Source organism: Niveispirillum sp. GW835-FHT14G11, from assembly GCF_058793615.1.
The window spans coordinates 1-57,671 of record NZ_JBXAFZ010000025.1; the positions used below are offsets into that span (position 1 = coordinate 1).

The following is a 57,671-nucleotide window of genomic DNA, read 5'->3' on the forward strand; positions in this document are numbered from 1 at the left end:
TTCGGTCACTACGATGAGCCAGAAATCCTCCCTTACGCAATCAGCCACTTCTGTCCCAAAGGGGCTGACGGCGGACACCGCGCCACCATCAAGGACAGCATCGGCGCCATTGAGGCCGCCACGATCCTGTCCGTCGCCGCCTTCCTGACGGCCACGTTGAATGCCCTGATCTGATCTGGACTGCTCTTCCCGATCCGCCGCCTCAGACGGCGGGGGGAAGGAAACTGGCCGGTGCATGGACCGGCGCCTCGCGCGGGATACGCAATGTGGCCACGGTCCCTTGGCCCGGCACGCTGTCGATACTGATGGAACCGTTCAGACGCTGCGTGACCTGATTGAACGCGACATGCAGCCCCAGCCCCATGCTGCCCGCCGCGCGGCGCGTGGTGAAGAACGGGTCGAAGACCTTGGGCAGGATGTCCGCCGGAATGCCGACCCCCTGATCGACCACCGCGATTTCCACCATATAGGCGTCCAGCGAGCGCCCGCGCAGGATGATCCGCCCCGGCCGTTCCGGCGCATAGGCATGGTCGGCGATGTTGGACACCAGATTGGTGATCACCTGTGCCAGGGCGCCTGGATAGGTGTCCATCTGCACCGGCGCCACATCGATCTCGATCTTGTTGCCATTGCCGGCGACGCGAGCCCGGATCAGCGACATGATCTCCGACAGGTAATCCCCCAGTTCGAACACACGACGCTCGTCGCTGCCATGATCGACCGCCACCCCCTTGAAGGTGCGGATCATGTCGGCGGCCCGCGTCACATTGCGCTGGGCCAAAGCCGCCAGCTCATGGCCATTGTCCAGCGCCTCGGTCAGGGTCGACCGCGTCAGGCTGCCCTTGTCCACCTGGCCGCGCAGCAGGCGGATCGTATCGTTCAGCTGCGATACCGCCGACAGGGTGACGCCCAGCGGCGTGTTCACCTCATGCGCCACGCCGGCCACCAGCTGGCCCAGGGCCGCCATCTTCTCCTGCTGCACCAGCCGCTTCAACGCCTCCCGCGTCTCCCCCATGGCGCGGTCAAGCTGCTGGTAGGCTTCGGCATTGGCCATGGCGATGGCGCCATAGGCGCAGATGGTGCGGAAGATCAGCAGTTCACGTGGACCATAGGCATCCGGCTTGTCGCTCTGCACCGACACCACACCCAGCACCCGGTCACCCAGCGCCAGCGGCCGGAACAGCACGGTGCGCATGTGGCGCGTGCCCGGCACGCTGTTGGGATTGCTGCGTTCCCCCCACGCGACCAGAATCTCGTCATTGTCACGCACACAGCGGGCCGACAGATTGTCGGATGCCAGCGGCACCTGACGCGGCGGCAGGCGGTGACCGTCCTCCATCCGATAACGGATGTCGAGGACCTGATTGGCGTCATCCTTCAGCCCCACGAACAGCGTGCTGGCATGCATCAGGTCATGGATATGGCGCGAGAGCATGGTGAACACGGCCTCACTGTCCAGCCGTGCCGTGATTTCCTGTCCGATAACACCCAGCCGCTCCAGCGTCTGGTTGGCACGATCCAGCTCAGCGGCCCGCGCCGCCTCGGCCTCTGCCAGCTTGCGGTGATGCTCCGCCTCCGCCTTGGCGCGGGCCGTGTCGAAGCGGACCTGCATGGCCAGAATGCGGGCACCGTTCTGCTTGTCGAAATTGCGCTGCCAGCTGTCACGGGCCCGGCGTTCGTAATGCAGCGCCTTGCGGTGGTCGCCCATGCTCTCATAGTCGCGGGACAAGGCGTTGTAGATATCAGGCTGAAGCGTGAATTGGTCCAACGTATCCCCGAGGGCTACTGCCTCTTCCAGCACGACCACAGCACCGGAAGGGTCTCCGGGCTCGCTGGCACGCCGTACATTGGCCAATGCCTGCAGGGCGCGGATCTGATGATAGGGATGATGGATCTGCCGAGCAATGTCCACACCACGCTGGGCGACGGCAGCGGCTTCATCCGCCCGGCCCAGCTTCAACAGACAGGCGGCCATCCCAACCACGCTGGACAGGTTCACATCCTTCTGGTGAGTAGCTTGGGAAATCTCCTCTGCTTTCATGAACCATGGCAGCGCCTGATCTGCCTGACCGATCTCCATCAACAGGTTGGCATAGGCGTTATAGATGATGACATGTTTGCGGCGCTTACCCAGATTGATGACGAAGGGCAACGCTTCGTCGAAGTAGAGCTGAGCGCGGTCATACTGTCTCAAGCTGGTTGTCGTTTCCGCCATGGAGGCAAGCGCACTACCGATGGCCATGGGCCATTCTGTGGGCTTGGCGATCTCGTATGATCGCTCCTTCCATTCCATGGCAGTCGCCAGATCGAACAGATTTGCGTAGGAAGCACCGATGCTATTGGCCAGTCCGGTAGCCAGCCAATAGGCGCCGATCGAAAGGGCCGTATCGAAGCCCGCCGTCAGGCTGGCAATTGCCGCCGGGAAATTGCCCAACTGGAACTGCACGCCGCCAATATACGCCAGCCGAAAAGCCTCGGCCGTCGGATTGCCACCTGTATCGACAGCCTCCATGCGGGCACTCCAACGCCCCTGCGCTGCTCCCACATTCTGATATTGATGGTTATATGCCAGACGGCATTCCGCAATCAGGGCTCTGTCATAATCCCCAGCATTGCCATAGGCAGCCAACGCTGCCTCCAGGTCCGCATTTGCCTTATCGACATCGCCCAGGGAAATATGCAGTTCAGAAAGGGCCTGATGGACATCCCCGATGCCAATAGTATCGCTGCTGGAGGTGAAGCCAGCCAAGGCTTTATCCAACAGCGACCGCGCTTCCACATCACGAGAGAAGAGGATGCCGACCTCCCCCCGGATCAACAGCAGGCGGGAATGCCAATACTGGTTGTCAGCATCGTCGGGCTTTTCAGCCAAAAGCCGTTCAGCCTCATGGACCATAGCAAGTGAATAACGGCTGTCACTCTGGCGGAACAGCCAAGCGGTCCGCACACACCCGGGCAGATCAACGGACTGGCCAGGTGCGGTGGACACACGGTCCATGTCCGGCAGGTCGCTGATCAGGGCGAAATAGTCAGGGTCCCGGTGCGCGATCCGATCCTTCATTCTCGGTCTGCATCGTCCTTGCGATGAGAACATCAGGCGGCTTTTCCAAAATCCGAACCAGACGGGCTTAAGCCCAAAGAGCCACAAGGGAAAGATATCCCTCGTGGCCCTTCAGCAATTTAACTGTTTTTCAACGCATTAGCGAGTGGGTTTGCTGTCCACTTCACTAACATGGTCTTCAGTCGCGTCATGATCCTCGGCGGCATCGGAGACATGGTCCTCCGTCGCGTCGTGATCTTCGGCCGCATCATTCTGCTCAGTCGCGTCATGATCTTCACGGGCGTCGGAGACATGGTCCTCCGTCGCGTCGTGATCCTCTGCAGCATCGTTCTGCTCAGTCGCGTCATGATCCTCCGCAGCGTCATTCTGCTCAGTCGCGTCATGATCTTCACGGGCGTCAGAGACATGGTCCTCCGTCGCGTCGTGATCCTCTGCAGCATCGTTCTGCTCAGTCGCGTCGTGATCCTCCGCAGCGTCATTCTGCTCAGTCGCGTCATGATCCTCCGCAGCGTCATTCTGCTCGGTCGCGTCGTGATCCTCCGCAGCATCGGCCTTGATCACCGGCAAGGCGGCGACGGGGCCATACACGACCTGCAGGGACACGCCGTGCAGGGCAGCGGCGCTGCGGTTGGAGAGCGCGTTCTTCTCTTCCTGCGTCAGGCCGCCGAACAGGCTGACATAGGCCGCCGGATCTGCGCGGAAGGCCTCGGTGGCATGCGGGCTGGACGCCAGCTGCGACAAGATGCGGTACAGCGCCTTGTTGGTGCGACGCTCACGACCCGTCGGCGGATCACGGTCAATGCGGGCCACGGCGTCCATCTCGAACGGGCCATAATCGGACTGCCCGGACGGCAGCCGATCACCGGCCGGCTTCACCTGACCACCCGGCGGGTGCATGCCCAGGCGCTCCGCCATGTCGGGATCGACGGGAAGGACATCCTTGGGCGGCAGGTACAGGCTGCTGGCCGAATGGATCGTGGCGCGGATGGCCGGATCACGATAGGCCTTCAGCGGACGGCGGATGACCTGGCTTTCCAGGCCCGGGAAGGTGGCGCCCAGGTAATAATAGCAGGGATGGTTCTCGCCATAGATTTCGATCAGGCGGCCGAACAGCACGTCACGCTTGTTGTTGACGAAGCCCTTGGACGAATAGGCCACATCACCGACCGAACCGATCTGCAACAGCACCACATGGCTGGACGTGACCACCGGACGATTGCGCAGCAGCATGTCGCTGGCTTCCAGGATCTGGCAGCCATGGACGGAGGGATCGACACGCAGGTCGGCGAACAGATAATCGGTGGAAGAGATGCCGGGCAGCATTTCCGTCCGGTGACCTTCCTTGCGGGCGATCGACAGCGCGCGGCGGACCGGCGACACGAAGAAGCCGGGATGGCCGTAGAAGACGGTCGTGACGCGCTTCCCCTCGCGCACCGCACGCAGCATCAGTTCAGCCATCTGAACATAAGTGACCTGGCGGCGCTTGCCCTCCCCATATTGCAGCGACAGGTTGACGGCATTGGGATTCAGGTCACGAATGAAAGAGGCAGTCACACCATCGGGAACGGAATAGAAAACCGCGTCAGCATCGCGGATATGACCAATGGCTTCCTGCGTGAAATGCGAGATCGAACGAATACCGGTGCCGACCACGGTCAGGCTGCCGTGGGTCTGGCCGGCGACAAGCGGCTTGGACACATCGATGGAATTAGGCATCGTCCTTGTTCCCCCTTGGGTGCGAAGATCAAGCTGGATTGATTTCCAAACGGGCTACGCCGAAGGTGCCATGACCCTAACGCATTCGAGGCATGAATGCATTCCGTAAAATTAGAGGGACTTGAATCGTCATACATCTCAGGTTTGTTACAGGTCATGGTTCTCCGGGCCGTGAATATTTGTGTCGTAAAGGAAAGCCCGCAATGAAGGGTGGCAACGGACAGATGCCGGTCGTCGTGCTGCTGGCCGGTGGATGGGCCAGCCGCATGGGCGGCAGCGACAAGGGATTGCGGGACATCGGGGGCGTGCCGGTGCTGCGCCGCGTGGTCGAAAGGGCGCGCGGCTGGACGGACCGGATGGTGCTGTCTGCCAATGACGATCCGGCCCGGTTCGCGGGGCTGGATTGGCTGGCCGGCGTGCCCGTGCTGGCCGATAGCGTGCCGGGGCGGCCGGGGCCGCTGGCCGGAATCCTGGCTGCCATGGACTGGGTCGCGGACCGGGTGCCGGATCGATCGCATGTCCTGTCCCTGCCATGCGACACGCCGTTCCTGCCGGCCGATCTGGGACCGGCGCTGGCGGCGGCGGGGGGCCAGGGTATCATGATGGCTGTAGGGCCGGACGGCATCCGGCAGCCGATTGTGGCACGCTGGCCCGTCAGCCTGCGCCATGACCTGCGCCGGGCGCTGGTGGATGAAGGGCTGCATAAGGTCGGGGCCTTTGCCGCCCGGCACGGGCTGGTCGAGGTGACCTTCCCCCTGGCGCCAGGCGGCATCGATCCGTTCTTCAACATCAACAGCCCGGCCGATCTGGCCACGGCTGAGGCGCTTATTCGTACCGCAACGCCTTGACCGGCTTTTCCACCGCGACACGGGCGGCATGGCCGGCCACGGTGATCCAGGCGATCATCAGGGCGCCTGCCCCCGCCGCCAGGAAGACCAGCGGGTTCAACTCCACCCGGTAGGCGAAGCCCTCCAGCCAACGCGACAGCCCGTACCAGGCGGCCGGCCAGGCGATCAGGTTGGCCACCAGCACGGGGCGGGAGAATTGCCAGACCAGCAGCCGGATCAGATCCGGCACGGAAGCGCCCAGCACCTTGCGGATACCGATCTCCTTGGTCCGGCGCTCCGCCGTGAAGCTGGCCAGACCGAACAGGCCCAGACAGGCGATGATCACGGCCAGCCCCGCGAAGGCGGCGAACAGCTTGCCCTGGCGAATATCATCGGCATAGAGCCGCTCCACCCCGTCATCCAGGAAATGCCGGCGCAGCGGCACATCGGGCACCATCTCCCGCCACAAGGCGTCGATACGGTTCAACGTCGCCGAGACATCGCCCGGCCGGATGCGGACCATCAGCACACGGCTCTCCGACGGTTCCGCCTGATAGATGGTGGCCACCGTGCTGGTGCGGGCCGACTTATACTGCAGGTCGGCGACGACGCCGATGACCTGCAGGGTCACGTCGCCCTCATCCTGGGGATAGTTGATGGTGCGGCCGATGGCATCGGCCGGGCTGCCCCAGCCGAATTGCCGGGCCGCGGTGGCGGAGATGATGGCGGCCGCGGTACGCCCCTCCATCCTTGTTCCCTCCGGCACCGGCTTGACCTCGTCCGTGCCGCGCGCCTTGTCGAAGCTGCGGCCTGCCACCATGCGGGCGCCCAACACCTCGAAATACCCATAGTCGACGGGTTCGGTGCGGACGGTCATCGTCTCGTTCCGCCCGTCGCTGATGATGCCATAGGTGGAGGTGCGTTCCGACGGGTCGGACGGCGCCCAGGGCGCGCCGGCCACCGATGCCACCGTCGGATCGGCCAACAGCCTTTGCTTCAACGTCTCCAGCTTCGCCCGCGCGGCGGCATATTCGAACCCGCGCAGCAGCACGACATTATCCTTGTCGAAGCCCAGTTCCTGGCTGCTGGCGTAACGGGTCTGCTCCAGCACGACCAGCGTGCCCACCGACAGGCCGATGGCCACCGCAAACTGCGCCACCACCAAGGCGGCCCGCAGACGCCCGCCGCCACCAGCAGCCGACTTGTTGGACCGCAGCACTTGCGCCGGCCGGAAACCCGACAGGACGAAAGCCGGGTAAAGCCCACCCAGCAGGCCCAGCAGCACCGACAGGCCCAGCGTCACCCCACCCAGCAGACCCATCCCACGGAAGGCCGGGTCCATCTTGATCCCCAAGGCCGACTGGAACGGGTCCAGCCCCAGTTCCACCACCGCCATGGCCAGCAGCCCGGCCAGCAGGGTCAACAGCAGGCTTTCCCCCAGGAACTGCACGATGATCAGGCGGCGGGGTGCGCCCAGCGTCTTGCGCAGGGCCACTTCCCGCGCCCGCATGGTGGCGCGCGCCGTGGCCAGATTGACGAAATTGATGGCGGCGATGGCCATGATCAGGACGGCCAGCGCGATCAGGCCGGAAATCACCGCCATGCTGGTACCGGCCCCACCGGGCAGCGGATGGGTGCGGATATCCAGCAGCGGCTGCAGGCTGAGTTCGGCGCGGTAGCCGCCATCGGAATCCGGCGTCGTACTGGGCCGGACACGGGCCATGAAATCCTTCAGATTGGCTTTCAGACGGTCCATATCGGTACCGGGGACCAGCTGGATATAGATATGCAGCCAGTTGCTGCCCCAGTTGTCCCGCTGGCGTTCCAGAAAGGGCAGCGGGGTGGACATGGAAAGCAGGGCCTCCACCTCATCCGTCACGTTGGATGGCGGGTCCTGGATGACGCCCGTGACCGTCAAAGCCCGACCATCGATCAGGGTCACAGTGCGGCCCAGCGCTTCCTGTTCCCCGAAGATCTTGGTGGCCAGCGCCTTGGTCAGGACGGTGCTGTTGGGCTGCGACAGGGCCGTGCGCGGATCGCCCGACAGGAAGGGCCAGTTGAACAACCGCAGATAATCGACATCCACGGCATGGAAACCGACATAGAGGCTTTCATCCCCCCGGCGCACAATTTCCCGCACGCGGCCGAAGCGCACGATGGTGTCGATCTCCGCGAATTCCTGCTTCAGCGCCGCCGCCGCAGGCATGGGCATGGCGGCGTGGGTATCGGGCGAGCGGCCGGGCATATGCTCCGTCCGCACAACGCGCAGGGTCCGGTCCGCATCGGTGAACATGCTGTTATAAGACAGCTCATGCCGCACGAAGACCGTGATCAGCAGCGCGGCCGCCAGCCCGGCGGCCAGTCCCAGGACGTTGATGGTCGTATAGAGCTTGTGGCGCAGCAGATTGCGCAGCGCCACCATGAACCAGTTTCTCAGCATATCCCCAGTTCCCCCTGTCTATTCATAGCGCAGCGCGCGCACCGGCTTTTCAGCCGCGACCCGCGCCGCATGGGCGGCCACCGTGGCCCAGGCAATGATCAACCTGCGGATACAACAGGATGCAACCGATGGCGTCCTGCGGGCTGCTCCAGCCCAGTTGCCGTACCGCCGACAGCGACAGCAGGGCCGCCGCCGTGCGCCCCTCCATGCGCTGCCCCTGCGGCACTTCGGCGGCCGCGTCGGCCCCATATTTCTCATCAAAGGTGCGGCCGGCCAGCAGGCGGGCCACGCGCACGGCCTGCACCACCTCCGGGAAGCTTTGTTTCAGGGCCGGGGCCAGGGGGATGGCCTGCGACGCGGTCGGTTCCGGCGCCCGGCCATTGATCATCAGGATGCGGTTGAGGCGCCAGGTGCTGTCGACATTGGCGAACCGGTCATTGAACGACAGCTCATGCCGCACGAACACGGCAATCAGCAACGCCGCCGCCAGCCCCGCCGTCAGGCCCAGCACATTGATCGCCGTATAGAGCCTGTGTCGCAGGAGGTTGCGCACCGCCACCATCAGCCAGTTCCGCAGCATGGCCCCTCTCCCCGTTGGACGGTTCAGTCTATTCGTGCCGCAGCGCCTTGATGGGCGGGGCCATGGCGGTGGCGGCGGCGTGGCCGGCCACCGTGACCCAGGCGATGATCAGGGCTGTCAGGCCGGCGGCCACGAAATAGGCCGGCGACAGTTCCACCCTTTGTTCGAAGCCGTCCAGCCAGCCGCGCAGCAGCCACCAGGCGATGGGCCAGGCGACGAGGTTCGCGATCATCACGGGGCGGGAGAATTGCCAGACCAGCAGGGCCACGATCTGCATCACGGTGGCGCCAAACACCTTGCGCAGGCCGATCTCCTTGGTCCGCCGCCGGGCCGCAAAGCCCGACAGGCCGTAGAGACCCAGGCAGGCCACCAGGATAGCAAGGCCGGAGAAGGCGGCGAAGACGGTCGCCTGCACCCGTTCCTCATTATACTGAGCGGCGATCATGTCCTCCATAAACGCGGCGTTGAAGGGCCGGTCATTGATCATACGGGCCCAGAGCGACTGCACCTGTGACAGCAGCGCCGACGGGTCACGCCCGTCAAAGCGGATGGACAGGGTGTCGTAAAGGCGTTCGAACTGGAACATCACCGTCGGCTGAAGCCCGTATTTCAGGGACCGGAAGCGGACATCCGGGATGACGCCGACAATCGTCAGGTCGATGGGCGTGGTGCCGAAGGCATTGGTCTTCAAGGTACGGCCAACCGCCTCGGCCGGATTGCCGACACCCAGCAGACGGGCCGCCGCCTCGTTGATGAGGGCGGATGCGCGGACGGTTTCGCCTTCCGTTGGCGGACGGATCATGTCGGTGCCGAAGGAGGGGTTGAACAGGCGGCCGGCCATTGGGGCAATCTTGTACAGCTCCAGGAAGCCGTCCCCCAGGCTCTGATAGTTAATGACCTGACCCTTCTCGCCGGAGCCTTCCAGCGTGAAGATCATGTTATTCTCGTTATTGTCGGTCGGCACATCGGACGACAGGGCGACGTCCGTCACGCCGGGCAAACGGTGCACCTGCTCCATCACCGCCTCTCGCGTGGACTGGAACCCTGCCCCGCCCAGGTTGCGCAAGGCCAGCACATGCTGCCGGTCAAAGCCCAGGTCGGCATTGGTGGCGAACAGGGTCTGGCGATAGACGACCAAGGTGATGATCGACAGGCCGATGGCCACCGCGAACTGCATGACCACCAGCAGCTGACGCAGACGTGCGCCGCCGCCATCGGCCGCATCCTCACCTTTCAGGATGCGGGCCGGCTGGAACCCCGACAGGTACAGTGCAGGATAGGCGCCACCCAGCAGGGTGACCAGCAGCGACAGGCCGGCCAGCGCCGCCAGGAACAGCGGGTCCAGCAGCGGGATCGACAGGTCCTTGCCCGTCACGCCATTGAAGGCCGGCAACGCCAACTCCATCAGGCCCAGCGCCACCAGAATGGACAGGGCCACCATCACCGACCCCTCGGTCAGGAACTGTGCCACCAGCGAGCGGCGCCGCGCCCCCAGCACCTTGCGGACCGCCACCTCCCGTCCGCGCAGGGAGGAGCGGGCGACGGCCATGTTGGTGAAATTCACACAACCCAGCGCCAGGATCAGCACGGCCACCAGCGACAGGGCCGCCACCAACGCGGCATCGCCTGCCGGCTTCATATCGCCGATATCGCCGGCCTGTTGCTTGGCATGCAGGCGGATGTCGCGGATGGGCATGAAGAATTGCCGCGAACTGTCGGACGCCCGCGCGCTGTTGCTCCTGGTGGGGATCATCCGGTCGATGAAGGCTGGATTGTCGGCGGCCAGACGGACGATATCGTCGGCACGGCGCAGCTTCAGATAGGTGAAGACATTGACGGACGTCCAGGTTTCCAGAATGTTGGGCAACCCGGCCAGACGCTGCGGCACGATGGGCGCCAGCATCTCGATCTTCAGATGCGTGGTACGCGGCAGATCGGCGATGACCGCCGTGACGCGGTGATCATAACGATCGGGTCCGATGCAGCAAAGCGTGAGGGTCCGGCCAATGGGATCGGCATCACCGAAATATTTGCGCGCCGTACTTTGCGTCAGAACCAGGGAGGACGGATCGGCCAGCGCCGTCGCCGCGTCACCTTCCAGAAAGGTCAGGCCGAAAATGGCGAGTGCGGAGGGATCGGCGTAGGTGACGGTCTGCGGGATGGCACTGCCGTCCCGCAGGATGGAGGTGTCATAGGGGATCAGCCGGGCCGCACTTTCGACCTGTTCTGCATAGGCGGCGGTGAAGGCCTCCATCATCCGGCCGGCGGAACGGACCGTGTGGAAGGGGGCGCGACCCGGTATCTCATAACTGGTATGGACGCGCACGATGCGGTCGGCATCGGGCACCCAGACGTCGTAGGACAGTTCGTCCCGGACATGCAGCATGATCAGGAGGCAACTGGCCAGACCCACGGCCAAGCCCACAACATTGATGGTTGTGTACAGCTTGTGCCGCAGCAGGTTGCGAATGGCCACCAGGACCCAGTTTTTCAACATGATATCCCCCTTTCCCCTTTATGGTTACTCATACCGCAATGCTTTGACCGGCTTGGCCTGGGCCACGCGGGCGGCATGCAGGCCGACCGTCACCCAGGCGATGGCCAGCGCCGCCGAGCCTGCGCCTAAGAACAGCAGCGGGTTCAGGTCGATCCGATAGGTGAAGTCCGACAGCCAGCGGTCCATGCAGAACCAGGCCACGGGCCAGGCGATCAGGTTCGCCACCAGCACCGGCTTGGAAAACTGCCAGACCAGCAGGCGGACAATGTCCATGACGCTGGCGCCCAGCACCTTGCGCAGCCCGATCTCCTTGGTCCGGCGTTCGGCCGTGAAGCTGGCCAGGCCATAGAGGCCCAGGCAGGAGATGAAGATCGCCAGGCCTGAAAAGGTGGCAAACATCTGCGAAATCTTCTTTTCGCGCTGATACTGGTTGGCGATATTGACGTCGAAGAAGCTGCGCTGGATGGGCCGGTCGGGAACCAGTTCGGGCCAGATGCGATCGATCCTGTCCACCACCGCCTGCAATTGCCCGGCCTTGGCGCGCACGGCAACGACACGATGATTGGTCTCGTCGTTGAGGTACATGGCGGGGCGGATCAACTCATGGACCGAGTTATAGTGGAAATCCTCCACAACGCCGATGATGGTGCCATTAAGACCGGGGAACGAACCGCGCGTTATGACCACCTTCTGACCGATGGCTGCTTCGGGACTGTCAAAGGCCAGGGCCTTCACGCCGCTGCGGTTCAGGATGACACCAGCGGAAAGTGCTGTGTCCTTCGCGACGCCATCAGGCGGCGTCTGACCGGCCTTTATCCCGTCCGGACGCGGGATCGCATCAGTGCCACGGGCGCGGTCGAATGTGCGTCCGGTCACCATCCTCATGCCCAGCGCCTCCAGGAAGTCGTAGCCGACATCATCCTGTCGCATCGCCATTTCTTCAGGCGCGCCATCACCAGTGCGGCGGATCATGGCATAGCTTTCTCCTTCGTCGCCGGGGGTAAAACTGGCAGCGCCGACCCCAGCCACCATGGGATCGGCGCGCAGTATCTCCATGAACGTGTCGCGTTTCTCGCTGACCCCCTCATCGGTGAAGTTATCGACGACGACGACATTTTCGGTCTGGTAGCCCAGGTCCTTTTCCTGAGCATAGATGAACTGCCAATAGACGACGGTCGTCGCCACCATCAAGGCGATCGAGATGGCAAACTGGGCAACCACCAGCAGGGCGCGCAGCCGGCCCGAACCGGTCGGGCCCGTGCTGACGCCTTTCATCGCTTGTGCCGGAGCAAAAGAGGAAAGCAAAAAGGCCGGATAGGCACCGCCCCCGATTCCGACCAATGCCACCATCAGCACTGGCATCACGGCCAGCCAGGGGTCAACGCCGAAATTCAGCGTCAGATCTTTGCCCAGGAGGGCATTGAAGAAGGGCAGTGCCAGCTCAACCAGCGTCAGAGCCATGAACAATGACAGCACGACCATGAGCATGCTTTCGCCCAAAAACTGGCTGGCCAGTTGCGCACGACTGGCACCCATCACCTTGCGCATGCCGACCTCGCGTGCCCGCTGGGTGGCGCGTGCCGTCGCCAGGTTCATGAAATTGATGCTTGCGATCGCCAGGATCAGAAGGGCCACGATCGTGAATGTAGCAAGCTCATTGTGCGTAATGCCCGGCGTGACGTCCGCGATCAGAGGTTCGAGATGGACATCGGTCAGGTGTCTCAGCGACGGCCAGGCCACCTGTGCGACGTCTATCAGGCCTTGCGACGTCTGCAACGGGGTGAAGGTGCGCTCCACCCAGGGGCGCATGCCGGCCAGCAGGGGGTCGACCTCGGCGCCGGGTCGCAGTCGGATATAGGTATGACCATTTGCCGATCCCCAATGATTCTCCAGCTCACGCATCCATGCAGCGACAGGCGAATCCTGTGGCAGCAGGACATCAAAGGTCAGGTGCGTGTTAGGCGGCAGCTTGGCCACCACAGCGGTCACCCGCACCTCGTGTTTGCCGTCCACGGTCAGCAGGCGGCCCACAGCCGGCTCATCGCCGAACAACTTGCGCGCCACAGCTTCCGTCAGGACGATTGAGGACGGATCGGCCAGGGCGGTGGCGGCATCCCCCGCGAGCAGGGGAAAGGGGAATATATCCAGGAATGTGGGATCGACAGTTGTAGTCCACTCATAGAACTGCCGGTCACCAGCGCGCAGAATATTGCGCCCGCGCGTAAAGCGGGTGAAATCTTGCACCGCATCCGGATGCGCATCCCTGAAGGCGGGACCGAAGCTGTGCGGCGCCAGGGAGGCGGCTTCCGAGGGGCGACCGGGAAGCCGCCACTCAACTGTCACCTGATAAATGCGGTCGGCATCCCTGAAAAAGCCATCGTAGCTCAGTTCGTTGCGCATAAATAAAAGGATGAGGAGACAGGCCGCCATACCCACGGCCAGCCCGGTAAGGTTAAGAACCGTATGCAGGCGATGACGCAGAAGGTTGCGAACCGCCACTAAGAAAAAAAACCGAAGCATATGCGCCGCTCCCCCATTTCGACACGCACCACTTTCACCAACTGCACCCTGCTCACTCATACCGCAGGGCGTTGATCGGGCGGGCCTGGGCCACGCGGGCCGCGTGCAGGCCCACCGTCGCCCAGGCAATGGCCAGCGCCGCCGAGCCTGCGCCTAAGAACAGCAGCGGGTTCAGGTCGATCCGATAGGTGAAATCCGACAGCCAGCGGTCCATGAAGTACCAGGCGGCGGGCCAGGCGATCAGGTTCGCCACCAGCACCGGCTTGGAAAACTGCCAGACCAGCAGGCGGACAATGTCGCTCACGCTGGCCCCCAGCACCTTGCGCAAGCCGATCTCCTTGGTCCGGCGTTCGGCCGTGAAGCTGGCCAGGCCATAGAGGCCCAGGCAGGAGATGAAGATGGCCAGGCCCGCGAAGGTGGCGAACATCTGCGAGGTCTTCTGTTCGCGCTGATACTGGTTGGCGATATTGACGTCGAAGAAGCTGCGCTGGATGGGCCGGTCGGGGACCAGTTCGCTCCAGATGCGGTCGACCTTGGCCACTACCGCCGGCAGCTGCCCGACCTTGGCGCGCACGGCCATGGCGTGGTGGTTGCCCTCGTCATGGATATACATGACGGGGCGGATCGGCTCATGGATGGAGTGATAGTGGAAATCCTCCACGACGCCGACAATGGTACCGTCCAGGGTGATGGTCGGCCCGTCAGTGATCTTCACCTTCTGGCCCAGCGCCGCCTCCGGGCTCTCGAAGGCCAGGGCATGCACGGCGCTACGGTTCAGGATGATGCCGGCGGTCAGCACCACCTCACTCGTGCCGTCGGGCGGCGGCTTGTTCTGCTTCTGCCAGTCGGGGCGCTGGATGGCGTCGGTGCCGCGGGTACGATCGAAGGTGCGGCCCGCCACCATGCGCATCCCCAGCGCTTCGAAGAAGCCATAGCCGACGCTGTCCTGGCGCATCACCAGGTCTTCCGGCGCCCCGCCGGAGGCGCGGCGGATCAGGGTGTTGTTCTCGCCCCCATCGCCGGGAATGGTGCTGGCCACGCCCACGCCGGCGACGTTGGGGTCCTGGCGCAGCATGTCCATGAAGGTCTCGCGCTTCTCGCGCACGCCCTCATCGGTGAAATGGCCGATCACGACGACATTCTCCGTGTCATAGCCCAGGTCCTTGTTCTGGGCATAGACGAACTGGCCATAGACGACGGCAGTGGCCACCATCAGAGCGATGGAGATGGCGAACTGCACCACCACCAGCACGCTGCGCAGCCGGCCCGACCCGCCACCCACCCCGGCACTGGCGCTCTTCATCGCCTGGGCGGGATGGAAGGAGGACAGAAGGAAGGCCGGATAGGCCCCGCCGCCCAAACCCACCAGCAGCACCAGCCCGGCCAGCATGGGCGCCAGCCAGGGATCGGCCGCGAAATCCAGCGACAGATCCTTGCCCAGAAAGGCGTTGAAGCCCGGCAGCGCCAGTTCCACCAGAGCCAGGGCCAGCAACAGCGCCAGGAAGGTCAGCAGCAGGCTCTCGCCCAGGAACTGCGCCACCAGCTGCGCGCGGCTGGCGCCCACCACCTTGCGCACGGCCACTTCCCGCGCTCGCTGGGTCGCGCGCGCCGTGGCCAGGTTCATGAAATTGATGCTGGCGATGATCAGGATCAGCAGGGCCACGGCGGTGAAGGTGGCCAGTTCGGTGCGGCTGACGCCCGGCGTAACATCGGCGGCCATCGGTTCCAGATGCACGCCCAGCAGCGGGCGCAGCGACGGGTACGCCACCTCCGCCAGATCGACGGGGCCATTGGGCGTCTGCAATGGCGTGAAGGTGCGCTTCACCCAGTCGCGCATGCCGGCCAGCAGCGGCTCCACCTTCGCGCCTTGCCTGAGGCGGATATAGGTCTGGCCGTTGGACGAGCCCCACCGGTTCTCGAAATCCTTCATCCAGGCGGCGGATGGGGAGCTTTGCGGCAGCAGCACGTCGAAGGTGAGATGGGTGTTGCGCGGCAGCTTGGCCACCACCGCCGTCACCCGCAATTCATACTTGCGGTCCAGCGTCAGGGTGCGGCCCAGCGCCGGCTCGTCCCCAAAGAATTTCCGCGCCACCTCTTCCGTCAGGATGATGGAGGACGGGTCGGTCAGGGCCGTGGCCGCATCGCCCACCAGCAGCGGAAAATTGAACATGTCCAGGAAATTGGCATCGACGATGGTCGTCCATTCATAGAATTGGCGGTCGCCATGGGTCAGGACGGACCGGCCGCGGGTGAAGCGGGTATAATCCTGCACCTCAGGATAGGCGTTCTTGAAGGCGGGCCCGAACCCGTGCTGGGCGATGGCGGCGCGTTCCGGCATGCGGCCGGGCAGGCGCCATTCCATGGTCACCTGATAGAGACGGTCCGCATCCTTGAACATCCGGTCGTAACCGGTCTCATGGCGTACGAACAGCAGGATCAGCAGACAGGCGGCAAGGCCCACGGCCAGACCGGAGAGGTTCAGTATGGCGTGCAGACGGTGGCGCAGCAGATTGCGCAAGGCCACCATGATCCAGTTGCGAAGCATGTTTCCCCCCTACCCTCTTGCGGCCCCGTCCTTCAGTGAAGGAAGCCGCCCTCGGCCCGGTCCCCACCGAGCCGAGGGCAGCCTTGACGCTTTTACTCGTACCGCAGTGCCGACACCGGCTTGGCCTGGGCCACGCGGGCGGCGTGCAGGCCGACCGTCAGCCAGGCGATGGCCAGCGCCAGGGCACCCGCCGCCACGAACAGCAGCGGGTTCAGGTCGATGCGGAACGTGAAGCCGCTCAACCACTCGTTCATGAAGTACCAGGCCACCGGCCAGGCGATCAGGTTGGCCACCAGCACGGGCTTGCTGAACTGCCAGACCAGCAGGCGGACAATGTCCATGACGCTGGCGCCCAGCACCTTGCGCAGCCCGATCTCCTTGGTCCGGCGTTCGGCCGTGAAGCTGGCCAGGCCGAACAGGCCCAGGCAGGCGATCAGGATGGCCAGGCCGGAGAAGGTGGCGAACATCTGCGAGGTCTTGGCTTCGCGCACATAGAGGTTCTGGATACGGTCATCCAGGAACTCCCGCTGCACGGGCCGCGACGGGTACATGTCGCGCCAGGTGCGGTCGATGGCGGCCAGGGTCCCTTCCAGATCACGGCCCGAGACGCGGATGATCACATCGGAATAGGTGCCGTTATCGACGGTGAACATGGCCGGCGCGATCGGGTCATGGACGGAGCGGAAGTGAAAATCCGCGACGACGCCGATGATGGTCAGCTTCAGCGTACCGCCGCCACCCGCGCCGGACTCGAACTGCTTGCCCAGCGCGTCCTCGTTGCCGGTATAGCCCAGGCGCTTGACCGCCGCCTCGTTCAGGATCACCGAACCGGCATAGGATTGCGCGGCGGCATCGGCGGGTGCGGGCTCGCCCGGCGGGCGGGGCGGCGGCAGGATGACCTGATCGGACGGACGGTTGCGGTCGAAATCGCGCCCGGCCACGATCCGCAGACCCATGGTCTTCACGAAATCCCAGTCCACCGTGCCCTGGCGCAGCACCAGAAGCTGGTTCGGGTCGGCGCCCGGCACGCGGACATTGGTGTTGTTCTCGCTGCCGCTGCTGGGGGTGGCGTCGCTGCCGGCCACGCTGACCACTCCGTCCAGCTTGGCCAGCGAATTGGACAGGGTCTGCTGGCGCTCCCGCTCGACATTGCGGGGGAAGCCGTTCAGGACGATGGTGTTCTCCTTGTCAAAGCCCAGATTCTTGTTCTGGGCATAGAGAAGCTGGCCATAGACCACGGCCGTGGCCACCATCAGGGAGATGGAGATAGCGAACTGCACCACCACCAGCGCCATGCGCAACCGGCCGGAACCGCCGCCCACGCCGCTGGATGCCCCCTTCAGGACGCGGGCCGGATTGAAGCCCGACAGGAAGAAGGCTGGATAGGCGCCGCCGGCAACGCCGACCACCAGCGCCAGACCCAGCAGTGCCGGGGCCAGCAGCGGGTCGGTAAACAGGTTGAAGGTCAGCTGCTTGTCCAGGAAGGCGGAATAGGCTGGCAGGGACAGTTCGACCAGGGCCACGGACAGGATCAGGCCGATCAGGGTCAGCAGCAGGGATTCACCAATGAACTGCATGATAATCTGGCCGCGGCTGGCGCCCACCACCTTGCGCACGCTGACTTCGCGGGCCCGCTGGGTGGCGCGCGCCGTGGCCAGGTTCATGAAATTGATCGACGCGATGGCCAGGACCAGGGCCGCCACGGCGGCGAAGGTCAGGATCTCCGCATAGGAGGTGCTGGGCCGCATCGAGGTCTGGACCGGATCGGTATGGATGTCCTTCACGTTGCGGATGCGCGGCGTGAAGATCTCACCCAGATTGACGCTGCCGGTCGGGCCGTTCAGCGTCGGTGCCGCCGTCTTGATCCAGGCCGCCAGGCGCACATTGATGTCGGCGGCGTTGGAACCCGGCTTCAGCATCACATAGGTTTCGCAGCAGATGGCGCCCCAGTTGGTCTCCAGGCCGCGCAGCGCCGTGCCCATCGATGCATAGGGGACGATGATATCCAGGTCGAAATGCGTGTCGGACGGCATGTCCGGGATGACACCCGTCACCTTGGCCGGCTCCGCCCCTTCCAGTTCCAGCACTTGGCCCAGCGGGTCGGCGTCCTTGAAGAACTTCTTCGCCATGCGCTCGGTCAGGACGATGCTGTTGGGATCGTCCAGCGCCGTCATGCGGTCGCCGCGCAGGAACTTGAAATCGAACATGCGGAAGAAGTCGGGATCAACGATGCGCGTCGTCTCCGTGAAGGTCTGGTCGCCGCGCTTGACGATGGCCGAACCCTGCACCACGCGGGCCGTCTTCTCGATCTCCGGGAAGCCTTCCTTCATGGCCGCGGCCAGCGGCAGCATCGTGGAGGCCACATGGTCCGCCTGGCGGCCCGGCAGCTGCGCCCGTATCGCGACCTGATACAGCCGGTCATGCTCGGCAAAGAAACGGTCGTGCGTCGTCTCGTTGCGCACGAACAGCAGGATCAGCACGCAGGTGGCCAGGCCGACCGCCAGACCCGAAATGTTGATCGCCGAATAAAGCTTGTGCTTCAACAGGTTGCGGAACGCAACCATCAGATAGTTCTTGAACATGGCGGAAAGCGCCCCCCGGCGCGGATCATCAGGCTGCGCGCAGGTTCTCGGCGACGACCTGTCCGTCGAACAGGTTGATGATACGCGTCGCATACTGGGCGTGCGGCATGGAGTGGGTGACCATGACGATGGTCGTGCCCTCGGCGTTCAGGTCGGTCAGCATGCGCATGACCTCGTCGCCATTGGCGCTGTCCAGGTTACCGGTCGGCTCGTCGGCCAGCAGCATCTTAGGCTTGGCGACGACGGCGCGGGCGATGGCCACACGCTGCTGCTGACCACCGGACAGTTGCTGCGGCAGGTGGCTTTCGCGGTGACCGATATTGACCTTCTCCAGCGCCGCCTTCACCCGCTCCTTGCGCTCACGCGCCGGGATATCGTGATAGAGCAGGGCCAGCTCGACATTCTCGAACACGGTCAGTTCGTCGATCAGGTTGAAGCTCTGGAAGATGAAGCCGATATTCTTCTTGCGGATGTCGGCCAGCTTGCGCTCGCCATATTTCGACACTTCCTCACCATTGAACCAGTACTGGCCGCCCGACGGCGTATCCAGCATGCCGACAATGTTCAACAGAGAGGACTTGCCACAGCCCGATGGGCCCATGATGGCGACGAACTCCCCGGTCCGGACATGGATGTTCACGGAATTCAGCGCCGTGGTTTCCACTTCCTCGGTACGGTAGGCCTTGACCAGATCAACCAGCTTCAACATCTCTCTCGTTCCTTCCAGCTGTAGCGTCTCGTGACGATTTATCGTTTCAGTTCAATTGGATGCGATCCATGCGGATCATGTCGCCATAGGCCGAGGTGACGACGCGCTCGCCCTTGTCCAGGCCGCTCTTGACCTCGATCACCTGGGCGTTGCGGCGGCCCAGCTGCACATTGCGCTTGGTGGCGTACTGGCCGTCGGCACCGACGACGAACAGCCAGGCCCCGCCCGTATCCTGATAGAAGGCGCCATTGGGGATCAGCAGCGCCGTCGTCGTATCGCCCAGCTTCAAACGCAGCTGCAGGCTCTGGCCGGGACGCATGTCCTTGGGCGTCTCGCTGGCAAATTCCAGTTCCACGCGGAACTGGCCGTCGCGGACCTGCGGGAAAATCTTGGCGACGCGCAGGATATGGGTGCCCGATCCGATGGCGACCTCCGCCGTCTGACCGGTGGTCAGGCGCGGCAGGTAGAATTCATCCACCTGGGCCACGACCTTGAACCCATCCATGCGGTCGATACGGCCCAGCCGCTCACCGCGCGTCTTGTTCTGGCCCACTTCGGCTTCCAAGGAGGTCAGCTGGCCATCGACGGGCGCCTTGACGATCAGATTGTCCAGGTTGCGGCGGGCGAATTCCAGATTCTCCTGCAGCTTGCCGGTGCTCTCCTTCAGCTTGCCGAACTGCTCACCACGCAGCCGGTCGGTGACGGTCTGCGTCTCCCGCAGCACTTCGCGGCGGCGCTGCAGATACTCGAATTCGTCCTGCGCCTCATCATATTGCGCCTGACTGATCGCCTTGCTCTTGATCAGCTCCGCCCGGCGGTCCAGCGTGCGCTTCAACTGCACCAGCTTGTACTCCACCTCCACCAGGCTCTGGCGGTTATTCAGGCGGGACACTTCCAGGTTCAGCTCCACGGTGCGAAGCTGGTTCAGCTGCTCGATCACCTGCGCCTCGCGGCTGATCACCTCCAACTGCAAATCGGTGTTGGTCAGTTCCAGCAGCGGCTGGCCCGCCTTCACGAACTGCCCGGCCTCGGCGAAGCGGCGCTCCACGCGCCCGCCCTCGACACTGTCCAGGAAGATGCTGGTCAACGGCTCGACAGAGCCGCGCACGGGAATGAAATCCTCGAACTGGCCCTGGTTGACGGTGGAAACGATCAGGCGGTCCTCCGCCACACGCACCGTCTGACCACCGGTACCGCCCAGCGCCAGATAAAGGCCGCCGGCACCCGCCAGCAGGGCCACGGCGGCGCCGGCGATGGCCTTCTTGTGCTTCTGCAAACCCGTCTTCTCGATCCGGCGATCCATCGCCATGATGCCACTCCCTACCCTGAAATCCGTCTTGTGCGTCAGGCCAGCCAGTTGAGGGCCAGGACCAGAACCAAGGCCCCCAGCCACAGGTCGGGATGCACGCTCAGCACCGCATCCTCCACCCGGTCCAGAAGCACCGCTTCGTCGCCCCTCATTTCCATCTGGTGCATGATCGTCCCCATCCCTTGCCACCGGCCCCGTCTCCGGCGTTCCGCACCGTGATTGGCAATCACTGTGCCAATATTCAAATCGTTGATTTTAAATGATAAGTTCACCGAGGCCGTTTGTCCGGAATCGAACAGTGTCCGTTTTCGGACAAGCGCTGAATTCAAAGACGGACACTGGACGTTCTCCGGCTTTTTAGGTAAATCTATATGGTTAAAGTTGGCAGGAAGAATTCCTGGGGCTTTGATGTCGGCTTCAGCGATGGCGCCGGCCCCGAAACGTCAGCCTAAAGGGCGGCACAGGCATGGTGGATATGTCGGTCAATTTACCGGCATCCCTGCGCAGCACCACGATGATGCTGCGAACCCTTACGGCTGACCAGAATTCGGCGCTGAAGCGGCTGGCCAGCGGCCAGAAGATCAATACCGCCATCGAAGGACCGCAGCAGTTTTTCCAGGCCCGCGACCTGAACCAGCGGGCAGGCGACCTGGACAAGCTGAAATCAGGGATCGCGCAGGCGATCTCCACCTTGCAGGCCGCCAGCAAGGGCGTTGATTCGGTGAAAGCAATGATGGATCAGGCCCGCGGCCTGACCTCTGTCGCCTTGTCGACGCTGGACAATACGCCCAATGCCATCGCCGCCCGCAAAAGCCTGGCCGATCAGTTCAACACCATTCTGGACAAGATCGACGATATCGTCGGCGACAGCTCTTATGGCGGCAAGAACCTGCTGCGCGCCCAGCCCGCGACATATTCCGCCACCCATGAAAGCCTGCGCGACGCGGCGGAAATCACCGGTGTCACCAAGGTTGAGATGACCAGCGTCATCGATGACAACAATTACGAGATCCAGGTGACGGGTGGCGGCGATATCACCGGCAACGCCACCGACATTGTGGAAACCCAGGATGCCATGGGCCTGGCGCAACTGACCGTGGGTGGCGTCAACAGCCTGACTGCCGGCCGCATGGACAATATCAAGTTCGAACTGCACGGCACGCCGGGCCGCGACGCGCGCCTGGTGGTGCTGGACGGGGACGAGAGCTGGACGACGAAGCTGACCCAGGAACAGCTGAAAGCCGCCGCCGACAGCGGCAACAAGATCCAGCTGACGCATGAGTTCGGGTCCGGCGCCCAGATCAACCTGCTGGTCGATGGCAACAGCATGCGCAACGCCCTGCAGCCGGCCGGGGTGGTGGAGGCCGAGGTCCGGCGCGACATCGACCTTTCCATCAGCGTCACCAATGACAAGGGCATCACCATCACCCGTGACGCCTCCACCCAGGATTCAGCCACCCGGCTGCGTGAGGGGGAGAATAGCTTCCGTTTCGACGAAGGCACGGTGCGCCTGACCATCGATCCGGCGCAGATCCAGGATGCCGCCGTCGTAACGGGCGGCATCTATGGCGATCTGGGCGTCCTGAAAGACGCGATCACCCGGGGCCCCGCAGTCACGCGCGACTTCGAAGACAATATCGTGCGGCTTGAGGTGGAGAAATACGGGTTCGGCGCCAATGCCGTGGCCTTGAACCAGTATGCAAGAACCGGACAAGGCGCCACCGAATGGTCCTACATCGATACGACGAGCGGAACCGCCATCATCGGCGGGAATGGGGCCCTGGTCAGTCAGGCCGCGGCCGGCATCCGGCCCGGCTCCCTGACGGGCGTCACCAGCAGCGCGACCTTCGTGGTCAACCGCGATCCCGGCCTGGGCGGCTTGACCACCGTGGCCGACGGCGACTGGGATGATGGGGAACTGACCAACCCCTATGTGCGCGGCTGGCAGCAAAGCGTGGAATTGAACGTGGTCTATGGCGCGACCGTCAACGGCAAGCGCACGGTCGCCGTCACTGACGGGCGGGGCGGCAGCTTCAATGGTACCGTTGAAGACAAGGGCAACGGTCAGCCCAGCGTCATCCGCTTGTCCGGCGGCGTCAATAACGGTGCCACGATCGGCCTGTTCCACAAGGACGCCTCTGCCGGTACCCGGACCATCGAGATCTATACCGGTCAGGATTCCTGGGTCACGGCCAGTGACGCCGACTCCATGGCACAGCTGAATTTCGATGACATTCCCGACTGGACCGGTTTCCGGATGGACACGGCCATCAATATCTCCGTGGGCGGACCCGACAGCGCCGGTGTCGGGTCCCGCAACCTGGTCATCACCCAGACGGCCATCGATACGGGCGCAACCGGGACCGAGATCATCCCGATCGGCAATGCGGGCTTTACCGATCTGATCCATACACTGACCACCGGCCCCAATGCCGGGGCCAGGATTCATTTCGACGTGCCGGCGACGGGCGCGGACCTGAACTACCGCGTCGCGGCCATGAGCACCACGCCGTTCCAGGCAACCACGCTGGTCGTGCGCAGCGCCGCAGATGGAGAGAATGCGACCATCTCCACCCGGCAGAACAGCGTGGCGACGCCGGAAAATGACCTGAGTGTCAATTTCAACGCCAATGGCAGCAGCAATCTGGAGATCAAGGCCGTTCGGGTCGATAGCGGCGCACTGGGCTTGGGTGTCGACCGGTCAGCCAATGACTGGCGCGACCGCAGCGACGTCTATGTCGCCATGCAGGACCTGACACGGGCCGATGCAAGATTGGAATCGGCCACGCGCAGCCTGCAGGTCAATATGGACATCCTGAGCGCGCGCGACAGTTTCTCATCGGAATTCTCCACGGTGCTGCGCAGCGGTGCGCGCAACCTGATCGCCACCGACGAACATGCCGAAAGCGCCCAGGTACTGACCGCCAATGTCCGCAGCCAGCTGGCCACCACGATGGTCAGCCTGATGGTCCAGCAGCAGCAGCGGATTCTGAGCCTCTTTTAAAGCGGTTTCCGGTCAGCCGAAAACAGGTCCCGGGATCACTCCAATTTATGCTCGGGCCGTCGGGCAGCAGGCCAGGCATCGCCACGGTCGGCAATGCGGCACTCGATCGCCTCTCCCTCCAGCTTTATGTCGGCTCCCCCGGACAGGCGCAGCAGCACAGCCCCTTCCGCCGCCTCCAGCGCCAGCAGCGACAGGAAACGACCGCGGCGGCGCAGGTCGATTCCGCGGCGGCGCACGGCGGTGACACCCGTGAAACGCACGACACACTGGATACGGGTTGCCCCCTCCCCGCCTTCATCCGGCGTGGGACCGCCATCGGGCGTTGGGCCTTCCCACTGGAATCGACTGGCCATCAGCACGAACAGATGATCGTCCGGCAGATAGGCGATGTCGGCGATGGGAATGATCGCGTCCTGCAACAGGGCGGAAACCACACAGAGATCATCCGCATCCACCGCCCGAAGTCTTATCGCCGTCGTCATTGCCGTCCTCCATTCCGCCCAGGCGCCAAATTAAGGGCACCAAGTACGCTTGCCAAGGGCAGGCCCTTGAAGCCGGGGTCGGGTTTTGTCAGAATCCCGCTCGCCGGCCACCCATGCACGCGGACGATATCGCCCGCGCTGGCGACGGGGGCGGGATGTTGGTAGTTTCCCGCCACGCCCGGGCGCCGTCCGGGCACCCGATCCCGGGTCCGGGTATCAGCCCGGACACACGACCCACCGCCCGTCAGGACCCGACCCTATGAAGTTCTTCGTCGACACCGCCGATCTCGCTGAAATCCGCGACCTGGCCGACACCGGCCTGCTGGACGGCGTGACCACCAACCCCTCCCTGGTCGCCAAGGCCGGCCGCAACTTCGTCGAGCTGATCGCAGAGATCTGCGACGTGGTCGAAGGCCCGGTCAGCGCCGAGGTGGCCGCCACCGATTTCGACACGATGCTGAAGGAAGGCCGCTACCTGGCCCAGATCGCGTCCAACGTCGCCGTCAAGGTGCCACTGACCCCGGCGGGCCTGAAGGTGTGCCGCACGCTGGCGAACGAGGGCACCATGGTCAACGTGACCCTGTGCTTCTCCGCCGCCCAGGCCATCCTGGCCGCCAAGGCCGGTGCCGCCTTCATCTCCCCCTTCGTCGGACGCCTGGATGATATCGGCCAGAACGGGCTGGGCCTGATCCAGGAGATCGTCGAGATCTATTCCAACTATTCCGCCTTCACGACGGAAGTGCTGGTCGCCTCGGTGCGCAACCCGATCCATGTGGTGGAATCGGCCCGCATGGGTGCGCATGTCGCCACCATGCCGCCCAATGTCATCCGTCAGCTGGCCGGCCATGTCCTGACCGACAAGGGCTTGGCGCAGTTCGTTTCCGATTGGGCCAAGACCGGCCAGACCATCCTGGACCAGCCGCTGCCCAAGCGCGGCTGATCCGTCACCCCGATAAGAACAATAAGGACAAGGCCGCCCATGAGCACCGGACCCGGACAGATCATCACCAACCCGATGGATGAGCTGACGGCCGATGACGTGGCGGCTTTTCTTCTGGACCATCCCGACTTCCTGGCGCGGCGGCCGGAGCTGCTGCGCCACCTGCTGTCGCCGGCAGCACCCGACCGGGGCCAGGGTATCGTCGATATCCGCGAACGCATCCTGGAAAAGCTGCGGGGTGAGGTTGGACGCCTGTCCGACCAGCAGCAGCTTCTGGTCGATACCACCCGCGCCAACATGATGAACCTGCGGCGCGTCCATGCCGCCGTTCTTCACCTGCTGTCCTGCCGGGGGCTGGAGGCCATGGTGCAGGCCATCACCGGTGATCTGGCCGTGCTGCTGGACCTGGACGCCGCCAGCCTGGTGGTGGAACAGCCGGCGGGGCCCATCGCCACGATCGGCCCCGCCGGGCTGGGCATGGCGCATCACGGCACCATCAACCGTATCCTGGGTCGCGCCGATGTGGCGCTGCAATCCGATATCCTGGGTTCCATTGAGGTTTGGAACCATCAGGCCGGGCTGATCCGCAGTCAGGCCCTGGTGCGCCTGCGCCTGGGTGAAGGGGGTGATGCCGGCCCCGCGCTGCTGGCCTTCGGGTCGGCCGATCCCGACATGTTCCATCCAGGACAGGCCACCGACCTGCTGCTGTTCCTGGCCGGCGTGGTGGAACGTGTCATCGCCGCGTACCTGGACCCGGCATGGTGACCGCCGGTCTGGGCTTTGCTGCACAGGCCGACCTCCTGGAGGCCATCGACAAATGGCAGCTCTGGCTGGCGACCGAGAAGGGCGCCGCCCCGGCCACCATCCGCGCCTATAACAATGATCTGGCCAGCTTCCTGGCCTTCATGGCGCAATACCGGGAGCGCAAACCGGGTCTGAACGACCTGGGGTCACTGTCATTGGCCGAACTGCGTGCCTGGCTGTCCGACCGCGCCATGGACGGGGCGGGCGCCGCCACCCGTGCCCGGTCCATTGCCGGGGTGCGCAACCTGTTCCGCTGGCTGGACCGCAACGGCATTGTCCACAATCCACATATCACTGTGCTGAAGGCCCCCAAGCTGAAGGCATCCTTGCCCCGTCCCCTGACGGCACCCGACGCGGCCATCCTGCTGGAGGAAGCAGCAAGCCTGCCCGAGGCACCCTGGGTGGGCCTGCGCGACCGGGCATTGTTCACCCTGCTCTATGGCTGCGGCCTGCGCATATCGGAGGCGCTGTACCTCAATCGCGACGATCTGCTCCCCGGATCGGGCAGCGTTCGCGTGCTGGGCAAAGGATCGAAGCAGCGGCAGGTGCCGGTATTGCCGGCTGTTCATGATGCCGTCGCCCGTTACCTGAAGGCTTGTCCCCTACCGACACCCGACGATGGCGCCCTGTTCCTGGGCAGCCGGGGCGAACGCTTGAACGCTTCGGTGGCGCGGCGGCAGATGCAGGCACTGCGCGGCCAATTGGGCCTGCCCGACAGCGCCACGCCGCATGCCCTGCGCCACAGCTTTGCCACCCACCTGCTGGGCAGCGGGGCCGACCTGCGTGCCATCCAGGATCTGCTGGGCCATGCCAGCCTGTCCACCACCCAGCGCTATACGGATGTGGACACCGAAAAGCTGTTGGCGGTCTACGATCAGGCCCATCCAAGGGCCCGCGGCTGATATCGTTGGCGCCGACAGTCTCCGGCAAAATCATCGCGCGATCTCTTGCACGAATATTTGTCCACCGTACGGATACATCGCGTCCGCTTTGCATAAACCCGCGCAAACAAGGCAATGAATAGCTCCAGCCATGCACATGATGCATGTCAAACCGGAAACGCTATTTCTCCCTCCCCATTCCGAGTTTTCGTGCCCCGGAAACGCGAATTAAATTAACTCATTGTAATAGAATGAATATTTCTCATATCTTTGATTGGAGGATGTCGGAACCTGTCAGTAGCTGGAGTTTTATGCCCAAAAATTAGCCAAATCCCGGAGTCCCGCAGGGCGCCACGCACGTACGCGGTTAGAGACCCATTAGCCACAGACTTATCCACAGATTCTGGGGAGATCATTGGGCGGGGAGTTGGACACGCAATCCCGCTTTAGGCACTGCGATACATCCTGTTCGGGCGCGTGCAACGCAAATGGTGCGAACGCCAATTTGTATTTATCCATAGATTTTGCGCAACCCACCATCGACCACCCTGTCGAACGCCTGCGTGTCGCAATCCGACCCGCCCGACACCGATTAGCGCACCATCGCCCAGTCGGCGATGGCCGATGCGTGCAGGCCCGTCGTGTCGAACAAGGGCAGGTCTGTGTCCTGGGGCCGGATCAGCAAGGTGATCTCCGTACAGCCCAGGATCACCGCTTCGGCACCCCGGTCCTTCAGGCCCCGGATGATGTCGGCATAGGTGGCGCGGCTGTCGTCACGCACCTGACCCAGGCACAGTTCTTCATAGATGATGCGGTGAACCTCTGCCCGATCCGCCGCCTCCGGCGTCATGACGGACAGGCCGGTGGCGGTCAGCCGGTCGCGGTAGAAGGCCTGTTCCATGGTGAAGCGGGTGGCCAGCAGGGCCACGCGCGACAGGCCGGCGGCGCGGACAGCCTGGGCCGTGGGATCAGCGATATGGATCAGGGGCAGCCCGGTGGCGTCCGCCACCGCGTCCGCCATCTTGTGCATGGTGTTGGTGGCGATGGCCAATGCCTGTGCACCCGCGGCCTTCAGGTCGCGGCCCGCCGCCGCCATCATGGCGCTCAGCCCGTCCCAATCCCCCGCCGCCTGCATCGCCGCCACCGGCGCGAAATCCACCGAATGGATCAGCAGTGGCGCCGATGACAGGCCGCCCCTTACCGCGCGCACCCGTTCATTGATCAGCCGGTAATAGAGCTGGGTCGATTCCCAGCTCATGCCGCCGATGATGCCGATACGCCGCATGATGGACCTGCCTGATGAAGGATAGGTCCCTCCCTTGGCTCAGGCGGGCCGTTGCGGCAACGGCGAACTTGTCCCCATCACAAAAGGCTTCACGCGGCGCGCGGCAGGGCCGATGGCTCCAGCATCATGGTCAGGGCCGTGCCGCCCCGGTCCATGGCTTCCAGCGCCAGGGAGAAGGCATCGGCCGGCGCAAGCTTGAAATCGCAATGCACCTCACCCCCGTCGAACCGGGTCAGAGCCTCCAGCCGGCCGGCGATGCGCAGCATGCGGTGATTGTCGCCCAGACAGTAAAGCTCGATACCACGCATGCCGCGGTTGCGGGCCATGGTGAAGGCACGGCGGACCAGCATGCCGCCCAAGCCCTGGTTCTGCCAGCCCGCCTCGATGGAGATGGCCAGTTCGGCCCGGCCGCCGCCGAAGCGCAGTTCCACGGCACCCCGCACCTCCCCCTCCACAATCGCGGTCAGGACGATGGCGCGGCCCCAGTCGATGCGGTCCACATGCCCGCGCACCGCCGCATCGCACAAACCGCCCATGAAGCGGGAACGACGGTCAGACACCGACAGGCGCAGAAGATGGGCGGCGTACCGGCCGGCTTCGGACGGCAGCAGGGGACGGAACACGGTCATCACAACAACCTCGGTGAAACCAAAGGACACAGGCATCCCCTTCGGTGTCCCCTCCCCCGAGGCATTCCCGTCCTTGCGCGGGATCGTTTTTGTGCACTGCAATATAGAACGGGAAGCCCGACCTGTGAAGCTTTGGGCAGCCATGCTGAAATCGCTGTTCACACGAAATGGCTACCATCATCGTTGCATCGCCCCCGCCGCCCGCTATCCTGCGCTGGTCGAAGCGGACAGGCGGACGATCATGAGCATCTGGGGCAAGGTCATCGGTGGGGCAGCGGGTTTTGCCATTGGCGGGCCGCTGGGGGCATTGGCGGGTGCCCTGGCCGGGCATGCCGTCGATGAATATCGCGCCGCCGAGCAGATGCCGCGCGGCACGGACGGGCAAGGCCGCCCCGACCAGACACAGACCATTGCCTTCACCGTGGGCGTCATCGCGCTGTCGGCCAAGATGGCCAAGGCCGACGGCGTCGTGCACAGGGTGGAGATTGACGCCTTCAAGCGCATCTTCCATGTGCCCGATCATGAACTGAGCAATGTCGGCCGCCTGTTCGACGCCGCCAAGCGCGACAGCGCCGGGTTCGAGGCCTATGCCAAGCAGCTGGCCCAGATGTTCCACGACCGGCCAGAGGTGCTGGAGGAATTGCTGGCCGGCCTGTTCCATATCGCCGTGGCCGACGACATCGTGCATCTGGCCGAACTGGCCTTCCTGCGCCGGGTAGCGGAAATTTTCGGCTTCCCGCCTGACGAGTTCGAGCAGGTCTGGCGCCAGCACGGCACGCGGATCGAGGGCGGCAGTGAGCCCGATGACGATCCCCACGCCATCCTGGGCGTGCCGCGCGATGCCGATTTCACCACCGTGAAGGCCGCCTATCGAAGGCTGGTGCGCGAAAACCATCCCGACGCGCTGATCGCCAAGGGCCTGCCGCAGGAATTCATCGACTTGGCGCAGGAAAAGATGGCGGCCCTGAACACCGCCTATGAGCGGATCGAGCGGCAGCAGAAGAAATGAAAAAGGCCGCCATCCTCACCGGATGGCGGCCTTTCTTGGGATCAGGCGATCAGCCCTCGGCGGGGGTTTCCGCCGCCGGCGCGACGGCCGGGGCCGTCTGCCGGGCGATCTCGTCCAGGCGTGCATAGAGCTGCGGGACGATGGGGCTGTCCGGGTGGGTCTGGCGATAGATGTCGGCGGCAGCCTGCGCCTTGGCGAGGTCGTAACCGGCCATGGTGACGATCAGGCCGGCCAGTTGCACATGCGCGACCTGGACCTGCGGGGCGATGCGGGTGGCGGCCAGATAGGCCTCCACGGCGGTGTCATGATTGCCCGCCTCCTCATGCACGCGGCCCAGCGCATAGACGGCTTCCGGCATGTTGGGCCGGCGGGCCAGGCAGCCGTGGAAGGCGGCGGCGGCATCGGCCATCTGGCCCAGGCGGAACAGGGCGTTACCCAGGTTGAACAGCGGCTCGATGGCGTTGGGATCGGCCTGGACTGCGCGCTGCCAGCATTCGGCGGCCAGCGGGATTTCGCCCGTCTGCTCACGCACCAGGGCCAGCCCGGCCCAGGCGTCACGGAAATTCGGGTCCAGCTCCACCGCACGGGTCAGGCTCTCGATCGCCTCGTCCAGCTTGCCCTGCTGGGCCAGCGCCATGCCCAGATTGTGATGCGGCGGCGGATGGTCGGGCTTCAGCGCGCGGGCCTTCTTCAGGGCGGAAATGGCGTCGTCGATCTTGCCCAGCCCCTGCAGGGTGGCGCCCAGGTTGGACCAAGCCACACGCACATCCGGGTGCTCGGCATAGACCTTGGTGATCTTGCGCAGCGTATCGGCCGCTTCCTTCAGCCGACCCTGGCGATGCAGCTCCGTCGCCGCCCGCATGTCGGACGGGAAGCTGTTATACATCGCGTCCGACTTGGTCAGGTCGGAAAGCTGACGACGGCGATCTTGGCGATTCATTAAAACTACCCGGATGCTTGGTGGAACTCCCTGTCGGCCTTGATAGCAAGCCGGCAGGCAAAACGGAACCGGGGAAGCGCCCCCGGCCAGCGGTTTTTCCACATAATACGCGTTCCCGGTGATCGTAACCGATCACCGGGCCTCAGGCGCCGGCGCCCACATCCGTGGGCTTGGCTTGCGCCGCACGTGCGGCGCGGCGGCAGTCGCCGCCGTATCAAATCCCAATATTGGGATTTGATATAAAACAGGGCCGGTCCCGTAAGGGAACCGGCCCTGCCTTCCATGATTGCGCATGGACGATCCGCTTTGGCGGTGGAACCGCCCGCGGACGCTTTCCGATCAGCCGGAGATGCCCCGAATGCCGGAGAGATCCGCGCGGGTCCGCAAAGTGGAACGAGACATCGGATCACCTCCTTTCAGTCAGTTGCGACGACAAGGAGAAGGATGGCGATGATCGCGCCTCCCGTCAAGAGGGATTCATCCGATGTCGGAAGTGTTTTCCTCAATGCTCGTGACCGTCATGCCCCGCTGCATCGTCCGCCGGCTTCCACTGATACCGGGCCGGCAGCGCGCCCTTGCCGGCCAGCGTCACAATGGTGGTGATGCGGGTGCCGGCGGGGACCGCGCGGTCGAGCTTGCCGGACAGGCTGTTGGGACCGGCCGGCGCCAAGGCCACCTGCACCGGTGCGCCGTCCAGCAGCAGGGTGACGGTGCCGGTCGCCCCCGCCGTCTCCACGGGCTTGTCCTCCATGGTATTGAGATAGACGGTCACGCCGCCATCCTTGATCACCAGTTCCTGGTGCAGGGGGCCGGCATGGACCTGCATGCCGCCATGCACGCCCACCGGCGGGGCATGGCCGAAGGCGGCGATGGGGGTCAGCGTCAGCAGGGCGGCCAGCGCCAGGGTGGAAATGGACTTCATGATGCATCTCCTCAGAAAGCCTCGGCCGTGTGGCCGGTGGTGGATGGGGTGGAGGGGGTGAGCAGCCGTGCGACGGACGGGCCGCCGAAACGGGCGAACAAAAGTGGCGTCAGCACCGTGTCCAGGATGGTGGCGCTGATCAGGCCGCCGAAGATGGTGACGGCGACGGGATGCAGAATCTCCTTGCCCGGCGCATCGGCCCCTACCAGCAGGGGTACCAGCGCCAGACCGGCGGACAGGGCCGTCATCAGCACGGGCACCAGCCGTTCCCGGCTGCCGCGCCGGATCATGGCGGGGCCGAACACCTCCCCCTCGATCCGGCAGAGATTGATGTAATGGCTGATCTTCAGGATGCCGTTGCGGGTGGCGATGCCGGCCAGCGTGATGAAGCCCACCATGCTGGCCACCGATAGCGGCAGCCCCGCCAGCCACAGGCCGGCGACGGAGCCGACCAGGGCCATGGGCACCGTGCCCATGATGATCAGCACCGGTATGGCGGACCGGTAACGGCTGTACAGCACCAGGAAGATCAGGGCGAAGGACACGGCCGACAGGGCCGCGATGGTGCGGGCCGCCTGTTCCTGCGCCTGGAAGGTGCCTTCCAGGCTGGCATGGGTGCCGGGCGGCATCGGCGTGGCGTCCAGCACGGCGCGGATATCGGCCACGATGGCCGCCATGTCACGCTGGCCATCGCCATTGCCCAGGATGGCCAGCCGGCGGCGGCCATTCTCGCGCAGCACCTCGTTCGGCCCGTCGCCCTCCCCCACCTCGGCAAGGTTGGAAAGCGGCACCGGACCCAGCGGCGTGTCGATCAGCACCCGGCCCAGCATGGCCGGGTCGCGGTCGCTGTCCAGCAGACGCAGCACCAGGTCGTGGCGGCGGTCACCATCGATGATCTCCGTCACCACTTCCCCGTTGCTGAGCGTCTGCAAGGCTTCCAGCACGGTGGCGGGCGCGATAGCGTGGGCGCGGGCCTTGTCGGCATCCACCTCCACCCGCAGCTGCGGGATCAGCACCTGCTTTTCGATCTGGAGGTCGACCAGCCCCTCGATGCCCGACAGTTTCTGCTGCAACCCGCCGGCCAGTGCGCGCAGCGACACCATGTCGTCGCCATAGAGCTTGACCGCCAGCTGTGCCCGCACGCCCGACAGCATATGGTCCAGGCGGTGGGAGATGGGCTGACCCAGATTGACGCTGGCCGGCAGGACCGACAGGCGGGCCCGCAAATCGGCCAGGATTTGCGCCTTCGACCGGTCTGACGGCTTCAGATGGGCTTCCATTTCGGACATGTGGACGCCCATGGCATGTTCGTCCAGTTCGGCCCGGCCGGTGCGCCGGGCGATGCTGGTCACCTCCGGCACCTGACGCGCCAGGCTTTCCGCCATGCGCCCCAGGGCGGCGGACTGGTCCAGCGAGATGCCGGGGTTCAGCGCCAGAGTGATGGTCGCCGTGCCCTCGTTGAAGTCGGGCAGGAAGGCGCGCGGCAGGAAGGGCACGGCCACCAGGGCCGCCAGCACGGCACCCGCCACCGACGCGATAACGGCGGTGCGGTGCGCAAAGGCCCAGTCCAGCAGCCGGTCATTGCCGGATTTCAGCCGGCGGACCAGGCCATTGTCATGATCCGCCGTCGAGGCCAGCCGGGGCAGCAGGTAATAGCAGAGCACCGGCGTGACCGTGACCGCCGTTGCCAGACTGGCCAGGATGGAGACGATATAGGCCACGCCCAGCGGCGCGAACAGCCGCCCTTCGATCCCCGACAGGGCGAACAGCGGCACGAACACCAGCACGATGATGGCTGTGGCATAGACGATACCCGACCGCACCTCCGTGCTGGCGGACAGCACGATGGACAGGGTAGGCAGCGGGGCCGGCCGGGCGGCATTCTCCCGCAGGCGGCGGAAGATATTCTCCACATCCACCACGGCGTCATCCACCAGCTCGCCGATGGCGATAGCCAGGCCGCCCAGGGTCATGGTGTTGATGGTCAGGCCCAGGGCCTTGAACACCAGCACCGTGACCAGTAGCGAGATGGGGATGGCCGTCAGGCTGATGATGGTGGTGCGGACATTGCCCAGGAACAGGAACAGGATGACAGCCACCACCAATCCCGCCTCCACCAGCACGCGTTCGACATTATCGACGCTGTTCTGGATGAAGTCGGCCTGGCGGAACACCACCTGAGGGGCTGCCACACCCTCCGGCAGGCCGACGGACAGTTCGCTGAGCGCCTGTTCCACGGCCCGCGTCACCGTCAGCGTGTCGGCGTCGGGCTGCTTTTGCACCGACACCAGCACGGCCATGGCGGCATCCAGCCCGGCATCGCCGCGACGCGGGCGGGCGGCGTGATCCACCAGCGCCACATCGGCCAGGGTGACGATAGCGCCATCGCGGGCGGCGACGGGCAGCTTGCGCAGATCGTCCAGCCGGCTGGTGCGGCCGATGCCACGCACCAGCAACTCCTCCCCCCGCCGGTCGACGATGCCGCCACCGACATTGCCGCCATAATTGGCCAGCGCCGTCCGCACCTCTTCCAGCGTCACGCCCAGCAGCGCCATGCGGCCGGTATCGGGGGCGACGCGGAACTGCCGCACCTCCCCCCCCATGGGGATGACCTGGGACACGCCGGGGATGGACAGCAGGCGGGGACGCAAGGTCCAGTCGCCCAGGTCGCGCAGGCGCATCGGGTCAATGCTGGCGCCGGGTGCGGGGGTCAGGGCCACCAGCATGATCTCCCCCATGATGGAGGAGATGGGGCCCATCTGCGGAATGGCGCCGGGCGGCAGTTGCCCGGTCAGCAGCGACAGCCGTTCCGTCACCTGCTGGCGGTTGCGATAAATCTCCGTGCCCCAGCCGAATTCCACCGTCACCACCGACAGGCCAGCGGAGGAGGTGGAGCGCACCCGCTCCACGCCCGGCATGCCGTTCATGGCGGTTTCGATGGGGAAGCTGACCAGCCTTTCCACCTCTTCCGGCGCCATGCCGGGGCTTTCGGTCATCAGCGTGATGGTGGGGCGGTTCAGATCGGGGAACACGTCCACCGACAGATGCCCCAGGGTGAAGGCGCCATACAGCGTCAGCAGCAGCGAGGCCACCAGCACCATCAGGCGGTTGCGCAGTGCCGTGGAGACGATGGTGTTGAACATGCCCGCCCCCTATCGGATCTGGGCCAGCAGGGAGGCCCCCTGCACGACGATGCGCGACCCCGCCTCCGCGCCCGCCAGCAGGCGGATGCTGCCGACGCCCGCCGGCTCCACCCGCACCGTGCGTGGCACGAAGCGCTGGGCGCCCTCATGCACCAGCACGGCCGGCAGGCCGTCGGCCCCCCGCACCAGTGCGTCGCGGGGCAGCAGCAGCCCCTCCACCGCCGCACCGGCCGGCACGGACAGGGTCAGCAGGGTGCCCAATGCCGGCACGTGATCGCCGAAGGCGCCCGGTTCGGGGCGCAGCAGTAGGCGGGTGGCGCCCGGTGCCGTCCCCACCCCGCGGCCCACCAGGGACAGCGGGATGGCCCTACCATGCAGGTTGGCGGTCACCTTGGCGCCCACGGGCGGCGGTTCGCCAAAGCCCAGCGCCTCCACCAACACCGTTCCCGGTTCCGCGATCTCGAACACCAGGGTAACGTCGCGATCCTCGATCATCAGGCCGGCAACGGCGTTGCTGGTGACGATGACGCCATCGATCGGGGCGGTCAGGGGCGCACGCTTGGCAATGGCGCGGGACAGCGCCTCGCGCTGGCGGGTCACGCCGTCCAGCGTGGCGCGGGCATCATCGATCTCCGCTTGGGCGACGGCGCCCTTCAGGTTGGACAGGCGGTTCCATTGCTGCTGGGCCAGGCGGATATCCTTGTCCAGGCCGGCCAACTGTTCGTTGATGCCGCTGCCATCCTCCGCCCGCAGCACCAGTTCGACATAGGCCAGGACATCGCCCGCCCTCACCCGCGTGCCGGGCAGCGGAAAACCACCCTCGGGCGGCATCAGGCGGCCGGATTGGGGGGCCTGCACGCGGCCCGACCGGTTTGGATCGGCGATGACCCGGCCCGTCAGGTCGGCCATGGGCGTCACGCTGCCGGGCGCCAGGGCCGCCGTGCGGATGGTCAGCAGGCGCTGCGTCGCCTTGGGCACGAACAGGCTGCCATCGGGCAGGCGCTTGGGATTGTTGCCGGCCACCGGCTCCGGGGCCGGCGTGCCATGATCGTGCCCTTCATGCGCCGGGGCCTGGGTCGCGGGCACAGCCGCCAGGAAAGCCAGCAGCAGCACGGCCAGACCCGCGCGGCGCGACCGCCAAGCCAGCAGCGCCGCCCCCAGGACCAGCCCGGCCAGGAAGGTGCTGGCCGCCAGGGCCAGGGGGGCACCACCGGAAGATACTGCAACCGCAGCGGCGGCGGCCGGCACGGTCAGCGTGCCCACCAGCAAGTCGGCCACACCGTCACCCGTGACGGTCAGGGTCAGGGCATGATCGCCCGGCATGGCCCAGGGTGCGGCGGCGCGATAGGTGCCGTCGGCGGCCGGGGTCGCCGTGACCGGCTTGCCGCCATCGACGGACAGGGTCACCACGGCCTTGGTCACGGGGCTGTTGTCGGACAGGCGGTCGATATAGAGGGTCAGGTCGGCGCCCTGCAGCAGGGCGACAAGCTGCACATCGCCGCCATCGGCCTCCAGGGTCGGGACGGCGGTGGGCGACGGGGCCAAGGCGGCGGGGTCGGGGGTGCCGTGATCATGCCCCTCATGGCTGGCGGCCGGCAGGGCCGGGGCCAGGAACAGAATCGCCGCCAGAGACAGGCGCGACAGGATTTTCATGGGTAGATTCCATCTGACGAAGCAGCAGAGGCACCGGCGGCCAGGGGCACGCGGGCGCTAGATCGGCCGTGTCAGATGGAAAGCGGTGGGCGCGGATCGGGCGGTGTGGTCAGGCCGGCCGGATCGATGGCGCGGCCCGGCACCAGCAACGCTGCCGGTACGGGACGCACCGTCGCCACCGCGTCGGACAGGCCCGTATGCATATGCGCGGCACAGGTGAGCGCGCATCCACAGGCACACGCATCCTTGCAGCAATCGTCGCCCGTCCCACCGCCATCATGGCCATGATGGGCATGGCGGTCGCCATTATCCGTGGGCGCGGACGCCTGCTGATGGCAATCGACGGCAGCGGCGACCAGAACGGCCGGGGCCGCTTCGGCATGCTGATAGGCGGTCGCAACCGGCGGCACCGGATGGTGCGCATGCGCGTCATGGGCCGATGCCGTGCCGAAGCCGAACAGGGCCAGGACCAGCGCAATGGCGCCCGCCTTCAGCAAACCTGTCCAGATTGACCTGATGCGCGACATCATAGCCCCGTATGGTGCGATGGTGGCAAAGATGGGCGCAACCGGCGGCAGACGCAAGATGCAATCGCCGGCCATAACGGCGCTTTATGCCGCCATTCCTCAATGGCCGTCGCCGCCCAAAGAAAAGGGGCGGGCACTGCCATCGCGATGCCCGCCCCTTTTTCGGTACAAGCTGCCCGCCGTTCAGCGGCGGGGCGGCTTGCTGGCGCCTTCGGCGATTTCGGCCTTCAGGGCGCGGATGCGCTCCGCCATGGTTTCCTTCAGGCCCGGCGTCGGCTTGGGGCCCAGGGCGGCATAGGCCGCTTCCAGCTGCAACAGGGCGCGACGCTTTTCGTCGTCGTTGCGCTTCAGGGGCCGGTTGTCGCTGCGCTGTCCATCCATCGAACGCATGATCAATCCCTTGAGTTGAGAAAAGAACGCAATGTCGGCAACGAAAAAGCCCCGGCCTTTCGGCGCGGGGCTTTTTCCGTATCCGCCAAATGGTGCTCAAGTCATCCATCCGGCACCGCCACCGGAACCCAAGAATTCATCTCTTGGAAGGTGGCGTCCCCAACGGGATTCGAACCCGTGTTACCAACGTGAAAGGCTGGTGTCCTAGGCCTCTAGACGATGGGGACGTCGTCGGTGGGCGGTTAATTAGCCGGACCAGCCGGGCCGTTCAAGCACTTTTTTTGACGAAACTGCATAACGCCCATGCCACCCGGAACCGCGATCAATTCTTGTAGCGATCAAGCGTGCGTTCGACACGATATTCCAGGTCACGGATGATGTTCAGCGACGGCAGGCCCTTCAGCACCTTCTGCACGCTGCGCAGATGGGCCAGCGCCACCCCATGCTTGGGCCGGGCGCGCAGATATTCGACGCGGAAATTGATCCCGATCTCCAGCCTCTGTTCCAGGTCCGCTTCCTTGGACCGCATCTGCCGGTCCTGGCCTTCCTGCTCCATCAGCTTCTTCACGGCCGTGAACAGCACGGTGGCGGCCTGGGCGATGCCATCCTCCTCCTCCGTGGAGATATGGGCCATGTCGGGTTCCAGCCGGACCTCCGATCCCTTCTTCTCCTGCAACTGCTTCACGGGCAGGACCAGGGCAATGTCCTGCAGCGCCGCCAGCAGGAACCCGTCGACCGCCTGCATGACGCGGGTGCGCGCCTCTGTCAGCAGTTTCTGCCATTCGGGATTGGGTTCGACATGAACCTCCTCCGACAGACCCTTGATCATCAGTTGCGCGTCCGACACCAGCCGGGCGCAGGTCAGCAACCAGACCCGCCGCGCCATGACCGGCCCACCTGCCGCCCGCCCGATCTCCGACAGGGTGCGGGTCAGGTCGGAGAACAGGCGCGCGGGGATCAGCTTGGCCGGATGGTTGCCCGATACATGGCTCATGTCCTGCGACAGCATGCGGACCAGGCGCAGGGCCTGGAACGGCTGCACCAGCATGGTCATCAACCCGAAGAAGAAATATTCGACCAGATCGGAACCGCGATCATGGACGTTCAGATACGCCGTGCGCGCCGCCACCACGGCGTTGGGCGTGAAGTCTTGAATGCGGCCGCCACCTTGGACCCCCGCCACGCGGCGCACACGATCCAGCGCCGGGGTTAACTGGGCATGCAAGGTCAGCAGCAGCCCGATCTCCTTCATATCCTCCAGCGCGCGGTCGCCGCCCAGGATGGAGGACAGTTCACCGCGACGGCCATAGGATTTCTGCGCCTCATCCAGCAGGATGTTGGTGGCCTGGGCCGCCGCCCACACGCCCTGGTCGGCGATGGCGGGCAGGTCGGTCCAGCGCTGTTCGCGCACGGCTTTGCCATAGTCCGCCTCCAGTGCTGCCAGCGGCCCGCGATGGGGGGAGCCCATCAGCACCCGCCACCAGGGGTTCAATACCTGCCGGGCCAGAGATGCCTTACGCTTTTCTTCATGCATGTCACCGTCATAGAGGAAGATTTCCACAGCCACGCAGACGGAACGCTGGAAGGTGGGCACACGGTTGGGGCGCAGGTTGCGCAGCCGCGGGCGCAGCGTTTCCAGAATCTGTTCGTCGGTGGGGTCGCGGCGTTCAGCGGCCCGCGCCAGTTCCACGGCGCGGGCAACGCGCAGCAGCGACCCTTCGTCCAATTGTTCGAAATGCGCCTGCAGTTTGGAGACGGCGGAGGTCGGTTCGGACGGCGTCACCGCCGTGTCCTTGGCCTTCCCCGCTTCCGGCCTTTCGGCCGGTGACCCCGCCGCGCGCACATTCATGACACTGATCGCCCCGCACAAAACCAACGCGACCGCCCTGCCCCGGCAGTGATGATGCAAGCGGCAATTTGGCGATGCGTGATTATATGCTATGCGGAGATAGCTGTCTTTAACGATTTGGCAATAATTTGTTGAAGTCGGATGACGATGGCGTGAATAGTCATCCGGGTTTCCTTTACCCGGCGGCGCCGGAAACCGCAGCGTCATCAATCAACAACTGCACGCCGTCATTGCCGTTCCACCGATCGGGCCGCAAAGTGCCCGCCAGATGCATGGGCCGCCCACCGCTTTGCAACAGGGCCGACCCCAGATCGCTGTCCATAGCGCGGAAAGCGATTGATTTTAAACGACTTCCGTCATTGCCGGTCAGGATGCAGCGCACATGCTTGCCCTCGCCACCCACCACATCCGCCTTCACGATTCGAGCATCGGTGACGGCGAAGCGTGGTTCTGAATTGCCGGTGCCATAGGGGGCCAGCCTTTCAAGGTGGCGCATCAGGTCCGTATTGGCCCCGCGTATGGACAGGGCCCCATCCAGCGACAATGACGGCACCAGCGGCCCCGCATCCTCCAGTTGCCGGGCGATCCGTTGGCGCAGGAAGGTGCGCAGATCGTCGATCTTTTCCCGTTCCACGGTGAAGCCGGCCGCCATGGCATGACCGCCGCCGGCGACCAACAGGCCTGCCTGCCGGGCCGCAATAATGGTCGACCCCAGGTCGACACCGCGCACGGACCGGCCCGACGCCTTGCCCAGGGCGCCATCCAGCGCCACGACGCAGGCCGGCCGATTATACCGGTCCTTCAGGCGCGACGCGACAATGCCGATGACGCCGGGATGCCAGCCCTCGCCCACCGCCAGCACCAGTTCCGGGCTTTCATCGACGGTGGTTTCCATCAGGGCAATGGCATCCTCAAGCACCGCTGCCTCAATGGCGCGACGCTCGGCATTGAAGGCATGCAGTTCCTTGGCCAGGTCTGACGCCTCTGTCGCCGACTCCGTTGCCAGCAATCTGGTGCCCAGATCGGCCCGGCCCACACGCCCACCGGCATTGACCCGTGGCCCGATGATGTAGCCGGCATGATAGGCGTCCATCGCCTCGTTCACGCCTGCCACATCGGCCAGCGCCGAAATCCCGATATTGGCCCGTTTGCCCATGATGCGCAGGCCCTGGGCCACGAAAGCGCGGTTCAGCCCGACCAGCGGGACCACGTCACAGACCGTGCCCAGCGCCACGATATCCAACCAGGACATCAGGTCGGGCTCCGTCCGGCCATTGCTGTAATAACCACCGGTGCGCAGCAGCCTGTTCACCGCCACGATCAGCAGAAACGTGACGCCCACGGCCGCCAGATTGGACAGGGGCCCGCCCGCCGGCTCGTCCATGCGGTTGGGGTTGACGACAGCGGTGACATTGGGCAATCGCGGCTCGGCCTTGTGATGGTCGACCACCACCACCTCCAGCCCGGCCGCGACGGCGCCGTGCAAAGGATCGAAGCTGGTGACCCCGCAATCGACGGTGACGACCAGATCGGTACCTTCGGCTTTCAGCTTCAACAGGGCCGGCAGATTGGGGCCATACCCCTCCTCGATCCGGTCGGGGATATAGACGCGCAATTGCCGCCCGATCGCGCGGAAGAACCGGTTCAGCAGGGCGGTGGAGGTGGCGCCATCCACGTCATAGTCGCCGAAGACCGCCACATTCTCCCCATCGCGGATGGCGCGAGCCACGCGGTCGGCGGCCTTGTCCATGTCGCGCAGCACCGACGGGTCGGGCATGAAGGCGCGCAGGGTGGGCGACAGGAACCGCTCCGCCTCCTCCACCGCAACACCGCGCCCCGCCAGCAGACGGCCCACCAGTTCCGGCAGGCCATGGGCCTGCGACAGGGTCAGCGCCAGCCGGTCGTCGGTATTGCGGGCCTTCCAGCGGCGGCCGGTGATGGAGCTTTCAACGCCGAGGAAGGCGGGGATGGGCATGGACATGAACCGTCTCTGAAACGATGAAACGATATAGCCATAAAACGTCATCCCGGCGAAAGCCGGGACCCAGGGGCCACATGACCGAACCTAACGGCCGCGTCGGTAAACGCAACGTGAAGGTTCATGCCTGTGGCCCCTGGGTTCCGGCTTTCGCCGGGATGACGATCAGGTGGCAATCGGAGAAACGGTATTACCGCTTGGCGTCCGGGATCATGCTGGTCTTGGTGCGGAAATTATGGTGCGCCTCGACATAGCGCACCGTGCCCGACTTGGACCGCATCACCACCGAATGGGTGATGGCGCCACCGGCGAAACGGCGGACACCTTCCAGCATCGGGCCTGTGGTCACGCCGGTGGCACAGAACATCACGTCGCCCTTGGCCAGATCGTACAGCGTGTACTTCTTGTCCAGGTCGGTGACGCCCCAGCGCTTGGCGCGCTCGCGCTCCGCGTCGTTGCGGAAGATCAGGCGGCCCTGGAACTGTCCACCGATGCAGCGCAGGGCGGCAGCCGCCAGCACGCCTTCCGGCGCCCCGCCCGACCCCATATACAGGTCGATGCCGGCGTTAGGCTGGGCCGTGGCGATCACGCCCGACACGTCGCCATCGCCGATCAGCATGATGCGGGCCCCGGCCTCACGCACGCGGGCGATCAGTTCGGCATGGCGCGGGCGGTCCAGGATACAGACCACCAGCTCCGACACATCCGCACCCTTGGCAAGCGCCAGATTGCGCAGGTTGGTCTCGACCTTCTCGTCCAGGTCCACCACGCCGCCCGGCAGGCCACCGCCGACGGCGATCTTGTCCATATAGACGTCGGGCGCGTTCAGGAAGCCGCCGGCCTCCGCCATCGCGATGACGGCCAGCGCGTTGGGACCGCCCTTGGCGCAGATCGTCGTGCCTTCCAGCGGGTCCAGCGCGATATCGATCTTGGGACCATTGCCGGTGCCGACCTTCTCCCCGATATAGAGCATCGGGGCCTCGTCGCGCTCACCCTCGCCGATGACGACGGTGCCGTCGATGGACAGGCTGTTGAGCGCCTTGCGCATCGCGTCTACGGCGGCCTGATCGGCCGCCTTCTCGTCACCGCGACCCATCAGCAGGGAGGCGGACAGGGCGGCGGCTTCCGTGACGCGGACAACCTCCAGCGCCAGATTGCGGTCCATCACCAGGGAGAAATCGCCCTTCGGATTGCTCTTGTCACTCATATCGTTCCCCTATTGCTGAGATCGGCGTCTTGTTCGCGGGCCTTCAGGCCGCTTGGCGCCGTTCCTGGGTTGAGTGTGTATCAGAAATCCTCAATGCGGATCATGCGCGGCGGTTCCAGAACGCTGTCCAGCGACGCGATGGTGGAAAGCGCCTGCTGCATGGCGGCCTCGTCTGTGTCATGGGTGGTCCAGACCACGGGCACCGCCTCGCCGGGTGCGCGGCCGCGCTGCAGGAAGGCCTCCATGGAGACATTCTGGTCACGCAGGGTCGCCGCGATCTCCGCGATCACGCCCGGACGGTCGACCACCATCAGGCGGACATAGTAACGGCCACGGCGGCGGCTGAGCGGGGCGGCCTTGGCCGGCTCCAGTTCTCCCACCGGCACGCCGAAGGTCGGTGTGGACCGGCCACGGGCGATGTCAACCAGATCGGCAACAACGGCGGACGCGGTCGGACCGGCACCGGCACCCCGGCCGACCAGCACCACCTTGTCCACGAAATCGCCATCGGCGACGACAGCGTTGAACACGCCGTCAGTGGCGCCGATCGGGCTGTTGATCGGCACCATGCAGGGATGCACGCGCTGTTCGATCCCGCTTTCCGTGCGCCGGGCAATGCCCAGGAGGCGGATGCGATAGCCCAGCTCCTGGGCATAGTTGATGTCCAGCGCAGAGACGTGGCGGATACCCTCGATATGCACCGATTTGAAATCGACATGCGCGCCGAAGGCGACGGCGGTCAGCACCGCCAGCTTGTGCGCCGCGTCCACCCCGTCCACATCGAAGGACGGGTCGGCTTCCGCATAGCCCAGGCGCTGGGCATCGGCCAGCACATCGGCAAAATCGCGACCCGTAGTCCGCATTTCGGTGAGGATATAGTTGCAGGTGCCATTCAGGATGCCGTGGATTTCACGGATATTGTTGGCCGCCAAACCCTCGCGCAGGCCCTTGATGGCCGGAATGCCGCCGGCCACCGCCGCCTCGAATGCCAGGGTCAGGCGCGCTGCCTCCGCCTGCGTGGCCAGGGCCGAGCCATGATGGGCCAGCAGCGCCTTGTTGGCGGTGACGACATGCTTGCCGGCGGCCAGTGCCGCCTCCACCGCTTGGCGGGCGATACCGTCGGACCCGCCGATCAGTTCCACGAACACGTCGATATCCGGATCGACGGCAAGGTCGGCGGCATTCTCGTACCAGCGGATATTGGCCAGGTCGACGCCGCGATCACGGGTGCGGTCGCGGGCAGAGACCGCCGCCACCTGGATCGGGCGGCCGGCACGCCTGGCCAGCAGATCGGCATTCGCCGCCACCAGCTTGAGGACCCCACCGCCGACCGTGCCCAGGCCGGCGACACCGATGCGCAAGACTTTGCCCTCAACCATAAGTCTGGATCCTCACTCAGCAACGGCGGGTTCGGACGTGATGGGCGCGTTGACCTTGCGCGCCTTGTCCAGGAACAGCTTGATATTGTTGGTGGCCTGCCGAATACGCTGGGTGTTTTCCACCAGCCCGAAACGCACATGCGTGTCGCCATATTCGCCAAAGCCGATGCCGGGGCTGACGGCCACCTTGGCTTCCTGCATCATCACCTTGGCGAATTCCAGGCTGCCCAGATGCTTGAACGGCTCAGGAATCTCTGCCCAGACAAACATGGAGGCGTTGGGCGACGGCACCATCCAGCCGGCCTGATGCAGCCCCTTGATCAGCACGTCGCGGCGCTGCTTGTACATCTCGCGGATTTCCAGCACGCAATCCTGCGGCCCGTTCAGCGCGGCGGTGGCCGCCACCTGGATGGGCGTGAAGGCACCGTAATCCACATACGACTTAAACTTGGCGAGCGCACCCACCAGCTTCTTCGACCCCACACCAAAGCCCACGCGCCAGCCGGGCATGTTGTAGGTCTTGGACAGGCTGTTGAATTCAACGGTGATGTCGCGCGCTTCCGGGATCTGCAACACCGACGGCGGCGGATTGCCGTCGAAATAGATCTCGGCATAGGCGATGTCGGACAGGATATAGATGCCGTGCTTCAGGCACAGGTCCACGATGGGCCGGTACCAGTCCAGCGTCACCGTCTGCCCCGTCGGGTTGGACGGGAAGCTGACGATCAGGGCCGTCGGCTTGGGCACCGAATGCTTGATGGCCCGTTCCAGGGCCGGGACGAAATCATCCAGGCCGTTATTCACGGGGATGTGGCGTAGCGCGGCCCCGGCCAGCATGAAGCCGAACGGATGGATCGGGTAAGACGGATTCGGCACCAAGATCACGTCGCCGGGGCTGGTGATGGCCTGGGCCAGATTGGCCAGACCTTCCTTGGAACCGATGGTGACGATGGCTTCCGTCTCCGGGTCGATATCGACGTCGAAGCGGCGCTTGTAATAGGCGCTGATGGCCTTGCGCAGGCCGGGAATGCCGCGGCTCTGGCTATAGCGGTGGGTCTTGGGGTTCTGGACCGCCTCGATCATCTTGGCGACGATATGCGGCGGGGTCGGCTGGTCCGGGTTGCCCATGCCGAGATCGATGATGTCCTCCGCGGCGGCCCTAGCTCGCGCCTTCATCGCATTCACTTCAGCGAAGACATAGGGCGGAAGCCGCTTGATGCGGTGGAATTCAGTGTCGCTCATGGACCTGGGCACCGGGGTAGAAAGGGAAAGGGGCGAAATATGTAGCGCACCCCAACTGCCCCCCGCGACATGAATTTGCGCGAGCCCGTCGCCATTCTGCCATGACGGGGCGGGATGGCGGGGGACATCACCCCGTCATCTTTGGCGCAGGCGCTTAATTCCCCTCCGGCCGCGGCAGTGCCTGCGGCACCTCCGGCGGCGCTTCCGGCACGTCAGGAATATCCTCGGCCCGGCCGCGCGGATCGGTGGGACGGGCGCGCAGGGCCTCGCCTTCCGTCTGGCCGCTGTCGCGGTCGGCCTGCAACCGGTCCATCAGGGCCTGTCGCTCGATGGGGCTGGAGAATTGTTCCGGCCGGGGCGGCACGGTTCCCAGGTTGGCGCGGCCCTTCAGCGTGGGGTCGGCGCGGCGGATGGGTCGGGCACCGGTCAGCGCCCTGACGGGATCGGCATCGGTGATTTCCGACGGTTTGGCCGGTGCCGGACCGTCATCGAACACGATGTCGGGTACCGGAACCTGGGCGCAACCCGACAGTCCCAGCAGGACCAGAACGGCCAGTGCTGTGAAGTGTCGGGGCGATACGTATGCAGCGGTGAAAATCATGGGCGGATCGTGTATGAAAAAAAGCGGGACGGCAACCCGCCCGCGATACCGCCATCGGACAGGCTGGCATGCGGGCACCGTTCTGGACAACAGCCGACGCCCCACCCCGTGGGACACAGAATCGGCATGTCCTCTATGTCAAGGAAACGTGTTTCAAGGAAATCAGCATGGCCGAGCCGCAAGCCCCCGAGATCAAGATGCCCGATCCGGTCGAGATGTCCCGCAATATGGCGCGCATCGCCGAGCAGAGTCAGCGGCTGGTGTCGGATTTCCTGCAACGGCAGAATGGCGGCGACGCCTCCGCCTCCCAGGGCATGATGCATATCGGTGCCGCCTTCATGGAGATGACGGCCCGGATGATGGCCGACCCCGCCAAGCTGATGCAGGCGCAGATGTCGCTGTGGCAGGATTATATGTCCCTGTGGCAGCGCACGACCCAGCGCCTGCTGGGCCAGGAGGCCGCCCCCGTGGTGGCACCGGCGCGCGAGGACAAGCGATTCAAGGACAGCGCCTGGGACGAGAATGCCCTGTTCGACTATATCAAGCAGTCCTACCTGCTGACCGCCCGCTGGCTGCAATCCACCGTGCAGGAGGTGGAGGGGATGGATGCCAAGACCGCCAAGAAGGTGGATTTTTATACCCGCCAGTTCGTGGACGCGATGGCGCCCAGCAACTTTGTGATGACCAATCCGGAAGTGCTGCGCGCCACCATGGAGTCGGGTGGCGAGAATCTGGTGAAGGGGCTGGAGAACCTGCTGGGCGACCTGGAGCGCGGCAAGGGCCAGCTCGCCATCTCCATGACCGATTACAAGAAGTTCGAGGTGGGCACGAACATCGCGGCCACGCCGGGTCAGGTGGTCTATCAGAACGAGTTGATGCAGCTGATCCAGTACAATCCGACTACGGAGCAACAGCATAAGCGCCCCCTGCTGATCGTGCCGCCCTGGATCAACAAGTTCTACATCCTGGATCTGCGACCCGCCAATTCGCTGGTGAAGTGGCTGTGCGACCAAGGGCACACGGTCTTCATCGTCTCCTGGGTCAATCCGGATGAGGATCTCGCCGCCAAGACCTGGGAAGATTACATGACGCTGGGGCCGCTCACCGCCATCGACGCCATCGAACAGGCGACGGGGGAGAAAGAGGTCAATCTGGTCGGCTATTGCATCGGCGGCACCCTGACCGCCTCCACGCTGGCCTATATGGCGGCAACGGGCGACGACCGGGTGAAGAGCGTCATGTATCTGGTGACGCTGACCGATTTCACCGAACCGGGCGAGCTTTCCGTCTTCATCGACGAGGAACAGCTGGCCGCACTGGAGGAGAAGATGAACAGCCAGGGCTACCTGAACGGACAGTCCATGGCGACCACCTTCAACATGCTGCGCGCCAACGACCTGATCTGGTCGTTCGTGGTGAACAACTATCTGCTGGGCAAGGACCCGTTCCCGTTCGACCTTCTTTACTGGAATTCCGACGCCACCCGCATGCCGGCGGCCATGCACAGCTTCTATCTGCGCAACATGTATCAGCGCAATCTGCTGGTGCAGCCCGGCGGCCTGACGCTGAAGGGGGTGGAGATCGACCTCAGCCGGATCAAGATACCGACCTTCATGCTGTCCACGCGTGAGGATCATATCACGCCGTGGAAATCCACCTATGCCGCCACCCAGCTCTATGGTGGGCCGGTCAAGTTCGTGCTGGCGGCAAGCGGCCATATCGCCGGCGTCGTGAACCCGCCGTCCGCCAACAAATACAGCCATTTCATCAACACCAAGCTGCCCAAGGATCCCGAGCAGTGGCTGGCCGGGGCCAAGCAGGTCGAGGGCAGCTGGTGGCCGGAATACAGCAAATGGGTGCAAAAATATACCGGCCCCAAGGTCCCGGCCCGCACGCCCGGCGATGGCAAACTGAAGGCGATCGAGCCGGCACCCGGCTCCTATGTGAAGGTGCGGGTGGTGGAGTGATCCGCCACCGTCATTTTTCTGGCCGCCACGCGAACATCGTCAGCAATGTCCGCTGGATGACCGGTTTGAAATTGTTGTCGGCAACCAGATAGATCGCGACCCCGCCCCCAGCCAGGGGGCGGGCGTCGATGCCCTCGTAATTCTCCGTCGCCATGGGGGCCGCCAGCCGCGCGATCTCCCGTCCCGCCAGCACGCCGCCGGGCACCAGCGCCTTGGTCAGATCGGCGGCGGACACATGCAGGATGCGGCTGCCCCAGCCGCCCATCAGCCCGACCCGGCGTTCCAGGATCAGGATGCCGCCATCGGGCAGGCGGGCCGCATCGACCGGCAGGAAAGGCGACAAAGCCTGATAGGCGAATTCCGTCCAGGCGCCCGGCCCCCCGACCCAGGCGCGATGGCGGGCGCCCCCCACCTCCCCCTCGGCAATGGCCAGCAGGCGGCCGTCGGACAGGGACAGCAGCGTCTCGATCCCTGCATTGAACGGCAGGTCGGCGAAGCCGGCCGGCACGTCCAGCATGGCGGCCGCCGAACCGGCCAGGGACGGGGGATAGCGCAGAATGGAATGGCGGCGTTCCATCGACACGGCCCAGCCGTCGCCGGGCCAGTCCCCGATCAGGGCCAGCCCCTCCGTATCGTTGAACAGGGTGGGCAGCGGCTTGCCCTCGTCATTCAGCAACGGGGCGATGCTGAAATCCCCGGCCCCGGCCAGATTGCCGTCGCGATCATAGGACAGACGGCCGGCGATGCGCTTGCCCCGGTCGCTGATGGCAACGAACTGGCTGCCATCGGGACTAACGCGCAGGCTGGACAGGCCGCCGAAATCCGGATTGGCATCGCGCAGATGCAGGGTGCCGCGCCAGGTCAGCTCGCCCGCGCGTACCGGTGCCCTCGTCGCCTCTTCCAGCAGTGTGACCGGCGTGCTGGGCGGCCCGTCCTGGCCGATGGCGCAGCCGGATACGGATAGCGCCAGCAGGAGGACCACCGGCAGGCGGCGAAGTGTATGGTTGATCAAGGGCTACTCCCTTCCGCCAAAGCGGCACGAATGGCCTATCTCGCTTGGATGGGGTGATGCGCCACCCCTTCCTATCGCGGTTGCGAAGCGTTTATCTTGACCGCCGACATGGCAACAATATGCATCATGACAGGCGGTTGGCGCGATGAGTGACGAAATCCTGACCCAGCAACCCGATCCCACGGCGGAAACCTCGCGCCTGGACCGTATCGAAGCCCGGCTGGCAGCGCTGGAGGATCGCCTCGCCGGGGCCGGCGCCGCCCTGCCCCCGCCGCGTGAGCCCGAACCGGCCGCCAGCGGCGCAGCTGCTGCGTCCCCGATCGTGGGGCCGGCCATCCTGGGCCAGTTGAACGATTTCGTGCGCAACAACCCGGTGCTGACGCTGATCGGCGTCATCGTCGTGCTTGTCGTGCTGTCGCACCTGTTTGATTGAGGGCCTGAGGGATGAGCAGCTACAGCTTCGAGACCACGATGAAGTTCAAGAATCGTGGCGACATGGAGAAGGCCGAGGACTGGATCAGCGCCAATATCAAGGGCCTGTGGGCCCTGGAATTCCTGGGCATGCAGGAAGAGATGAGCGTGGATACCGGACTGCGGACCAACATCCTGAAGGTCATGTTCAAGTTCGGCCGCAAGGAGGATTTCGAACGGTTCCGCACGGAATATGTGCTGGGCAAGACCTATGCAGCACCCAAGGCGGCAGCCAAGGTCCAGGCCAAGCCCAAGGGCTTCTTCGCGCGCCTGTTCAGCTGAAGCGGATCGGTTCCCCGATCAGGACCCGGATGGTCATGCCATTCGGGCCTTGCCCATCTCCACCGGATGCCGCGCTTGTTCCAGCGCAACAATCTTCCCGCCGATCTGTTATGATGGCGTCGGTGCCGGGTGATCCATGTCAATGCCCCGGCACGCATATGGCGTGATCCTGGATCAAGCGTTTCCAGGCGGCAATGGCCGCGGAACGGCAGAAGGGGGACCGGTCATGGCTTTCCGCAAGATCACCTGTTTCGTCACCGGCGGCCCGCGCGATGCGGCAGCCCTGGGCTCTGCACTGCTGCTGGCCGGCCCGGCCAAGGGCAATGTCTCGGCATTGTACCTGCGCGCCGACCCGCGCGACGTCATGCCCATGGTGGGTGAGGGATTATCGGGTGCCCTGATCCAGGATTTGCTGAAATCGCTGGAACAGGAGAACAAGGCCCATGCCGCCAAGGCGCGCACGCATCTGGACGCCGCCCTGCTGGCGGCCGGTGGTGTCTATTGCGACCGCCCGCCCGGCAGCGACCGGGTCAGCGGATGCTTCGCCGAAGCGGCCGGCGTGACGGAGGACATCATGGCCAGCACTGCCCGCCTGTCCGACGTAACCGTCTTCCCGTCGGTGGCGAAGGAGGATCGGACGGCGGTGCTGGTGGGGCTGGAGGCGGCGCTGCTGGAAGGCGGGCGGCCGTTGCTGGTGGCACCGGAGGCGCCGCCCGCCATCCTGGGCCGCACGGTGGCCATCGCCTGGAACGGTCGCACGCAAAGCGCCCGCGCGCTGGCGCTTTCCATGCCGGTGCTGGCCACGGCGGATGCCGTGCATGTGCTGGGTGTGGACACGCTGCGCACCGACGCGGACGAGGCGGCACCCGTTGTCGATTATCTGGCCTGGCACGGCATCCCCGCCCGTTACCACAAGCTGTCGGGTTCCGGCGGGGTGGCCACACAGCTTCAGGATAGCTGCGCAGAGGTCGGGGCCGACCTGCTGGTCATGGGCGGTTACGGCCATTCACGGCTGCGCGAACTGATCCTGGGCGGGGTGACACGCGCCATGCTCAGCCAGACGACATTGCCGCTGCTGCTGGCGCATTGAAGCGCGATAACGCATGTAGGTCGGGGTGAGCTTCGTGAACCCCGACGCCCCGACGTCACCCTCATGTCGGGGTTCGCGATGCACATCCCGACCTACGCATCCTTCCTCACCAACGCCTTCGCCTGTTTCCTCACCCCGTCCAGAATGCTCTCCGACAGGGCAGGATCACTGGCCGCCAGGGCACGTGCCAGCGACAGGCCGCCAACCAGGATGGAGACCAGGGCCGATGCCCTGCCCTCGGCCAGCGGGTCCCCTTCCGGCATGAAGGCCCTCAGCGCCGCCACGTAGCGCGCCACACCCTGGCAGAAATGCGCCCGCACCGGCCCGCTGAGGCGGGACACGTCGGTGCCCAGCGCCACCATCGGGCACGGCCCCTCGCGGTCGCGATGCTCGGCCGAGGCGTAATAGTCGATATATTCGTCCAGGCTGGCCGATGCCTGCACCCGGCGCACGGCATTACCGAAGCTGAGGTCGCAGACCTCCGCCGCCAGCGCCTCCTTCGAGGCAAAATGGCCGTAGAAGCCGCCATGGGTCAGGCCTGCAGCCTGCGTCACCTCCGCCACACCGACCTTGTCAAACCCGCGGGCGCGGAACAGCCGGGACGCCGCCACCAGGATGGCGTCGCGATGTTCGCCCATCTTCTGCTTCGACACCCGCACAAATCACCTCCTGCAAAAAAGCCGATGATCCCGCTTGACCGTTTAGATTATAGCAATCATGAATATTTTATCATTATGCTCATCATGAAAGCCAGCCCCTTGCGGCCGGCGAAGGGGGCGGGGTTGACGATTTCCGATCGGTTGGCGGCCAGGCTGGCCGCGCGCGGCATCCATTATGGCTGGGTCGTGGTGGCCACCAGTTTCCTGACCAGCCTGACCGTGGCCGGCGCGTTGGGGGCACCCGGCGTCCTGATCCTGCCCTTGCAGCAGGAATTCGGCTGGACCGCGTCGGAGATTTCGGCGGCGCTGGCCTTGCGGCTGGTGCTGTTCGGCCTGATGGGGCCGTTCGCGGCGGCACTGATCAACCGGTTCGGGGTGCGCCGCATGGCGCTGACCTCGCTGACCGTCATCAATGTCGGCATGATCCTGTCGCTGGCCATGAGCCAGCTTTGGCAGTTGATGCTGCTCTGGGGTGTGGTCATCGGCATCGGTACCGGCATGACCGCCCTGGTGATGGGGGCGACCATCGCCACCCGCTGGTTCACCCATCGGCGCGGGCTGGTCATCGGGCTGCTGACCGCAAGCACGGCGACCGGCCAGCTGGTCTTCATCCCCCTGATGGCCTGGCTGGCACAGGAGGTGGGCTGGCGCACGGCGCTGGGCATGATCTGCGTGCTGATCACATTGGCAGCGTCCTGCATGCTGCTGCTGATGCGCGACCGGCCGGGCGATATCGGCCTGCGCGCCTATGGAGAGGAACCCGGCGCGCCGGAGCCGGCCCCGCCGCCGCCCGCCGGCTCCGTGGCGTTCGCCGCCATCGACACGCTGCGCGAGGCTGCGAAGACCCGCGTGTTCTGGATCCTGTTCGCCACCTTCTTCGTCTGCGGGGCCAGCACCAACGGCCTGATCCAGGTGCATATGATCCCGCTCTGCGTGGATTTCGGCATCCCCGCGGTACAGGCTGCCGGCATGCTGGCAGTGATCGGTATCTTCGATTTCATCGGCACCATCCTGTCGGGCTGGCTGTCCGACCGGTACGATAACCGCTGGCTGCTGTTCTGGTATTACGGCTTGCGCGGCCTGTCGCTGCTCTACCTGCCCTATTCGGACTTCACCTTCTACGGCCTCTCGATCTTCGCCATCTTCTATGGCCTGGACTGGGTGGCCACCGTGCCGCCCACCGTCAAGCTGACGGCGGAGCGGTTCGGGCGGGAAAAGGCGGGCATGGTGTTCGGCTGGATATTCGCCGGACACCAGTTGGGGGCCGCCTGCGCCGCCTTCGGCGGTGGCTGGTCGCGCACCGCCCTGGACAGCTATCTGCCGGCCTTCTATGTGGCGGGGCTGCTGTGCCTGGGTGCCGCCCTGCTTTGCGCCACCATCGGCAAGAAGGCGGCACCGCCGGCGACAGCTTGACCTACAGCCGTCGCAAGAACGCCCCCACACCGGCGGCAACCTGCTGACGGTGTGTGAAGATGGCGGCATGGCCGCCCTCTTCCACCGTCAGCAGCTCCGCCCCTGCGATGCGCCGGGCCAGTTCCGCCCCATGCCGCTTATAAGGCAGAAGCGGATCGCGCGTGCCATGCACCACCAGGGTGGGCACCGCGATCTCCTCCAGCGCAAAGCGCTGCACCCGCGTCACCTGGATGTCATTCTCCGTCCCCGGCAGCCTTTCCGCCAGCCGGTCGAACATGCCGACCCGCAGTTCGCGGTAAAGCCCCATGGCCACGGGATCATCCAGCAACGCCCGCCGCTGTCCCTCATCCGGGATGGAGCGGCTGGAGATACGATCAGGGTTCTTCAAAGCCCGGCGCCGCATCCACCCGACGAAGGCAGGCCAGCGGGCCAACGCACCCATCAGGCGGAAGCCCGGCGGGATGGGCATCGGTTCCGGCCCCGCGCAGGTGGAGACCAGCACCAGCGCCCGGCAGCGCCCCGGATGGCGCAGCGCGAACATCAAGGCCGATGCGCCCCCACCTGACACGGCGATGACCGCCACCCTGTCCAGACGCAGATGGTCCAGCAAAGCGGCATAGAGGTCGGCCTGCGCCTCCGGCATGACCCCGGACTCCAGCGGCGTGCCGGGATAGCCCGGCCGGGCCGGCGCGATGACACGGCCGGCATCGGCCCCGGTGACCCGGGCCAGGATCATCCCCTGGTCCACCCCGCCCATGGCCCCGTGCAGGGACAGGATGACCGGGCCGTCCCCAGCATCGGCATAATGGATAAGGCCGCGCGCGGTGGCGGCAATGCGTTCAGCAATCGACATGGACATGGCTGTTCCCCGTCTGTCGTGCCGATCCTTGATGGATGTCGGTGGTCGCCGGCTTCCAACCTGGCACGGCTTTTCAGGAAAAGCGGTCGGTCGATGGAAGGTTGAAAAGAAAGAAATCGTGAAGCACTGTTCTCGATGGCAGGTTTAGCTTTCCCGGATGGGAACGGCGACGCCTGGGGAACTGCCGACCATTGGTGAAGATAGACAAACTTATTCGGCTTGGCAACAAAGTCCACCTACCGGTTTTGGACACTTCTTGGCACACGCTCGGTTTTGACGATGCGGCCCAAGACTCAGCCATCTGCCGCGGGTCTGGTGCCAAGTTGAGCCATCAGTCTATTGGCCACACCTGGGGGGTCCGCCCGATACGCATCGACGAATGCCGAGGGTGCCTCGGTGTCGGGATCATATTTTGCCGACCATTCGATCATCGCCAGGAACATCGGGACAAGCGCCGCACCCTTCTCAGTCAGTTCGCACAATACCTGGCTACCCTTTTTCGGATCGCGGCGCCGGGCAATCAGCCCCGCCCGCTCAAGCCTGTCCAGACGGTCGGCAAGAATGTTCGATGCCGGCCCCTCCTCGGTCAGGAACTCTTTGAAGAAGCTCTTCCCCTTGAACATCAGGTCGCGCAGCAGCACAAGCGTCCAAGGGTCGCCAAGGATGCCAGCAGCATAGCGCACTGGACATCCTCTCCATTCGTGTTTCGGTCTCAAGAGACGATCTCGCCCATATCGCTTGCGGATTGCAAGTAAATATGCGATGGAACGGTATCAATCAAGGGAGGGCCCGATGACGCCGGTCGTAACGCCTGTGATTCTTGTCATCCTGCTGGTTTTCCAAGTCCTTATTACCAATGTCGTCGGATATCGCCGCCTGAAGACGGGCATCCATTTTCTCGATGGCGGCGATGTCACGTTAATACGCAGAATGCGCGCGCATGCCAATTTTACAGAGACGGTCCCCATTACACTGATTGGAATGCTGACAGCCGAACTTATGGGCGTGGAGACAAGTTTGTTATGGGTTGGCAGCGCCCTGCTTCTTGTGGGCCGGTTCTGGCATTACTGGGTGATTGTGCACCAGGGCTGGGGCAACGGCCGCGCGTTCTCCATGGTGCTGACATTTGCGGCAATGTTGGTCGTCGCCGGTTCTATCTTCTGGAAGATTGTCTAGCTTTCCCGTATGGAAACGACGACCCCTGGGAACTGCCGACCGGGCAGCAAGATGGCGCAATGTCGATCATCACGCCATCATCCTCCTGTCAAACCGTAAGTCCCTCAGCGTCATCCATCTCAGCCGATCCGCATGGAAAGCTCGACATCCCCGGCGAACGGCACCGACATGTAGCCGCTGGTGGGCGACCTGACCCGCGCCAGATATTCCGGACTGTAATCCGCATTGTCCGCAACGATCAGCGCGCCGGGACGAAGGCGGGGTTCCAGCAGATCGAGGATTTCAGGATAGAGCGCCTTCGCTCCATCCAGCAGCAGCAGGTCGACCGTTTCGGGAAGGTCGACGCCCAGCGTCAGCATCGCATCGCCTTCGCGGATCTCGACAAGATCGATCAGGCCACCTTCGGTCAGGTTCCTGCGGGCACCGGCCACCTTTGCGGGCTCAAACTCGGTGGTGATCAGGCGCCCGCCGCCATTGTCCCGCAACGCCGCCGCCAGATGCAAGGTGGAGATTCCGAACGAGGTACCGAACTCGATGATCGTACGGGCGTGGGTCGCGCGAGCCAGCATATAGAGCAGTACACCCGTATCGCGCGACACCGGCAGCCAGAGATCTTTCAGGCGCCCGTAAAGGTCGAGATATTCCGTCTTGCTGCGCATCAGGCGCTCCCTTTCCTCAGCGGAGGTCCCCGCCATCGCCGAGCTGGTCGCTGAGTCCGCCGCCATGAATAAGCGGTCCAGAAGGGACGCCAGCGGTGGTGCGGTAAGGCTGTTCATCATGGTCTCCGGTGTAAAACGACGCGTCTTGCGTCGGGCTTAAAAAGTACGAATACTCTGTGGCGTTTCCTAATCGCATTGCCGGAGTGTGTGATGGCCAACCCGCCAAGTGTCCGGATTTCTTCACGAAAGCAGCCCCAGCAGGCTCGTTCGGAGGACTTGGTCGCGGCCATTCTGGAAGCCGCTGTTCAGGTTCTGGCCAAGGAGGGGACGCGGCGTTTCACCACGGCACGGGTGGCGGAAAAAGCCGGGGTCAGCATCGGCTCGCTCTACCAGTATTTCCCGAACAAGGCGGCCATCCTGTTCCGGCTTCAGACTGATGAGTGGCGCCAGACCACGGGTATGTTGCGCGGTATCCTGGCAGATAGCCACCGGCCGCCACCCGACCGGCTGCGCGCCTTGGTCCGTGACTTCATCAAATCGGAATGCGGCGAGGCCACGGTGCGTATCGCACTCAATGATAGCGCCCCGCTTTATCGCACGGCCCCCGAAGCGCGGGAGGTCCGTGCCGGAGGTGATGCGGTTATGCAAGCTTTCCTGCGGGAAGCTCTGCCCGATGCCCCGGAAACGGTCATCGCGACGGTCGGCGATCTGATCACGGGCACGATGAGTGCGCTGGGCAAGCAATTCTCCCAGTCACCGCGCAGTATCGATGAAATCACGGCCTATGCTGACGCGATGGCCAACATGTTCTGCGCCTATATCCAGTTCCATGGGCATGATCCCGGGAAACAGTCGTAAACGCAAAAACGTAAACGCAAAAAGGCCGGCAACCCGAGGGCTTCCGGCCTTTTGGAGAATGGCGGAGGGGATGGGATTCGAACCCACGGTACCAGTTTCCCGGTACGACGGTTTAGCAAACCGTTGCCTTCAGCCGCTCGGCCACCCCTCCGCACCGTCTGCGACAACCGGACTTCGCCGGGTCGCTTCGGTGAGAGGGGTGTTTAGTGGCACGGAGCGGGCTTGTCAACGGCGCTGCGACATACCATTCTTAAAAAGTGATCCTGGCGCCTTGCGCCCGGGACATGCCGGAACGGGGGCGGTCCGGCGATCCGCCGCAACAACGCGGTTCCGCACGGGGGGAAGCAATCCACCCGCGCCCTGTCTTATGGAGTTCGACAACATGTTCGGACATGGAAATTCCATTGCACTTGCTCAAGCACCTGAAATCCACTCAAAGGGTATCGGGTTCAAGGCCGGCCTGTTGGCTGGCATCGTCGGCCTGTCCCTGATGGTACTGGCGGCCGGCACCGCCGGGGCGGCGGAAAGCGCGTGGGACGGTATCCCGTCCAAGAAGGCGCCGCCATTGCCGACCCAGGGCCTGACGGAACAGGACCATCCCAATCTCGACAAGGTGTTCGTGAAGCCGGGTGTCAACCTCTCCTCCTATGGCAAGGTGGTGCTGGCGCCGTTTGATACCGCCATCGAGCGCCGCTTTGATGAAGTGCTGGTGTCGGTGCGCGAACGCGATCATGCGTTCGAGTATATGACCAAGCAACTGACCGAGGCGCTGGGGCCGGCGCTGGTGAATGAACCGGGGCCGGGCGTGCTGACACTCGCCATCACCTTCACCGACTATGTGCCCAACCGTTCCTTCCATGCGGAGAAGGCCCGCGGCGGCGGCACCATCGACCGCGTCTATGCCGTGGGTCGCGCCGCCTTCCAGGCGACGCTGACCGACAGCCAGACGGGCCAGATCGTAGCCGTCATCGCTGACGCCGACATGGGCCTGCCCTTCCCCGACAATATCAACGCCTACACGATCTATGGCGACGCGGACCGGTTCACCCGCCGCTGGGCCAAACAGATCGCCAAGCTGGTGACGGGCGACGCTGCCAGCTGAGGCTGACGGCCGGAAGCGTGCCAGCACTCGTTCACCGTGATGCTCAATCCCCCGGATGTGGGCGCACGGCGAACGATGGAACATGAACAGGCGCCAGGGAGGCAACTCCCGGCGCCTTTCTTGTGCGCCCTGGGCAAGGCACACCGGTGTAATGAGGGGTGTCGGGCCAACGCCGGAGGCGGGCATACTGTTCTACTGCCCTCCTGAAGGTTCGCCCATGAAACAGTTCTTCAGCGCCGTGATCGACCCGTTCCTGTTGGCCCTTCTGGCAACCGTGGGGCTGGCGGCATTCCTGCCGGTGCAAGGGCAGGCCGCGCAGATCGTCGATATCGTTGCCGATCTTGCCATCGCGCTGCTGTTCTTCTTCCACGGCGCCAAGCTGTCGCGGGACGCCATTCTGGCAGGTATGGGCCATTGGCGCCTGCATCTCAGCGTGCTGGCCTGCACCTTCGTGCTGTTCCCGCTGCTGGGG

Annotated in this window: 46 protein-coding genes and 2 tRNA genes (1 of these 48 running past the window's edge); 15 read left to right on the top strand and 33 right to left on the bottom strand. The window is 64.7% G+C overall.

The window, feature by feature from the left end:
- Positions 1-202: 202 nt before the first annotated feature.
- Both AC1Q7F_RS29540 and AC1Q7F_RS29545 read right to left on the bottom strand, forming a co-directional pair.
- Entirely contained in the window at positions 203-3,061 is a 2,859-nt protein-coding gene (locus AC1Q7F_RS29540) for a tetratricopeptide repeat-containing sensor histidine kinase (protein ID WP_492512152.1), read from the bottom strand.
- A gap of 138 nt (positions 3,062-3,199) precedes the next feature.
- On the bottom strand, positions 3,200-4,777 hold the full coding sequence (locus tag AC1Q7F_RS29545; protein WP_492512153.1) for an SAM-dependent methyltransferase: 1,578 nt from the start codon (positions 4,775-4,777) through the stop codon (positions 3,200-3,202).
- Positions 4,778-4,980: 203 nt separating this feature from the next.
- Between AC1Q7F_RS29545 and mobA the strand changes: the two genes are divergently transcribed.
- Entirely contained in the window at positions 4,981-5,625 is a 645-nt protein-coding gene (gene mobA, locus AC1Q7F_RS29550; RefSeq protein WP_492512154.1) for a molybdenum cofactor guanylyltransferase MobA, read from the top strand.
- Here mobA and AC1Q7F_RS29555 read toward each other — a convergent pair.
- From AC1Q7F_RS29555 to AC1Q7F_RS29595, 9 genes are all read right to left on the bottom strand, one after another.
- Entirely contained in the window at positions 5,603-8,044 is a 2,442-nt protein-coding gene (locus AC1Q7F_RS29555; RefSeq protein ID WP_492512155.1) for an ABC transporter permease, read from the bottom strand. The genes mobA and AC1Q7F_RS29555 overlap by 23 nt on opposite strands.
- A 49-nt stretch (positions 8,045-8,093) precedes the next feature.
- Entirely contained in the window at positions 8,094-8,624 is a 531-nt protein-coding gene (locus AC1Q7F_RS29560; protein WP_492512156.1) for a hypothetical protein, read from the bottom strand.
- A gap of 28 nt (positions 8,625-8,652) precedes the next feature.
- Positions 8,653-11,121, bottom strand: coding sequence for an ABC transporter permease (locus AC1Q7F_RS29565; protein ID WP_492512157.1), 2,469 nt, complete (start codon positions 11,119-11,121; stop codon positions 8,653-8,655).
- Positions 11,122-11,145: 24 nt separating this feature from the next.
- Positions 11,146-13,641: an ABC transporter permease gene (locus AC1Q7F_RS29570; RefSeq protein ID WP_492512158.1), complete on the bottom strand. Its 2,496-nt coding sequence runs from the start codon at positions 13,639-13,641 to the stop codon at positions 11,146-11,148.
- A gap of 52 nt (positions 13,642-13,693) precedes the next feature.
- Positions 13,694-16,186, bottom strand: coding sequence for an ABC transporter permease (locus AC1Q7F_RS29575; protein WP_492512159.1), 2,493 nt, complete (start codon positions 16,184-16,186; stop codon positions 13,694-13,696).
- 92 nt (positions 16,187-16,278) lie between these two features.
- Complete coding sequence (locus AC1Q7F_RS29580; RefSeq protein ID WP_492512160.1) at positions 16,279-18,768, bottom strand: ABC transporter permease; 2,490 nt, start codon at positions 18,766-18,768, stop codon at positions 16,279-16,281.
- Between the two features lie 28 nt (positions 18,769-18,796).
- The gene (locus AC1Q7F_RS29585) at positions 18,797-19,477 is read right to left on the bottom strand and encodes an ABC transporter ATP-binding protein (RefSeq protein WP_492512161.1); all 681 of its coding nucleotides are present in this window, start codon (positions 19,475-19,477) and stop codon (positions 18,797-18,799) included.
- Between the two features lie 46 nt (positions 19,478-19,523).
- A complete protein-coding gene (locus AC1Q7F_RS29590) occupies positions 19,524-20,786 on the bottom strand; it encodes an efflux RND transporter periplasmic adaptor subunit (protein WP_492512162.1) in 1,263 nt (420 codons plus the stop codon).
- Between the two features lie 35 nt (positions 20,787-20,821).
- A complete protein-coding gene (locus AC1Q7F_RS29595) occupies positions 20,822-20,953 on the bottom strand; it encodes a hypothetical protein (RefSeq protein ID WP_492512163.1) in 132 nt (43 codons plus the stop codon).
- Between the two features lie 299 nt (positions 20,954-21,252).
- On the opposite strand from AC1Q7F_RS29595, the gene AC1Q7F_RS29600 reads away from it, so the two are divergent.
- Positions 21,253-23,790: a flagellin N-terminal helical domain-containing protein gene (locus AC1Q7F_RS29600; RefSeq protein ID WP_492512164.1), complete on the top strand. Its 2,538-nt coding sequence runs from the start codon at positions 21,253-21,255 to the stop codon at positions 23,788-23,790.
- Positions 23,791-23,825: 35 nt separating this feature from the next.
- On the opposite strand, the gene AC1Q7F_RS29605 is transcribed toward AC1Q7F_RS29600, so the two are convergent.
- On the bottom strand, positions 23,826-24,272 hold the full coding sequence (locus AC1Q7F_RS29605) for a DUF2948 family protein (RefSeq protein WP_492512165.1): 447 nt from the start codon (positions 24,270-24,272) through the stop codon (positions 23,826-23,828).
- Positions 24,273-24,531: 259 nt separating this feature from the next.
- On the opposite strand from AC1Q7F_RS29605, the gene fsa reads away from it, so the two are divergent.
- From fsa to AC1Q7F_RS29620, 3 genes are read left to right on the top strand one after another with little or no spacing between them, the layout of a single operon-like run.
- Positions 24,532-25,212 (top strand): fructose-6-phosphate aldolase, encoded by a 681-nt coding sequence (gene fsa, locus AC1Q7F_RS29610; RefSeq protein ID WP_492512166.1) that lies wholly within the window; start codon positions 24,532-24,534, stop codon positions 25,210-25,212.
- Between the two features lie 39 nt (positions 25,213-25,251).
- Entirely contained in the window at positions 25,252-25,977 is a 726-nt protein-coding gene (locus AC1Q7F_RS29615; protein ID WP_492512167.1) for a DUF484 family protein, read from the top strand.
- Positions 25,971-26,918 (top strand): tyrosine recombinase XerC, encoded by a 948-nt coding sequence (locus tag AC1Q7F_RS29620; protein ID WP_492512168.1) that lies wholly within the window; start codon positions 25,971-25,973, stop codon positions 26,916-26,918. The genes AC1Q7F_RS29615 and AC1Q7F_RS29620 overlap by 7 nt, the downstream gene beginning before the upstream one ends.
- A 571-nt stretch (positions 26,919-27,489) precedes the next feature.
- Here AC1Q7F_RS29620 and AC1Q7F_RS29625 read toward each other — a convergent pair.
- Positions 27,490-28,182, bottom strand: coding sequence for an aspartate/glutamate racemase family protein (locus AC1Q7F_RS29625; RefSeq protein ID WP_492512169.1), 693 nt, complete (start codon positions 28,180-28,182; stop codon positions 27,490-27,492).
- An 89-nt stretch (positions 28,183-28,271) separates the two neighbouring features.
- Entirely contained in the window at positions 28,272-28,811 is a 540-nt protein-coding gene (locus AC1Q7F_RS29630) for a GNAT family N-acetyltransferase (protein WP_492512170.1), read from the bottom strand.
- 124 nt (positions 28,812-28,935) lie between these two features.
- Between AC1Q7F_RS29630 and AC1Q7F_RS29635 the strand changes: the two genes are divergently transcribed.
- Entirely contained in the window at positions 28,936-29,820 is an 885-nt protein-coding gene (locus AC1Q7F_RS29635) for a TerB family tellurite resistance protein (RefSeq protein WP_492512171.1), read from the top strand.
- 49 nt (positions 29,821-29,869) lie between these two features.
- On the opposite strand, the gene AC1Q7F_RS29640 is transcribed toward AC1Q7F_RS29635, so the two are convergent.
- The 13 genes from AC1Q7F_RS29640 to AC1Q7F_RS29700 all read right to left on the bottom strand — a co-directional run bounded on the left by AC1Q7F_RS29640 (position 29,870) and on the right by AC1Q7F_RS29700 (position 45,651).
- The gene (locus tag AC1Q7F_RS29640) at positions 29,870-30,760 is read right to left on the bottom strand and encodes a tetratricopeptide repeat protein (protein WP_492512172.1); all 891 of its coding nucleotides are present in this window, start codon (positions 30,758-30,760) and stop codon (positions 29,870-29,872) included.
- A 502-nt stretch (positions 30,761-31,262) separates the two neighbouring features.
- Positions 31,263-31,682 carry a hypothetical protein gene (locus AC1Q7F_RS29645; RefSeq protein ID WP_492512173.1) on the bottom strand — a complete coding sequence of 140 codons (420 nt, stop codon included), beginning with the start codon at positions 31,680-31,682 and terminating at the stop codon, positions 31,263-31,265.
- 11 nt (positions 31,683-31,693) lie between these two features.
- Positions 31,694-34,825, bottom strand: a complete 3,132-nt coding sequence (locus tag AC1Q7F_RS29650; RefSeq protein WP_492512174.1) for an efflux RND transporter permease subunit — start codon at positions 34,823-34,825, stop codon at positions 31,694-31,696.
- Positions 34,826-34,834: 9 nt separating this feature from the next.
- Positions 34,835-36,478, bottom strand: a complete 1,644-nt coding sequence (locus AC1Q7F_RS29655; protein WP_492512175.1) for a hypothetical protein — start codon at positions 36,476-36,478, stop codon at positions 34,835-34,837.
- A 71-nt stretch (positions 36,479-36,549) separates the two neighbouring features.
- Positions 36,550-37,005: a hypothetical protein gene (locus AC1Q7F_RS29660; RefSeq protein WP_492512176.1), complete on the bottom strand. Its 456-nt coding sequence runs from the start codon at positions 37,003-37,005 to the stop codon at positions 36,550-36,552.
- A gap of 183 nt (positions 37,006-37,188) precedes the next feature.
- A complete protein-coding gene (locus AC1Q7F_RS29665; protein WP_492512177.1) occupies positions 37,189-37,395 on the bottom strand; it encodes a hypothetical protein in 207 nt (68 codons plus the stop codon).
- A gap of 151 nt (positions 37,396-37,546) precedes the next feature.
- Positions 37,547-37,622, bottom strand: a tRNA-Glu gene (locus AC1Q7F_RS29670).
- 95 nt (positions 37,623-37,717) lie between these two features.
- Positions 37,718-39,244, bottom strand: a complete 1,527-nt coding sequence (locus AC1Q7F_RS29675) for a hypothetical protein (RefSeq protein WP_492512178.1) — start codon at positions 39,242-39,244, stop codon at positions 37,718-37,720.
- A gap of 175 nt (positions 39,245-39,419) precedes the next feature.
- Positions 39,420-41,219 (bottom strand): single-stranded-DNA-specific exonuclease RecJ, encoded by a 1,800-nt coding sequence (gene recJ / locus AC1Q7F_RS29680; protein WP_492512209.1) that lies wholly within the window; start codon positions 41,217-41,219, stop codon positions 39,420-39,422.
- A gap of 193 nt (positions 41,220-41,412) precedes the next feature.
- Positions 41,413-42,387, bottom strand: coding sequence for a class II fructose-bisphosphatase (gene glpX, locus AC1Q7F_RS29685; RefSeq protein ID WP_492512210.1), 975 nt, complete (start codon positions 42,385-42,387; stop codon positions 41,413-41,415).
- Positions 42,388-42,509: 122 nt separating this feature from the next.
- A complete protein-coding gene (locus tag AC1Q7F_RS29690; RefSeq protein WP_492512179.1) occupies positions 42,510-43,808 on the bottom strand; it encodes a homoserine dehydrogenase in 1,299 nt (432 codons plus the stop codon).
- Positions 43,809-43,820: 12 nt separating this feature from the next.
- Positions 43,821-45,050 (bottom strand): LL-diaminopimelate aminotransferase, encoded by a 1,230-nt coding sequence (locus AC1Q7F_RS29695; RefSeq protein ID WP_492512180.1) that lies wholly within the window; start codon positions 45,048-45,050, stop codon positions 43,821-43,823.
- Positions 45,051-45,204: 154 nt separating this feature from the next.
- Positions 45,205-45,651: a hypothetical protein gene (locus AC1Q7F_RS29700; RefSeq protein ID WP_492512181.1), complete on the bottom strand. Its 447-nt coding sequence runs from the start codon at positions 45,649-45,651 to the stop codon at positions 45,205-45,207.
- Between the two features lie 167 nt (positions 45,652-45,818).
- On the opposite strand from AC1Q7F_RS29700, the gene AC1Q7F_RS29705 reads away from it, so the two are divergent.
- The gene (locus AC1Q7F_RS29705) at positions 45,819-47,618 is read left to right on the top strand and encodes a PHA/PHB synthase family protein (RefSeq protein WP_492512182.1); all 1,800 of its coding nucleotides are present in this window, start codon (positions 45,819-45,821) and stop codon (positions 47,616-47,618) included.
- A gap of 10 nt (positions 47,619-47,628) precedes the next feature.
- Here the strand turns inward: AC1Q7F_RS29705 and AC1Q7F_RS29710 are convergent, their stop codons facing one another.
- Positions 47,629-48,630 carry an esterase-like activity of phytase family protein gene (locus tag AC1Q7F_RS29710; protein WP_492512183.1) on the bottom strand — a complete coding sequence of 334 codons (1,002 nt, stop codon included), beginning with the start codon at positions 48,628-48,630 and terminating at the stop codon, positions 47,629-47,631.
- 145 nt (positions 48,631-48,775) lie between these two features.
- Here AC1Q7F_RS29710 and AC1Q7F_RS29715 point away from each other — a divergent pair, with 145 nt between their 5' ends.
- The 3 genes from AC1Q7F_RS29715 to AC1Q7F_RS29725 all read left to right on the top strand — a co-directional run bounded on the left by AC1Q7F_RS29715 (position 48,776) and on the right by AC1Q7F_RS29725 (position 50,473).
- Positions 48,776-49,063, top strand: a complete 288-nt coding sequence (locus tag AC1Q7F_RS29715; RefSeq protein ID WP_492512184.1) for a hypothetical protein — start codon at positions 48,776-48,778, stop codon at positions 49,061-49,063.
- 11 nt (positions 49,064-49,074) lie between these two features.
- Entirely contained in the window at positions 49,075-49,383 is a 309-nt protein-coding gene (locus tag AC1Q7F_RS29720) for a hypothetical protein (RefSeq protein ID WP_492512185.1), read from the top strand.
- Positions 49,384-49,609: 226 nt separating this feature from the next.
- Positions 49,610-50,473 carry a universal stress protein gene (locus AC1Q7F_RS29725; RefSeq protein WP_492512186.1) on the top strand — a complete coding sequence of 288 codons (864 nt, stop codon included), beginning with the start codon at positions 49,610-49,612 and terminating at the stop codon, positions 50,471-50,473.
- 92 nt (positions 50,474-50,565) lie between these two features.
- On the opposite strand, the gene AC1Q7F_RS29730 is transcribed toward AC1Q7F_RS29725, so the two are convergent.
- Positions 50,566-51,126, bottom strand: coding sequence for a TetR/AcrR family transcriptional regulator (locus tag AC1Q7F_RS29730; RefSeq protein ID WP_492512187.1), 561 nt, complete (start codon positions 51,124-51,126; stop codon positions 50,566-50,568).
- Between the two features lie 129 nt (positions 51,127-51,255).
- Here AC1Q7F_RS29730 and AC1Q7F_RS29735 point away from each other — a divergent pair, with 129 nt between their 5' ends.
- Positions 51,256-52,545 carry an MFS transporter gene (locus AC1Q7F_RS29735; protein WP_492512188.1) on the top strand — a complete coding sequence of 430 codons (1,290 nt, stop codon included), beginning with the start codon at positions 51,256-51,258 and terminating at the stop codon, positions 52,543-52,545.
- A 1-nt stretch (position 52,546) separates the two neighbouring features.
- Here the strand turns inward: AC1Q7F_RS29735 and AC1Q7F_RS29740 are convergent, their stop codons facing one another.
- Together AC1Q7F_RS29740 and AC1Q7F_RS29745 are read right to left on the bottom strand one after the other, a co-directional pair.
- Entirely contained in the window at positions 52,547-53,404 is an 858-nt protein-coding gene (locus tag AC1Q7F_RS29740) for an alpha/beta fold hydrolase (protein ID WP_492512189.1), read from the bottom strand.
- Between the two features lie 293 nt (positions 53,405-53,697).
- The gene (locus tag AC1Q7F_RS29745; RefSeq protein WP_492512190.1) at positions 53,698-54,087 is read right to left on the bottom strand and encodes a winged helix-turn-helix transcriptional regulator; all 390 of its coding nucleotides are present in this window, start codon (positions 54,085-54,087) and stop codon (positions 53,698-53,700) included.
- Positions 54,088-54,196: 109 nt separating this feature from the next.
- Here AC1Q7F_RS29745 and AC1Q7F_RS29750 point away from each other — a divergent pair, with 109 nt between their 5' ends.
- Positions 54,197-54,580, top strand: coding sequence for an MAPEG family protein (locus AC1Q7F_RS29750; protein ID WP_492512191.1), 384 nt, complete (start codon positions 54,197-54,199; stop codon positions 54,578-54,580).
- Positions 54,581-54,699: 119 nt separating this feature from the next.
- On the opposite strand, the gene AC1Q7F_RS29755 is transcribed toward AC1Q7F_RS29750, so the two are convergent.
- Complete coding sequence (locus tag AC1Q7F_RS29755; RefSeq protein ID WP_492512192.1) at positions 54,700-55,356, bottom strand: O-methyltransferase; 657 nt, start codon at positions 55,354-55,356, stop codon at positions 54,700-54,702.
- 159 nt (positions 55,357-55,515) lie between these two features.
- On the opposite strand from AC1Q7F_RS29755, the gene AC1Q7F_RS29760 reads away from it, so the two are divergent.
- Positions 55,516-56,097, top strand: coding sequence for a TetR/AcrR family transcriptional regulator (locus tag AC1Q7F_RS29760; protein WP_492512193.1), 582 nt, complete (start codon positions 55,516-55,518; stop codon positions 56,095-56,097).
- A gap of 59 nt (positions 56,098-56,156) precedes the next feature.
- Here the strand turns inward: AC1Q7F_RS29760 and AC1Q7F_RS29765 are convergent.
- A tRNA-Ser gene (locus tag AC1Q7F_RS29765) sits at positions 56,157-56,248 on the bottom strand.
- Positions 56,249-56,479: 231 nt separating this feature from the next.
- On the opposite strand from AC1Q7F_RS29765, the gene AC1Q7F_RS29770 reads away from it, so the two are divergent.
- Entirely contained in the window at positions 56,480-57,199 is a 720-nt protein-coding gene (locus AC1Q7F_RS29770; protein ID WP_492512194.1) for a DUF3313 family protein, read from the top strand.
- 217 nt (positions 57,200-57,416) lie between these two features.
- On the top strand, positions 57,417-57,671 hold the start of the coding sequence (locus tag AC1Q7F_RS29775) for a bile acid:sodium symporter family protein (protein WP_492512195.1). 729 nt of this gene lie beyond the right edge of the window; 255 of the gene's 984 nt are visible here — the first part of the coding sequence; its start codon is at positions 57,417-57,419; its stop codon lies off the right edge, out of view.

What these genes read in the sequence shown, in the direction of transcription:
- AC1Q7F_RS29725 (WP_492512186.1), top strand. Translation starts at nt 49,610, where the DNA reads ATGGCTTTCCGCAAGATCACCTGTTTCGTCACCGGCGGCCCGCGCGAT.
- AC1Q7F_RS29580 (WP_492512160.1), bottom strand. Translation starts at nt 18,768, where the DNA reads ATGTTCAAGAACTATCTGATGGTTGCGTTCCGCAACCTGTTGAAGCAC.
- AC1Q7F_RS29575 (WP_492512159.1), bottom strand. Translation starts at nt 16,186, where the DNA reads ATGCTTCGCAACTGGATCATGGTGGCCTTGCGCAATCTGCTGCGCCAC.
- AC1Q7F_RS29740 (WP_492512189.1), bottom strand. Translation starts at nt 53,404, where the DNA reads ATGTCCATGTCGATTGCTGAACGCATTGCCGCCACCGCGCGCGGCCTT.
- glpX (WP_492512210.1), bottom strand. Translation starts at nt 42,387, where the DNA reads ATGGACCGCAATCTGGCGCTGGAGGTTGTCCGCGTCACGGAAGCCGCC.
- AC1Q7F_RS29655 (WP_492512175.1), bottom strand. Translation starts at nt 36,478, where the DNA reads ATGAAAATCCTGTCGCGCCTGTCTCTGGCGGCGATTCTGTTCCTGGCC.
- AC1Q7F_RS29570 (WP_492512158.1), bottom strand. Translation starts at nt 13,641, where the DNA reads ATGCTTCGGTTTTTTTTCTTAGTGGCGGTTCGCAACCTTCTGCGTCAT.
- AC1Q7F_RS29600 (WP_492512164.1), top strand. Translation starts at nt 21,253, where the DNA reads ATGGTGGATATGTCGGTCAATTTACCGGCATCCCTGCGCAGCACCACG.
- AC1Q7F_RS29545 (WP_492512153.1), bottom strand. Translation starts at nt 4,777, where the DNA reads ATGCCTAATTCCATCGATGTGTCCAAGCCGCTTGTCGCCGGCCAGACC.
- AC1Q7F_RS29700 (WP_492512181.1), bottom strand. Translation starts at nt 45,651, where the DNA reads ATGATTTTCACCGCTGCATACGTATCGCCCCGACACTTCACAGCACTG.
- AC1Q7F_RS29565 (WP_492512157.1), bottom strand. Translation starts at nt 11,121, where the DNA reads ATGTTGAAAAACTGGGTCCTGGTGGCCATTCGCAACCTGCTGCGGCAC.
- AC1Q7F_RS29690 (WP_492512179.1), bottom strand. Translation starts at nt 43,808, where the DNA reads ATGGTTGAGGGCAAAGTCTTGCGCATCGGTGTCGCCGGCCTGGGCACG.
- AC1Q7F_RS29770 (WP_492512194.1), top strand. Translation starts at nt 56,480, where the DNA reads ATGTTCGGACATGGAAATTCCATTGCACTTGCTCAAGCACCTGAAATC.
- AC1Q7F_RS29720 (WP_492512185.1), top strand. Translation starts at nt 49,075, where the DNA reads ATGAGCAGCTACAGCTTCGAGACCACGATGAAGTTCAAGAATCGTGGC.
- mobA (WP_492512154.1), top strand. Translation starts at nt 4,981, where the DNA reads ATGAAGGGTGGCAACGGACAGATGCCGGTCGTCGTGCTGCTGGCCGGT.
- AC1Q7F_RS29585 (WP_492512161.1), bottom strand. Translation starts at nt 19,477, where the DNA reads ATGTTGAAGCTGGTTGATCTGGTCAAGGCCTACCGTACCGAGGAAGTG.
- AC1Q7F_RS29660 (WP_492512176.1), bottom strand. Translation starts at nt 37,005, where the DNA reads ATGTCGCGCATCAGGTCAATCTGGACAGGTTTGCTGAAGGCGGGCGCC.
- AC1Q7F_RS29715 (WP_492512184.1), top strand. Translation starts at nt 48,776, where the DNA reads ATGAGTGACGAAATCCTGACCCAGCAACCCGATCCCACGGCGGAAACC.
- AC1Q7F_RS29630 (WP_492512170.1), bottom strand. Translation starts at nt 28,811, where the DNA reads ATGACCGTGTTCCGTCCCCTGCTGCCGTCCGAAGCCGGCCGGTACGCC.
- AC1Q7F_RS29615 (WP_492512167.1), top strand. Translation starts at nt 25,252, where the DNA reads ATGAGCACCGGACCCGGACAGATCATCACCAACCCGATGGATGAGCTG.
- AC1Q7F_RS29750 (WP_492512191.1), top strand. Translation starts at nt 54,197, where the DNA reads ATGACGCCGGTCGTAACGCCTGTGATTCTTGTCATCCTGCTGGTTTTC.
- fsa (WP_492512166.1), top strand. Translation starts at nt 24,532, where the DNA reads ATGAAGTTCTTCGTCGACACCGCCGATCTCGCTGAAATCCGCGACCTG.
- recJ (WP_492512209.1), bottom strand. Translation starts at nt 41,219, where the DNA reads ATGCCCATCCCCGCCTTCCTCGGCGTTGAAAGCTCCATCACCGGCCGC.
- AC1Q7F_RS29590 (WP_492512162.1), bottom strand. Translation starts at nt 20,786, where the DNA reads ATGGCGATGGATCGCCGGATCGAGAAGACGGGTTTGCAGAAGCACAAG.
- AC1Q7F_RS29555 (WP_492512155.1), bottom strand. Translation starts at nt 8,044, where the DNA reads ATGCTGAGAAACTGGTTCATGGTGGCGCTGCGCAATCTGCTGCGCCAC.
- AC1Q7F_RS29665 (WP_492512177.1), bottom strand. Translation starts at nt 37,395, where the DNA reads ATGCGTTCGATGGATGGACAGCGCAGCGACAACCGGCCCCTGAAGCGC.
- AC1Q7F_RS29705 (WP_492512182.1), top strand. Translation starts at nt 45,819, where the DNA reads ATGGCCGAGCCGCAAGCCCCCGAGATCAAGATGCCCGATCCGGTCGAG.
- AC1Q7F_RS29595 (WP_492512163.1), bottom strand. Translation starts at nt 20,953, where the DNA reads ATGCACCAGATGGAAATGAGGGGCGACGAAGCGGTGCTTCTGGACCGG.
- AC1Q7F_RS29640 (WP_492512172.1), bottom strand. Translation starts at nt 30,760, where the DNA reads ATGAATCGCCAAGATCGCCGTCGTCAGCTTTCCGACCTGACCAAGTCG.
- AC1Q7F_RS29540 (WP_492512152.1), bottom strand. Translation starts at nt 3,061, where the DNA reads ATGAAGGATCGGATCGCGCACCGGGACCCTGACTATTTCGCCCTGATC.
- AC1Q7F_RS29650 (WP_492512174.1), bottom strand. Translation starts at nt 34,825, where the DNA reads ATGTTCAACACCATCGTCTCCACGGCACTGCGCAACCGCCTGATGGTG.
- AC1Q7F_RS29675 (WP_492512178.1), bottom strand. Translation starts at nt 39,244, where the DNA reads ATGAATGTGCGCGCGGCGGGGTCACCGGCCGAAAGGCCGGAAGCGGGG.
- AC1Q7F_RS29620 (WP_492512168.1), top strand. Translation starts at nt 25,971, where the DNA reads ATGGTGACCGCCGGTCTGGGCTTTGCTGCACAGGCCGACCTCCTGGAG.
- AC1Q7F_RS29605 (WP_492512165.1), bottom strand. Translation starts at nt 24,272, where the DNA reads ATGACGACGGCGATAAGACTTCGGGCGGTGGATGCGGATGATCTCTGT.
- AC1Q7F_RS29755 (WP_492512192.1), bottom strand. Translation starts at nt 55,356, where the DNA reads ATGAACAGCCTTACCGCACCACCGCTGGCGTCCCTTCTGGACCGCTTA.
- AC1Q7F_RS29560 (WP_492512156.1), bottom strand. Translation starts at nt 8,624, where the DNA reads ATGCTGCGGAACTGGCTGATGGTGGCGGTGCGCAACCTCCTGCGACAC.
- AC1Q7F_RS29645 (WP_492512173.1), bottom strand. Translation starts at nt 31,682, where the DNA reads ATGAAGTCCATTTCCACCCTGGCGCTGGCCGCCCTGCTGACGCTGACC.
- AC1Q7F_RS29695 (WP_492512180.1), bottom strand. Translation starts at nt 45,050, where the DNA reads ATGAGCGACACTGAATTCCACCGCATCAAGCGGCTTCCGCCCTATGTC.
- AC1Q7F_RS29625 (WP_492512169.1), bottom strand. Translation starts at nt 28,182, where the DNA reads ATGCGGCGTATCGGCATCATCGGCGGCATGAGCTGGGAATCGACCCAG.